Genomic DNA, 57671 nt, shown 5'->3' with positions numbered 1-57671 from the left:
TCATGGTTGGGATTGAACACCATGTCCTCGCGGTTGTAGGGATCGTTGCCGCCGCTGAATCCCTGTTCCGTCCCCTGATAGACGATGGGAATGCCGCGGGAAGTGAAGATAAACCCGAGTGCCGCTTTCAACTGTGGCCACTTGTCCCAGCTGGCGCCTGGTCGGCCGGAGGCGTCGGACAGAAAGCGGGGAACATCGTGGTTGTCGATGAACAAGCCGTTGGTGAATTTGTTTTGATAACGCCAATCGTCTGCATAGCGGTCCCGGATCTGATACATCGACTGATCGTGCCCAAAGACGTTTTTGATCGTGTAATACAAGGGGAAATCCAGTACGGCGTCCAGATAATTGGTGTAATCTGCAACATAAGCGGGATCTCCGCTGTACACCTCACCAATGGAGAATGTGTTGGCGGCGGCGTCAAAATCGCGCCAGAACCACTTGGGAACGTGTTTCACCGTGTCGACGCGCAAACCGTCCACGCCTGTGGTCTGTACCAACCAGCTGATCCAGTTTTTCAACTCGGCTGCTGTGGCTGGATTCTCCTGGTTCAGATCGTCCAAACCCGCGACGTCCCCGTTTTCCACCCACCATTGATCATTCCAGTTTTGCACATCGCCATTGTGGTGATACCAATCGTATTTATCAAACGGCGGAGCCGCATAGCTGCCGGGTTGGAAATCGCCCGTGTGGTTGGCCACCACGTCCAACATGACGGAAATCCCCTTGCTGTGAGCGCTCTGCACTAACTCCTGCAGTTTAGCCAATGATCCCAGATGACCATCAATACTGTAAAAGTCGTAGGTCCAATAGCCGTGGTAAGCGTTTACGCTTTTCTGCATGGTAACCGGTGTGATCCAAATCGCGTTGAATCCCATTCCCTTGATGTAATCTAACTGATTGATGATCCCTTGGAAGTCACCGCCATGCCATTTGCGCGGGTCGGATCTGTCCGAGACGAATCCCCCGTAATTGTTATTGGTGGGATCACCGTCGGAAAACCGGTCCGTCATGATGAAGTAGATGCTTTTCTTTTGCCAGTCCGTGGGTGTCAATGCCTGGGCGGGAGGGATGGAACCTGTCCACTTGTGCAATCGTTTTCCCATCATAAAGACAACCGGCACCGAAATTCGGCACCGGTTGATCAATCAATGATAGGACTGTTCCGAAGCAGTTTTTTTACGGTTAGGGAAATACCACGGATAAGCGAGAGTATAGTCACTCCATCTAAATGCCAGCGATGCGCTGACGATGCCCAGGATGACGCCGGCCAGCAAATCCATGATCCAGTGGATACCCAGATACAAAATGGAAAATAGAATGACGGCGGCCGATACGATCGTCAATCGGGCGAACCGGCGATTTTTGGACTGATACGCGATCATGGCCATCATCACCGAGATGGACGTATGCAGACTGGGAAAGGAGTTGTCCAATCCGGAAAAATGACGGTATTGTTCCTCAAAGGCCGGATAGACGTCCGGAACCAGGAATCGTACGGCCGGATGCATGTGCCATGTCTCTTCCACCGGGATGAACAGGAAAAATGGGATCGCGAGAAAATAATTGAGTGAAATTGCATACAAAAACGCATACAACGAACGAAAGTCCTTTTCGCTGTGGTAGATGGCCAATGAAGCGACCATCATCGCCGCGAATACGATTACGTAGAAATAGGTGGTGACATACGTGAGCGGCCTGGAAGCCAATGTTTGTTGAATCAAGGGCGTCACATGGCCTTCGAAGGCATAAATGTACGGAGTGAAATCGATTTTTTGTTGAATGTGCGGTTCGATCAACAACTCCAGCTTATTGAGCAGCAATATACTGAGTGCCCCTGCAAACAGGATCAACAGGCGCCTCTGTCGAAAGAGATCGACGACAAAGCCGTGCAGCGCGGAGAAAGGATTGGAACGCAAACACCAGCCGATGATGAGGAAGATGGATGCAAACCAGGTTACGATGATGGTTTCGACTGATTGAAACACCGATTCCCCTCCTTTGTTGAAAAAAGGAAAGCTCCGGCATCGTTCAAACCGAAGCGATAGGCCTTTGTATTTATTCCCCGCGTGACCGCACTTGAAACCGGTTGTTCCTGATTTTGTCATCTGCTGGAGTTGACACCGACCATACCGCCCAATGCACTTAATCCGAACGCAGCTCCGGCGAACAAAAACGGTTGAAGACGCATGGCGGTATCAAAAGCGAGAAATGCGAGCATCCAAACGATCAGTGCATATAACAAACCGGCCATTCCCCCGTACAACCAACCTTTCCGCCTGCTTTTCCTTCCCGAAAGCCAGCCGCCGCCGATCAGGGCGATCCCATTGATGCCGTATGTGAACAACGGCAGGGAAGATTCTTGTACAGATGTCCAGCGCAACAAAAACGTGACCAATACAGATCCGGCGATCACCACGGCCCAGATCAAAAGCAACCCTGCCAACAGGGGGGAGCGCAGACGAAATTTGGATGAATGATCCACCATGGGCGTTTTCATGGCCATCCTCCCGATTGTTCGATTTTGTACATGGGTATGAACTTTTCCATTGTTTTATGATCGTGCGGTCATCATAAATCTCATGATACTGGACGAAACTAGAGGGTAAAGCGCTGTGGGCGAATATGGATCAGACACGCCCTGGAAGGCCCTATCAGGCCCCATGATAAAAGGATACAGAACCTCATCGAGATGTAAATCGGGAGAAAGGGGGCGCGGCTGTGGAAATGTGGTCACTGTTTCTTCGTTCCTTATTTGCCTATTTATTGGTGTTGTTGGTGATGCGGTTGATGGGCAAGCGGGAAATCGGCAAACTATCCGTTTTCGATTTGGCCGTGTTCATCATGATTGCCGACTTGGCCGTCATCTTCATTGAAGATACCCGTGTGCCGTTGGTGAAAGGCATTATTCCGATCATGACCATGTTGTTGGGACAACTGACGCTTTCTTATCTTTCATTGAAAAATAGCCGCCTGCGTCACTTGGTGGACGGCCAACCCTCCATCCTGATCAAAAACGGCAAGATCATGGAGGAGGAAATGGTTAAACAGCGATACAACTTGGACGATCTCATGACACAGTTGCGGGAGAAAGACATATCCAACATCGCCGACGTGGAATTTGCGATTCTGGAGACTTCGGGGAAATTGAGCGTGATCCCGCGCACATCGGTGGAAAAAAGAGTTGAAAGGGACGATCCCAACGAAATTGCGGGGTTTCGTCCGTTTATGCTGCCGGTGACGTTGATTGTAGATGGCAAGGTACAGGAAGAGGGATTGAACCGAATCGGACAAAACCGATTTTGGTTAAAAAACCAGATTCAACAATACGGGTACAAGGACTTTAAAGAGGTTTTCTTCGCCAGCATCGATCACCGAGGACGTCTCTATATTGATCCCAAACAAGATTAACGTGGCAAAAGTCGGTTCATCCATTTGCCGATCACCGGCAAGTGCCGGGCATCTTCTTTGCGAATGAGCGAAAACAGGATCAGGAGTGCACCATACATCCCGGCACTCACCCCGAATGTGGACAACATCCGCAGCCACAACGCACCGGTACTGTGGTTCAGCCACAGGAGCGACGTCGCTGCCATCCCGGCGACGCAGACGGTCAGCTTGATCCAGTCCCTCAGATGAACAGTGAACGGGATATGGCGCATGATACTTATGAGATGGAGCGCTGTAACGATGACGATCCCGCAATTGATGGCCAGTGCCACCCCGTCGATCCCGAGGGACGGACGGGAGGCGAACAGAAAAATCAACCCTGTTTTGATCAACGATCCGAAAATGGAATTGCGCATGGCCTCATTCGCTTTATCCAACCCTTGCAGAACTGCCGCCAACGGTCCCTGGAGGTACAGGAAGACAGCGAAGGGGGCCAGAATCTGCATCAAGCGGGCCACCTCCGTGTTGTGGTAAACCAAAAGTGTCAAAGGCTCGGCCAGTACGAACATCCACACTGCACACGGAGCGCCGACGATCATAGACAACCGAACCGCCTGGCGCAGGCGATGTTCGACCAAACGGCCCTGTCCCCGTGCCGCCGCTTCGGATACAGCTGGGACGAGTGAGACGGACAACGCATATGTGATGAACGCTGGAAAATAGACCAACGGAATGGCCATTCCCTCCAATTGCCCATATAATGCCGTCGCTGTTGTGGTGGCAATGCCGGCGATAGCCAGGCTCTGGGAAACGACGATCGGTTCCACCGCATAGGAAAGCGAACCGAACGTTCTGCTGGCGGTAACAGGTAAGGCCAACCGACTCAGCCGACTCAAGGTGCCGACGCGGTCCTTCCGTCCGATCCTCATGCGAAGCGGCGGTCTCCGGGGGTCATTGCGAAATGCGCGCAATAACACGAACAAACCCGCACCTTCTCCCACCACCATGCCGATCATGGCGCCTGCCGATGCGTATTCCACCCCATAGGGCAACAAAAATTGGGCCAACAGGAGAATCGTGATGATCCGAACGATCTGCTCGACGATTTGGGCGGCGGCATACGGATTCATCTGTTGGCGTCCCTGAAAATAGCCACGAAAAATGGAGGCGATCGCCACGATGGGGATGACGGGAGCGATACCGGTCAAAGCATAGACGGCTCTCTCGTCCGTCAAGAGATGAGAAGCGATCCACGGCGCAAACAAAACCGTCAGTCCCGTTAACACCATACTGGTTACGATGACGATGCTCAGCGATACCCTGAGGATGAAACGGATGCGTTCTTCATCGCCGGTGGCTTCAGCTTCCGAGACCAGCTTAGAGATAGCCACTGGCAATCCCGCAGTTGCGAGGACAATGACGAACAGCAGGATCGGGAACGCCATCTGAAACAAACCCATGCCTTCGTCACCGATGATACGGGACAATGCAATACGGTAGACAAATCCGAGGATTTTCGTAATAAACCCCGCACCGACCAAGATCAGGGTGCCGTGCAAAAATGACTGCTTGGTCACCTGTGGTCCCCGCTTTCTTTAGGATGTGTCTGATCGATGAAATCAGACACGCTTTTTTCCATACAAGCCTATGCCCTTGTCCAAACGGTTCATGACTAAAAATCGTCAGTTGATTTTCCGGCAGGATTTTGATAAAACGGGATCGAATCACCCAGTTGGATGGGCCTTCGATTGCACTTGTGGAAGGAGGTCTGCGTCAATATGCGGCAATCTTTGAAACCGGTGAGCCGGAAAGCCAAGTCCTCCGTTGAGCTGTTGAGCGAATCCGAGCTGATGCAGTGCATCGAGGATTTGTGCAACAGCAAAGCCGAAGAATTTCGGATGTACGGATACGAAAATGTGACTGGTGAACAGGTGTGGGCCTGCGTTTCCGAGAATTATCGGCGTGGGTGGCCACGCTTGAACCGCCTGGTGAACGACATTTTGTCCCTGAAAGCCACCCGTTTCATGAACTGGCTGATGATCAGCGTCTACAAAAACGATTCGGAAGAACCATTGAAGAGAAAAAGCTGATGGAGGGAAAACGGGGCCATCGGTATTGCACCGGTGGCCTTTCCCGCGTTGTCTGTGGCAAAATTGACATGGCCCGATCCAGTTGGGATAATGGGAATAGTTGTCTGGGCAAACGAAGGAGGATCGAATGTATGAGGGTTCGCTGGGGTCAACTCGTTTGGTTTTCCCTCTTGGTGATCGCCGTCTTGGCGACAGTGGCGCTGACCACGAAAGACGTTGTCAAACGGATCACGTTGGGACTGGATTTGAGAGGCGGTTTCGAAGTCTTGTACGTAGCGAAGCCCCACGATAAAGAACAAAAGATCACCCCGAAAACGTTGGCAAGCGCGGCGGAAGCCCTGCGGAACCGGATCGATGTGCTGGGCGTGACCGAGCCTGACATCACCATCGAAGGAAGCAACCGGATTCGCGTGCAGTTGGCTGGGGTGAAGGATAAGGAAAAGGCACGGGAAATCCTGGGCAAACCGGCCCGTCTCACATTCCGGGATCCTACCGGAAAGAAGGTGCTGCTGGATGGAAGTGACTTGAAGGAAGGCGGTGCTTCGCAGGATTATGACCAGAGTGGAAGACCCGCCGTATCGCTGCAACTGAAGAATCCGCAGCAGTTTTATGATTTGACACGGAAGTATGTCGGACAACCCATGCCGATCTATTTGGACAACCAACGGCTGGACGCACCGGTGATCAACGAGCCGATTCCCAACGGCAAAGCGATCATCACGGGGAACTTTACGGCTGAGTCGGCCAAAACACTGGCCAACTTGCTCAATGCCGGTTCGCTGCCGGTCGACTTGCAAGAAATACAAAGCTACTCCGTTGACGCCAGTCTCGGACAGGATTCGCTGATGAAAAGCCTGCGCGCAGGCTTGATCGCACTGGTGATGATTTTCGTTTTCGTGATCGGTTATTATCGTTTGCCGGGGTTGATCGCCGCTGTGACGCTGGTGGCGTATTCCTATCTGGTATTGTTGACTTTCTCATTGTTGCACGTCACGTTGACGTTGCCGGGCATTGCCGCTTACATACTCGGGATCGGGATGGCGGTAGACGCCAACATCATCATGTATGAACGGATCAAGGAAGAAATGCGTCGGGGTAAAAGCATTCCTGCCGCCGTGCGTTCCGGTTCCCGCCGATCGTTCCTCACCATCTTTGACGCCAACATCACAACCGTGTTGGCGGCTGCGGTGCTATTCTACTTTGGAACTGCCGGCGTGAAGGGATTTGCAGTCTCGCTGATTGTCAGCATCGCCGTCAGCTTCCTCACCGCGGTGGCGTTGGCACGGATTCTCATGAACCTGTTGTTGAAGGCCAATGTACTGAAAAGCCCGGCGTTGTTTGGTGTGAAGGAGAGTGAGATCGGTGAACTATAAACTGGACTTCGTCGGACGTCGCAAATGGTTTTATCTCTTCTCCGGTGCGCTGTTGTTGCTGGGCTTGGTATCGTTCTTGGTGCAGGGACTCAACCTCGGGATCGACTTCAAGTCCGGAACCCGGGTGGATGTTCAAATCGGTCATCCTTACAATTTGGAGGAAGCCAAAAAGGTGTTGACCGGATTGGGTTACAAAGACGCCAATGTGCGGACAGCCGGCAACAACAAAGAAATACTGGTGTTTCGCACCAATGAGGTGCTTTCTCCCGACAAGGTGGCGAAGATTCGTACGGCGTTCCAACAGAAGTACGGCAAAAAAGTGGGGACATCGGAGCAAAAGGTGGACCCGATCATTGGGCAGGAACTGGTTCGAAATGCGATCATCTCGGTGGCGATCGCGTCGATCGGGATCATTTTGTACTTGACGATGCGGTTTGAATACCGGTTTGCCGTTTCCGCCGTGGTGGCGCTATTGCACGACGTTTTGATCGTTATCGGGCTGTTCTCACTGTTTCAGTGGGAAGTGGATCTGGTATTCGTGGCCGCCATTCTCACCATCGTCGGGTATTCGGTCAACGACACGATCGTGATTTTCGACCGGATTCGCGAAAACGTGGAATTGCACAAACCCAAAAAGTTCGAAGATCTGGCCCGCGTGGTAAACGAGAGTATTCACCAAACCCTGGTTCGTTCGATTAACACGGTGTTGACCGTGGTGTTCGGTGCCGCCACCCTGCTGTTGTTTGGCGGGGAAAGTATTTTCTACTTCTCACTGGCGTTGTTGCTGGGGCTGTTTTTCGGCGCGTACTCATCGATTTTCATCGCCAGCCAACTCTGGCTCGATTGGAAATGGCGCTCGATGAATCGGGCCAACCCGGCTTCCGAATAAGAATGAAAGGAATCACATAAACTTCCATTGGCCGCGGTTTTCCGCGGCCATATCTTTCGGAGGTTTCCACCATGAGATCGGATCAATTTCGTCAAGCAGAAAAAGGAGCTTGGATCGGCATCATCGGCAACACGCTGTTGGCTATCTTCAAAGGGATCATCGGTGTGGTGGCTCACAGTCAGGCCTTGATCGCCGATGCTGTCCATTCAGCCTCCGACGTGGCCGGTTCCCTCGCCGTGCTGATCGGGGTGCGGGCCGCGCAGATGCCGCCGGATGAAGATCATCCTTACGGCCACGGTAAAGCCGAATCCATCGCTGCGATTATCGTGGCGGTGTTGCTGGGCGTAGTGGGATTTCAGATGGTGTATGACTCGTTTGAATCGCTGTTTGTACCTGCTCGGGCGCCTGGATGGTGGGCTGCTGTTGCCGCAGTGGTTTCCATGGTCGTCAAGGAATGGATGTTTCGCTACAAGTACCGGTTGGGCAAACGGATCGGTTCGCAGGCTTTGATCGTTAACGCGTGGGAACATCGTTCTGACGTGTTTTCCTCATTTGCCGCCCTGCTCGGAATCGGTGGCGCGATCCTGGGAGCTCGTCTGGGTGTATCCCCATTGGTTTATTTGGATGCAGTTGCAGGCATCTTCGTATCCATTCTGGTTTTACTGATGGCTTACAAGTTGGCGAAAGAGTCGATTCACACTACGATGGACCACGTTTTGCATGAGGAGGATGCCGCGGAGTTGGTGGAGGCGGCTTCTTCCGTATCTGGTGTGACACGGGTGGACGAGTTGCGTGCCAGAGAGCACGGACACTACGTCATCGTGGACGTGAAAATCGCGGTAGATCCCCAGATCACGGTGGAAGAGGGGCATCAAATCGGCAAACGGGTCAAGCACACGCTGATGGAACGTTTTGATTTTGTTTCCGACGTACTCGTACATGTCAATCCCTATTCCGAAGAAGAAAAGGAGACATGACTTCGGTGGGGGTGTGCTATAATGGAAGCGCAAAGCGAGGTGATCCTGATTCCATGCTGCGCCCGAAAACACGCTGGCTGACCGTGGAGGCGGATCAGGCCAGCTGTTCTGCCTTGGCGGACTCGCTTGGAGTCCATCCGGTCGTCGCGCGTCTCTTGGTCAATCGGGGATTGACCGAGGTGGAATCTGCGCGGCGGTTTTTACGTGCGGACGCTTCCGATTTGCATGATCCCTTTTTAATGGACGGGATGGAAGAAGCGGTGGACCGCATCCGAACGGCACTGAAACGAAACGAGAAAATCTTGGTATACGGTGATTACGACGCGGACGGTGTATCCAGTACCGCCTTGATGATGACGGTATTTCGGCGTCTGGGAGCTGATGCGCACTATTACATACCCAACCGTTTCCGCGAAGGATATGGGTTGAACAAGGAAGCGTTGGCCAAAGCCAAAGCGGATGGAGTCGATTTGGTCATTACGGTCGATACTGGTATCAGTGCGGTAGAAGAAGCCGCATATGCCAGAGAGTTGGGATTGGATCTCATTATTACGGACCATCACGAACCTCCGGATGCGATCCCCGAATCATTGGCGGTGATCAATCCGAAAAAGCCGAACTGCCCGTATCCATTCGATATGTTGGCCGGAGTGGGCGTGGCGTTCAAGCTGGTCCAGGCGCTGCTGGGAGAAGTGCCGGAAGAAGTGTGGGAATTGGCAGCACTGGGCACAATTGCGGACCTCGTCCCATTGGTAGACGAAAACAGAATCATCGCCGTCGGCGGATTGCGTAGAATGAACCAGCGGAGACACGTTGGCCTGCGAGCGTTGATGGATGTCTCCGGGATCCGTGGCGAGGTGGGATCGGGTCATGTCGGATTTTCGCTTGGTCCGAGAATCAATGCAAGTGGACGTCTGGACAGTGCGGTGCATGCGGTGGAACTGTTGTTGACGCAAGACGATGAAACCGCTTATATGCTGGCAAATCAACTGGATCAGATGAACCGGGAACGACAGCAACTGGTGGAGGAGATCTTTGAGGAAGCGCGGGCGATGGTGGAAGCGGACCCTGATGCACACCGTCGGTTCATCGTGGTTGCTTCACCCGGATGGAATGTCGGCGTCATAGGCATCGTTGCGTCCCGGTTGGTGGAACGCTATTACCGGCCCACCATCGTGCTCGGCATCGATGAGGAGACGGGGATGGCCAAAGGTTCGGCACGCAGTATCGAAGGGCTGGACATGTACCGGGCCCTGTCGGAGTGTGCTGATCTGCTGCCTCATTTCGGCGGCCACAAAATGGCGGCGGGTATGACGCTACCGGCACAGGACGTCCCGGAATTGCACCGACGTCTGGACCGTCTCGTTGCCGAATGGTTGACCGAGGAGGATTATATTCCGGTTTCCCGGGTGGAATCCGAGCTGACGCCGGATCAGGTGAGTGTGGAATTGATCGAACAATTGGAGCATCTCGCACCTTATGGCGTGGGGAATCCTACTCCGCGGTTTCGTGTCACGGGAGCGGGTTTGTCCCAAATCCAACTTATGGGAGCGGACCGCAATCACGTGAAATTGATTTTATCGGACGGAAACGGTACATTGGATGCGGTGGGATTCCGTATGAAAGAGTTGGCCGAGGAAGTCACCCCGCACGCCCGGATCGAGGTGTTGGGAGAACTGCAGATCAACGAGTGGAACAACAAACGAATCCCCCAGTTGTTAATTCGTGATGTACACGTTCCACACGTCCAGATCTTCGATTGGCGGGGAAACGGAGACAAACGGGATCGGCTGAACCGGTTGCTTGCGGATCCGTACACTTTAATGCTGACTTCCGCTCCTGAAAAGGTTGCGGATCGGGATCAACCATCGGCTTGGTCGGTGTCCTGGAAAGAGTGGGAGAAGGAAGCGCAGACGGCACCGGATCGTTGGTCCGAACTCCGCAGGTTGGTGTTGTTGGAACCCCCTCCCAGCTTGCAGACGTGGGAACGGCTCGTCCACACGCTTTCGCATGTAGAACGTTTTTATTTTGCGTTCGGCGATGCCGAGATGGATGATGTGCTGTTGAAAACCCCAGACAGAGAAGGGTTCAAACAATTGTACGGTTGGTTGCTGCGCGTACAGTCGGTTCGTTTGCCGCGGGATTTACAACGTCTGCAAAAACTGACCGGGCTTTCCAGGAGAATGATCTCCTTTATGTTGCGTGTGTTTGAGGAGCTGGAATTTGTGGATGCCAGCGGAGATCATCTTCGGGTCGTGCCGCAACCGGCCAAGCGACCGCTCCATACCTCCGCTTCCTATCGGAGGCAGATCGAGAAGGAGCGTGTCATGCGCCAACTCGTGTATTCTTCCTACCGTGAATTATGCCATTATGTATTCGATCTTCTGGGATTGGACTTGAAAATAGGAGGAGACGAACATGGATTTCAAAGAAAAGATTCGCGTGATTCCCGACTTCCCGCAACCGGGCATTCGGTTTAAGGACATCACCACGCTGTTAAAGGAAGGTCCGGCTTACCGCGCAGCCATCGACACCATGGTGGAACGTCTGAAGGACAAGCAAATCGACTTGATCGTCGGACCGGAAGCACGGGGATTCGTCGTCGGCGCGCCGTTGGCCTACGCATTGGGGGCAGGATTCGTCCCCGTACGCAAAGCGGGCAAATTGCCGGGGGAAACGATCGAGACTGAGTACAGTCTGGAATACGGGAAAGACAAACTGGCCATCCACCGCGACGCGATCCAGCCGGGACAACGCGTTCTGGTTGCGGATGACCTCTTGGCTACGGGCGGTACGATCAGTGCCACGATCAACCTAGTTCGACAACTGCAGGGCGAACTGGTGGGCGCTGCTTTCTTCATTGAACTGACCTACCTCAACGGTCGCGAAAAATTGCAGGGCATCGACGTGTTCTCCTTGGTTCAGTATTGAGTTGTCAATCGTTTGGCACCGGAATTTTCCGGTGCTTTTTTTATGCAACAGCCCATACACATGACAACAAAAAGGACAGGTCAAGGAGCGGAAAGTGATGGGCAATCGTCGCCGAATTCGGCTGGAAGACCTCGCGGGATGGGGATTCATCCTGCCGCTGATGACGGGATTGTTGCTGTTTAGGCTGTATCCGTTGGTGGAATCCCTGCGGCTTAGTTTTTATCATACCAACGGGGTGATGGAAACGTGGGCGGGATGGGACAATTACCGTTACCTGCTGCGGGACGAAGATTTCTGGGAAGCACTGCGCAATACCCTGGTTCTGGGCGGAATCGGCATGGCGATCAGCATCCCCGGTTCATTGGTATTGGCGACATGGATTCATTCGGCCCGATGGGGCCGCACCTTTTTCCGTGCAGTCTATTTCCTGCCCAACATCACCTCGATGGTGGCGGTGGCGGTCGTCTTTCAGTTTCTCTTCTATCCCACCGATCAGGGGTTGATCAATTATGTACTGACGGGGTGGGGGGTTCCGGCGCAGGGGTGGTTTGCCGATCCGGATACATCCAAACTGGCGGTGGCATTGATGGGCGTATGGCATGGGATCGGATATTCCATCCTGATCGTGCTCGCCGGCCTTCAGTCAGTGCCTAGCGAGTTGTATGAAGCGGCGGCGATCGATGGTGCCGGACCGATTCGACGATGGTGGCACGTAACGCTGCCGGGGGTCCGCCCGATTCTCGTTTTTTTGTTGATCACCGGCATAATCAGCGCCATGCGGCGGTTCAACGACGTATGGATGATCGGCGGCGAGGCGGGCAACCCCGGGGGCAGTTTGTCCACGTTGATGCTGTACATCTATCGTGTCGGATTTCACAGCTTTGAGCTGGGCAAGGCTTCAGCCGCTGCGTATTTGCTGTTTGTCGTGGTCTTTTTGCTCACGTTGGCCCATTTTCGCCTGATCCAGTTTCAACGGCGTGAATGAAAAAATGGCGATTCCAGCCAACAAAAAATAGATGGCCATGAGAGAAGAGAGCAAGCGATTGCGATTCACCATGTTCGTCTAACCGACCGAAGTCCTGCATCCAAGTACTGTTCACCAGTATCGGCCTCAACAACTGGCTTCTTCTTTATCACTTCCTCCGCTATTCGTCAAGACAGGTATAGACAAAGCGCCCTCCAAAAAATTTTTTCTCAGGTGTGATCTAATTCACACCTTTTTCATGTAGCTATAAATATAATAGTAAATTGAATATAGTAAGAAACTGAGGAGGATGCATCATGTCACAATCGAGAACAGAGTGGGGCTTGTTGCTGGGCCGAATCATTTTGGGCATCATTATGCTGGCACATGGATTGCAAAAAATGTCCGCATTGGGTCAAGTGGCGAAGATGTTTGCCGGTCAAATGGGCTTGCCAGGACCGTTGGCATATGTCGTGGCTGTGGTGGAGACTGTAGCCGGGTTGCTGTTGATCTTGGGATTGTGGGTGGAAATCGCTGCCGTGGCAGTAGGATTGGTGATGGTGGGGGCGATCGCCACAGTCAAGTGGAAAGCAGGCTTTTTCGGTGGATATGAACTGGATCTGGCATTGTTGGGATTCAGTCTGGTGTTGACGCTGAGCGGCAGCCGGAAATGGGCATTGTCCGGGCTGTGGTCGAAAAAGGTATCATCGGATACGGATACTCCGATCGCGGGCTGACATAGATTTCGGTGCTTACCTTGTCATAATGAAAGAGGAAGCCGGCTCACAGCCACTCGGAGGCGGAAGCCGACTTCTCCTGGAAATCGTCATCGGTCTCCGGTTCCTCAAGGAACCGGTTTTTTCGTTTAACCAGCCACGCGCTTGCTGGTCATGTGGCGTTCCACAAAATCGAACTGCGCTGGAACCGAATGATAGCCCAACGCAAATTCGCCTCGTTTGGGATTCCACGCTTTGTACACGTTAAGGGCCCGTTTCAGGATTTTGCGGTCTTGGCGGTGGGTCAGCCCGATGATCGGCCAATGGTTGTGATCATATTTCAACCGGGTGGCGACGGATGCGTAATTCACCTTGTTCCTCACTATTCCTTCCGCGTACAGCTCATCCAGTACCCGTCCCAGCATCGCGTGGTCGGGATGAACATCCCAAGCGGACATCGTTTTGAGTGTGGCGCCCGGGTATCGATGGATCCAGTCAAGCATAATCCGTTTCACCGCCGCGTGCGTGAAATGATCGTTGGGCAAATGGTAGACGGCCAAGTGTGAATACGGTACACCCAGCGCCAGAGATGCGCGGATAAACTCTTGAATGCGCGCTTTTCCGAATGCCGCCACCGTCATATACGGATATCCTTCTGCAACGGGATTGTGATATCGGTGGTGAATTTTGCACCACACACGTCGACCCGTCCGTGACGACCGGACGGACTGCCGATCATACCGCCCGTTGATCACTTCCCGGGAAATGGAATGTTCCCCCGCCGACATCAACACCAAATACACCTGTTTGCCTGCAGACAAATCATTTCTGATGGGAACCCCGAAGGTCAGGACTTCGTCGTCGGGATGCGGGTCAAAGTAGATCACCGTGTTACTGAAATGATTTGACATGAGGGACGCGACCTGTTTGGGAGTCGACGATTGTGGCCGGATTGTCCGGGTCATGCGGTGAAGCACCACAGGATGGGGCATGGTCGCACCGAATGCAGCATGGGAATTGGAGCAACCCGACAGCAGCAAAGCGAGGCCAGTTGCTAGGGCGACTATGACAGAAAACCAGTGTGCGTTTTTTTTGGTCATGACGCTTCCCCTCTCCAACGAACAAGCATCTCCCAAAATCACCATAAAAAGAAAATCTTAAAATGAAGTGAGAAATGAAAGATTGTCACCAAACCGCCAAAGTTGGGGCCCTGAGGGATGCGGCAGGTACATATCCCCGGCGGAAAGTCCATACAATGGACCAGGGCAGTTTGGTCAATCCATCGCCGCAACGTTATCCCGTGCAGATTCATCAGCGTGTGATTCTGGTGCTTGCCATTCTCTCTGCGGTGAAGCGGACCATTCATCAGACAGCCCTCACTACGTTAATGGAAAGGAGGAGTCGAATGTTCCGTCAAGCTACTTGGGGTCAATGGTGCATCATGGTGTTGCTGTCGATCGGAGCGGCGATCATGCTGATTCCGTTCCTGTGGATGGTATCTACCAGCCTGGACGGTCAGGCGATGACGCAGGTGCCGTTTCCGCCGCGATTGATTCCCAAGGAGCCGACTTGGAAAAGCTATGTCATTCCGTTTGCCAATGTACCGCTGGCCCGCTATTTTTTCAATTCCTTTCTTATCGCATTGTGTGAAGTGTCGGTTTCCGTCCTGTCGGCGTTGATGGCGGGATATGCATTTTCCCTGCTGCGGTTTCGCGGAGCGAGAGGATTGTTTCTGCTCGCACTGGGGACGTTGATGATCCCACCGGAAGTGGCGATGATCCCGTCGTTTCTGCTGCTGAATGAATGGGGGATGACCAATTCATTGTGGGCTTTTATACTCCCGTCATTGGCGGCGGTGATCGGCACGTTTTTGGTCAAGCAGTACATGGATACGTTGCCTCCGGAACTTCGTGATGCGGCCAAAATGGATGGTGCATCCGAGTGGGCCATTTTCTGGCGCATCTATGTTCCGCTGTCCGGACCGGTGATCGCCACACTGGTGATCCTGCAGTTTTTGTGGTCGTGGAACGATGTGTTATGGCCTTTGTTGATGCTGAGTCGTCCTGACTGGTACACCGTACAGATCGGGGTGGCGATGTTCGTGCATGACAGCGGTCAGCGGATTTTTCCCGCCATCCACATGGCGGTGGCGGTGCTCAGTCTGTTGCCGGTACTGATCTTGTATTTGCTGTTACAGCGACATGTGGTGCAAAGTATCGCTTATTCCGGGATCAAGCAATGAGGAGGATGCAGGGTGAGACGGCAACGTTGGTTACTCTGTGGGTGGCTTGTTGTGCTGTTGACGGTGATGACGGCTTGCTCAGGCTCCCAAGACTGGAAAGTAAGCGGTAATCCGGCTCAATTGGAGGGCAAAGTGGTGGTCAACACCATTGACTTCAAAATCGACGATTACACTGACCCGGTGACAGGATCCAAAATGCCGGGACTGAAGACCGCCATGAAACCCTTCTTGAAGCAACACCCGCACTTGCAAGTGGAATTCATCAACATACCGTGGCAGGATTACAACACCAAACAGCAAACCATGCTGTTGAGCGGACAAGCGGATGTGTTCTACTTACCGCAGTTTCGCGCTTTTTATGAACAGGGATTGATTCGCCCGATCGATGATTTACTCCGGCAAGATCCCACGCTAAAGATTTCCTCGCGGTATCAGCGGGCAGTTTTGCCACTGATCAAAGACCGGACGGGACAACATACATTGGGCTTGCCGTCCGGGGCGTTCTCCCGCTTGATCACGGTGGACAATCAACTGTTTCGCGATTGGGGGGTCAAACCGCTGTCGGCCCGTCCCACACCTGAAGAAGTATTGGCAAAAGCGAAGCGCATGACGGGGAAAGATCCACGAACGGGTGAACAAACCTACGGCCTCTACTGGGATGGCGTATGGCGTACCTCCACGCTATTGGAAAGTCTGATCAGCTATTACGGAGGAAGAAACGAGGTGGTCACCGGCGATGTTTCCCGGCCGCGTACGTTGAAGTTTCATTTTCATCATCCCGCATTCGTTAAAAGCGTGCAGTGGATGATGGCGGCCACCCCCTATGTGCATCCCGGATTTTTGGTGAGCCAGGGACAGGAAAACCTGTTCACTGATCGGAACCAGCATGCGATCGTGCTGGAAAACCCCAACATGGAAGTGCCGTGGAAACAATATGTCGGGAAAAAGGACGACCGTTTGTTGCATCGTTTCTCCCTACGCGTCAACTTTAAAGGTCCGGACGGTTTGGGTTCGCCGATCAGTACGACACCTTGGTGCATCTCCGCCAAAACACAAAACCCAGCAGCGGCATGGGAAGTGGCCAAATTCCTCGCTGGCCCCCAAGTCCAGCAGTTCAAATACGAAAACGAAATGGTTCCGCCCAGCGTTCAGCCCTTTGATTTCCAAAGAAAAGACGATCCCTATGTGCCCGTCTACGTTCAAAATGCCAAAACCAATACCACTACCCCGTGGCTGATGGATATGCCATATCAAAAAACGATCCTGGTTCCCTGGGTGAGCAAAGTGCTGTCTCAGGTTCAGCAAGGTAAACGAGTAGATCTGGACAAAGAGATTGACCAATTGCAACAGCGAATGGAACAATGGACCGAGGAACAGGGGCATTGACAGCGTGGCTTCGGCGAGCAAACGTTCAAAGGCCGCTCGCGGGAAAATAGAGCTCGCAGGCTTTGTCAACAGCCTGACCAAACGGATGCAGATTGGCTTTTTTCTGCCCCGTCCTCCGAAGTGACGATCGCGTTCCCATGCCGTACAATGGAACCAACACGTTCGACAAAAAGAGGCGATATCATATGAATCAACAACCTGTCGTACTCTCTGTCGTCGGGTATTCAAAATCCGGCAAAACCACACTGATCACTCGTCTAATTGAGCGATTGTGCCAACGCGGATGGAAAGTGGGGACGATCAAGCACCACGGCAAAACGATGGAATGGGACCAGCCGGGCAAGGACACATGGCGGCATCGAGAGGCTGGGGCGGAAATCGTGACGATCACCGCGTCCAATCAGACGGCGGTGTGTTTCCCGCGGACATTGGAGGTAGAAGAGCTGTTGCCCTTTTACTCTGCGTGTGATCTCGTGCTGGTGGAAGGGTTCAAGCGGGCGGGTTGGCCCAAATGGGTCATCCTTCGCCGGGGGGAAGATCTCCCGCTGTTGCGGGAGCTGCCCAACATCCAGGCGGTGGTCAGCTGGTTTCCGATCGAGGACTGTCCGTATCCGCTATACGCCATCGACGATGTGGACGGAATGGAAGCAGCTTTGATCCGGTGGTTGAATGAAGAGAAGTGATCCATCATCCCTCCCTTGTGGAAGGGATTTTTTTCATTTTTTTCAAAAAATCAAAAGGTGTTTTTTCGCACCAGACAGAAAATAGATTTCTGAAAACTCAATCAGGGAGGTATGGTGGTGAAGCGTTTCCGATGGTGGGTGGCGCTCGTTGTTTTGGCCGTTGGACTAGGTGTGGCGGTACCGCAGGGAGATGCGTCTGGTCTGGCCGGCTTGTCTGCAGAACAGTGGAAGGATGTGGAACAGGCCAAGGCAAAGACGGAGAGGGAGTTGAGTCATCCGTCCAAGGTATTTGATGTCCAAAAAGTGCGGGAGGAAGCACGGAGAAGGGGCTTGGATTCGAACAAAGTACTTCAGCGTCAGCAGATGGGTGCGATGGCAGGCGCGGTGGGAACCTATGGTGACATCCTGGTGACTCTGGACGGTACCAGCTCCAGTTCCTCGGCCTGGGCTGGCGGTCACGCAGGCGTGGTGTCGGATGTCCCCGGCTATGTGGTGGAGAGCTTCGGCAACAAGGGTGACCTGAACGGCGTTCGTCACTGGCCCAACGACTGGGCGACCCGGTACAACAATGTGCGGGGATTGTGGGTGTCCGGAGCGTATGATTCTAATTACGCCTATTCCGCCTCCTATTCCCGAAACCAAATCGGTCTTCCGTACAACTACAACTTTTTCAACGTCACCACCACCAGCTCGTTCTACTGCTCGCAGCTGGTCTGGCGCTCCTGGTACAACCAGGGATGGGACCTCAATGACGGCGGTGCGGTCTGGCCGGTGGATCTGCTTGAAAGCCCTTATACCATCGTCTTCTACAGCCAGGGATAAGATCGGAAGCAATTCATTTCCGGTTCGGGCACGACACGGCCATAGCGGTCATGGTCAGATGAGAGAAATGCCATGCAGATTCAGCGGAGCGTGTCTCCGCATTTTTGTTGGAGGAAGGTGTGTGCATGAACAGATGGTTTGCCCGGTTCATGCTGATGATCCTATTGTTGTTGCTGACCTCCTGTGCTGCGAGCGACCTGGGATTTTACCGGGCGGAGGTAGGTGTGATCTATACCGATGCGCTCCGCAAAGACAGCGAACTGGTCTTTTTTGGCCCAGGCGGAAATCGGGTTGGCAGCCGGAGTTTCAACGAAATGGGCATCTTTCGAATCGTGCAGGATGAGAGAGGGGACTGGCTCCTGCCCGTACAGTTCGGCGAAGGGTGGATTCGGCTCACCAGGGAGGGCAAGGAGACAAAGGAAAGCCTCCGTCAGTTTCCGATTGATGTCCTTTCCAAACCCGGCATCCTGATGGCCTCCTACAATAGCGGTCTCAATACGAATACGCTGGAGATAGAGTTGAAGAAAGAGGGACGCACTTACCATGTGGTGCTGGACGGTTTCCTCCGCGTCCTGGAGGCGGATGAACGAAGGGTTTATGTGTTTGCTGACCTGGTGAGCGCCAAAAAGTCCCTCTTGTATGTGCTGGACCGGAAAACGGGCAAGGTGGAGCGGGAGATCCCACTGGAGACGGGTGAAGCGGACGATATACTTCTGTCGGGCGGCCGGGTCCTGCTGTCATCGAGGAGCGGAGGAGGGCGGATTGCCGTGGTGGAGAAAAAGAACTGGCAGGTACGTTACGTGACGCTTCCCTTTGCCGAGCCCCAATACCTGCTGCCGGACGGAGACCAAATCCTCGTTACACATGCGGGTGCGGAAGGGCGGATCAGCATTCTGGATGCCGCCACTCTCCGGGTCAGGGGTACGGTGCAGCTTCCCCAGCCCATCTACAAAGTGCGTCAGGCGAACGGTAAGCTGTATGTGCTCACCCAGGTGCACTCGCGTGAAAAAGGCGGTGAGATCGGGGTTTATTCGATCAAAGACTGGAAACGGGAGAGACGGTGGTATTTGCCCGTGGTCCGGGACACCCTGGTGCAGGATTTGGAAGTGGTGGGGAGAGGGCGTTAGAATGTCATGCTCTGGAGGCGGGCAATCAGTCTACATCTCAATCGGTTTTCAATGGCCAAGTGAGTTTATGCTATGATATGTGGAAGAAATGATAAAAAGGAGGATCAGCCATGGCGCTTACCGAATCCAACATGTTCCCGCTTGGGGCAAAAGCTCCATTTTTCACCCTGCCCGATGTCGTTTCCGGCAAAAACGTTTCCCTCGACGAATTGAAGTCGGAAATCGCCACCGTGATCATGTTTATCTGTAACCACTGCCCTTATGTCAAGCACGTGCAAGATCAACTGGTCAAACTGGCCAACGATTATATCCCCAAAGGCATTTCCTTTATCGCCATTAACGCTAATGATGTGGAAAAATACCCGGAAGATTCCCCCGAAAAAATGAAAGAAGTCGCTCAAAAACTGGGATATCCGTTTCCTTACCTCTTCGACGAAACCCAAGAGGTTGCTAAAGCGTATCAAGCGGCTTGCACACCGGACTTTTATATCTTTGACAAGGAATTGAAATGCGTTTACCGCGGTCAGTTGGACGATTCCCGACCTGGAAACGATATCCCCGTCACCGGCGAATCCATTCGCTCCGCCTTGGATAGCTTGCTCCGAAACGAGCCGATCACAGTAAAACAAAAACCCAGCATCGGTTGCAATATCAAATGGAAAGAATAAAGGACTTTTTTCGGTTGTCACCGGGGTTAAGTAGTTCTATCAGAACGCAGATATCAGGAAATACAAACCCAGCGGAAAAACTGCTGGGTTTGTATATGGTTTGAGAAGCAGGCTTTGACGAACCCGTTCCTCGGATCCAATATGCGTGTCATGTGATGGTTTTCGTATGGTTTTTCGAATCTCAACTATCTGAAGAGGAGGCCTGCAAAGTCGTAAGGGGCATTCGGTCGCGGACTTTTCCCGTCTTTTGTTTTCCATCCACAAATAGGTAGGTTAAATAATTCTACCCATTCTCTTGACTCTTGACGTCGGGAACCCTATCTGGGTTATTGCATGACACGATTGGGATCGGCCGGTCCATCATGAGAGAATGGATCCAAAACAAATTTGAAAGCATTGGGATCGTACACTATCCGTTCACTATTATCCAACGGATAGTAATCCTGTAGAGTAATATTGACCACTTGTGGGGAAAGACCGTCAAAAACGCAGAGGTATAAAGGACGACGACCTCATCGGTACGTGTCGTCACCACCGTGTAGGAAACGGCCCCGGAGTTTCATCCCTTTCATTTCTTAAGAAAATCAGACCCAAGAGCCCAATGAGGTCATCAACCTTTTTAGAATAAATAAAATGTGCACGGATTGAAGTATGGTTAACAAGAAAATTGCCATATCCAACGCCCATCGCTCTTGGACCCGTCCCTGCGCTCCGGAACGTTTTGTTATGGCGTCACTACTAGCTTGCCCCACGTTTTTCGCCCTTGCAGCAGTTCCAAAGCATCCGGCAGTTCTTCGAATGAAAACTGCTTGAAAATAAGGGGTCGGATGTGTCCAGCTTGGTACAGCGACATCAGTTGTTCGTGTGCCTCCCGTACTTTTTCTGGCATCAGGCGCCGGAACAGACCCCAATGTACTCCCACGATCGAATAGTTCTTTACCAATGCATGGTTTGTCGGTGCTTCTGCAATGCGGCCCCCGGCAAATCCGATCACCAGCAGTCGCCCCTCAAAGGCGATGCACTTGCGTGAAAGATCAAACACGTCACCCCCGACCGAATCGAAGATCACATCGGCTCCCCGCCCGTTTGTCAGCGTTTTCACCACTTCTACAAAATTTTCCGTACGGTAATCGATCGCTGCCTCAGCTCCCAGCTCCCTGCATATGTGCACCTTTTCCGGCCCTCCGGCGGTAGCGATCACCCGGGCGCCGGCTGCCACACCCAGCTGAATAGCCGCAGAACCGACACCGCCTGCCCCAGCGTGTACGAGCAGCACCTCATTCGGTTGGAGTCGAGCGCACCGATGTAATGCGTAATAGGAGGTTTGATATGTAATAAACATCGCAGCCGCTTCAGTAGCCGGAACTTCTTCCGGAATCGGATACACCGCTTCCTCGGGAACAACCACCCATTCGGCAAATCCACCTGCCGGTAGCTGTGGCAACGCAAAGACTCGCTGGCCTGTCTTGAGTGAAACACCCGCTCCCGTTTTTTCAATCGTTCCTGCGATTTCCGCACCGGGCGTGAACGGCAACGGTGGTTTTTCCTGATATTTTCCCTTGCACAGCAGGATATCGAAGAAATTGAGCGAAGCCGCTTCCACCCGTATCAATACAGTTCCTGGCAAAACCTTTGGCATCGGAACATCTTGCAGCCGCAACACTTCCCGTACCTCACCAAGTTCTTTCACAACCCACGCACGCATGTTCCATCCCCTCTCCCAGTTAATTAGTTCCTCCTGAAAAAGAAGTTTTTTTGGATTAACTATTTGAAACCCATCATTTTGAACCTTTCGGGGTGATGTTGACACCCTGTTCCGTCAGCTCTGTTTCATTTTCCTTTCTGCCGAAACCTCGGTCCGTTGCAACCGTAATTGGATCCTTACCGGATCGTTTGATGTGTCTTCAACAGCCGGAACTAACATCCGCTGGCTTTCCCTGATATCCGCCTTTACCCGATGCGACGCCGAATACATTGCCAATGAAATGCGAATAACCTTCTGTGGCATTGGTTAGAATATTCTGAATGAAATGTAATGAATGGGCTTCGTTTATCTGCTCCACGACTTCCTCGCCATAGCGTTGCGGGCATAGATGAGCGTCGGGGTCGGGCATCGGTTCGTAAAATGGCAATCCGACAAAAACTGGCGCATGTGATGCTGTCGCCAACCTTTTTTCACCAAAGACTCATAGACCAGATGATATAGAGAACATATACTACCCAAAACATGGCCTAGATTGGTTGTTCACTAAGTAAGGTCTCCTTTCTAGTTGGGCAGGGTGAAATCCTGCCTGCTTATCTTAACTTTATATGCCCATGTCTCAGTCTTGATGTATAGGGGTATGGGGCTATGAAGGTAACCTAGTCGCTTCTCGTTCCGCTCGTATAGCTGCTCTGTCATCTGGGCTTACAGTACCTCATTCATTCGCAGTGATTGACAGCGTTTTCAATCTATATTATCTTAATATATAAATAATTAGAAACATTATTTCAAATATGAAATGTTAAACATAATGTACGGATAGACGTGTTTCGTTTGAGCCTTGGGCTGTCGTGAGGGTATTGGTCCGTGAGAGTTGGTTGGAGGCTCGCTGAATCTACCGTGAAGGAGGACTATATATGAATTTTTCATTGACGGAAGAACAGAAGATGATACAGCGGACTGTTCGTGAGTTTGTCAAAAAGGAATTGATGCCGCTTGAACAACAAGTGCTACGCAACGAACGGGAGGGCAGGCCGGGTATCACTCGTGAGGAGATCCATGCTCTTCAACTCAAGGCGAAGGAACTCGGTTTTTGGGGCATCAATACACCGGAGGAGTACGGCGGTGCGAACCTTGGTCCGATCATGACCGCACTCATCCAAATGGAACTGGCTCGTACCTTCGTCCCGTTCAACTTCGGTGGCTCTGCGGATAACATCCTCTACTATTGCAACGAAGAGCAAAAGAAGAAATACCTATTGCCGGTCATTAACGGTGAACGCCGCTCCTGCTTCGCCTTAACCGAACCGGGTGCAGGCTCAGACGCCGCAAACATCCGCATGTCCGCTACGAAGGATGGAAAGTATTGGGTTTTGAACGGGGAGAAGATTTTTATCACGAACGGGCACGAGGCCGATTTCGCGATGGTATTTGCGGTGACGGACAAGAAAAAGGGAGCGAGCGGAGGCATAACCTGCTTCCTGGTCGATCGAGAAATGGGCTGGCGCTCTGAGTACATTCATACGATGGGGGAATGGGGACCAGCTTCCTTGATTTTTGAGGATGTGCGTGTGCCTGAAGAGAATATCTTAGGCGAACTTGGCTGGGGATTCAAACTCGGGATGCAGTGGATCGGACAGGGGCGCTGGATGATCGGGGCCCGTGCAGTGGGAGCTGCGGAACGGCTTCTGCAAATGGCTATCGATTACGCCAAGAAGCGCGTCACGTTCGGGAAACCCATCGCGGAGCGGCAAGCGATTCAGTGGATGATTGCGGATTCTGCGGTGGAGATTGAGGCAACCCGCTGGCTGGTATTGCATGCGGCCTGGATGGCGGAAAAAGGTCTCGATACGCGGCATCAAGCTTCCATTGCAAAACTGTTTGGTGCGAATATGGCCAACCGTGTGGTCGACCGCGTGCTTCAAATTCACGGCGGAATGGGATATACGAAGGAATTGCCGATTGAGAGGTGGTACCGTGAAATGAGGGTTTGGCGGATCTTTGAAGGTACAGACGAGATTCAGCGGTTTATCATCGCCCGCAACTTGTTGCGCGGACACGTCAGAGTCGGTGAACTGATCGGGTGATATCTTGACGGATGGGAATTAGTGCTTGAGTGGCGTGTGAAGTATTGACGGTGTTTTCAGTCTATATTATCTTGAGTATATAGATAATTAGAAATTATATTTCAAATATGAAATATACGACGATAATTTACCGCTTTACAATGAACACTTGTCTGTGAAAGGGTTATAGGAAAACTTTTTGATCGCACGTAAGCCAAGAATCGGCGGGTGCGTTGCTAAGGGGGATTTTGGTTGAGCGGTAATGCACTTCAAACTCGTGGCGGACAGTTTTTGCTGAAAGACGAAGTGAAACCGGATCTGTTTACGCCGGAGGATTTCACGGAAGAACACCGGTTGATTCAAAAGACGGCGGTTGAGTTTGTCGAACAAGAAGTCCTACCGAACAATGAAGCGATTGAAAGGCAAGATTTTGATTGCGTAGTAAGGCTGTTGAGAAAAGCCGGCGAACTTGGACTGTTGGCGCACAGCGTTCCGGAGGAGTACGGCGGGCTCGGTTTAGACAAAATCACGAAATGCATCGTCGGTGAGGCTGTCGGAGCGAGCGGTGCGTACGGCGTTGCGCATTCCAATCACACTTGTATCGCGACCTTGCCCATCACTTACTTTGGCACACCAGAACAAAAGCGAAAGTATCTCCCCAAGTTGGCAAGCGGGGAGTATCTCGGCGCCTATTGCCTCACAGAGCCATCGTCCGGCTCCGATGCACTGAATGCAAAGACGACGGCGCGTTTAAACGAAGCAGGCACGCATTACTTATTGAATGGTACGAAACAATTTATCACCAACGCCGAGTTTGCAGATACCTTTATCGTTTACGCCAAGGTGGATGGTGAAAAGTTTACCGCGTTCATCGTCGAAAGAGGTTTTCCCGGTCTTCACCTCGGACCGGAAGAAAACAAGATGGGGATCAAAGGCTCCTCAACGCGTCAGGTCTATTTTGAGGATTGTCTCGTTCCTGTTGAAAACCTGCTTGGGGAAGTCGGACGCGGGCACGCCATTGCGCTCAACGTCCTCAATCTCGGTCGCTTTAACTTGGGCAGCGGGACCATTGGTGCAGCGAAACACGCGTTTGCGTTGGCGCTAGATTACGCATCTGGTCGTCGTCAGTTTAACCGGTTCTTGACCGATTTCCCGGCCACACAGGAAAAAATTGCGGATATGGCCTGTCGGATCTACGCGGGTGAATCTGTCCAGTACCGCACCGCAGGTTACTTGGAGCAGGCGCTTGGTGATCTCTATCAGGAAAACGATACGAAGCTGATTGAACAGCGTTTGAAAGAGTTTGTCATCGAATGCTCAATTTGTAAGATTTTCGGTTCCGAAACTTTGGATTTTGTGGTCGATGAGGCTCTGCAGATCCATGGTGGTTACGGATTTATTAAGGAATATCACATTGAGCAAATGTACCGGGACGCACGGATCAACCGAATTTTTGAAGGGACGAACGAGATCAACCGTTTGCTAATTCCGACAGTACTGCTGCGAAAGGTCGCAACAGGTGACAGCGAATTTACGGACGCAATTGAAGGGGGACGCAGATCCTTCGACGCACCGCCGGTGTTTCCTGAAGGTCCGTTGAAACTGGAACAGGAAGCAGTTGCAACTGTACGCCGGATCTTCCTGGCATGTGCTGGGCTAGTCGCTTCGAGGTTTCACGGGAGTCTCCAGGAGGAGCAAGAAGTGGCAATGAAACTCGCTGACTTGGCGATTCAATTGTATTCCATGGAAAGCGCCGTACTGAGAGCGGTGAAGTCGGTTTATAAAAATGGTGCTTTGAAGGCTGCAGCAAAAATCGATTTAGCCGCGGCGTATGTGGAGGACACGATGCTTGAAGTGGAGAAGACGGCGAGGAAGTTGCTTGCGGCCCTTCTTGGTGAGAGTGAGTTACGTCAATATACGAGCAATCTGCAACATGCTTTGTCCCATTTTATCCGGGAAGGCGGCGTGGAAAGAAAGCGGCGCATTGCAGGACGGCTGGTAAATTCGAAAACCTACGTATGTTGAGACAAAAATACCTAGGAGTGGAACGAATGACGAAAGAGGAATTGTTGCAAAAACTCGCTGAATTTGAGCAGGAGGACCTCTCTGTCGCGTTGAAAGCGGCACAGGCAGCGAAACGTGCAAGGACTGAAGGATTCTATTTTCTGCATTATTTTTTTGAGGAAGAACGAATAGAGGAGTCGGTGGGTCAATCTTTGGTGACCATTCCGGTGACGGAACTCGTGATGAATCCGGCCAAGATGTTGCATGGCGGTGTGACGGCTTTCATTTGCGACAACGTAATGGGGATGGCGAGTTACATGGAAAAAGGCCGGTCTGGTGTTACGCTTGATCTCAGTGTCCGCTACCACAAACCTGGCAAAGGTGCACGTTTGATTGCGCGGGGCGAAGTGGTATCGGCAGGTTCCCGGATTAACTCGGCACGCTGTGAAGTGCGAGATGAACAGGGCTCTTTGATTGCGACTGCCACAGGATCTTTTTACCATCGATGAATCGTAATAAGGGGGTTAATGTTGCCATGATGGATTACCCACTGCTGTTAAAGTCTATTCTCTATCGGGCGCACACGGTCTTTCCCGAGAAAGAAATAGTATCTCGTGATTACTCAGGGATTTTCCGCTACACCTATGCGGATCTATACAAACGGGTTTGCCGGCTGGCGGGGGCGCTTGACAGACTCGGGGTTCAAGCGGGCGATAAGGTCGGGACATTTGCTTGGAACAACCATCGTCACCTGGAACTTTACTTTGCTGTTCCGTGCTCACAGCGGGTTCTCCATACGGTGAACATCCGGCTCTTTCAGGAACAGTTGGTCTATACCATCAATCACGCAGAGGACAAGGTGCTGTTCGTCGACGAAGACCTTGTTCCAATCATAGAGGGCATCGCGGATCAACTTCCCTTGGTTCAAGCCTACGTGATCATGACTGACAAGGATAGCCTGCCGGACACTACGCTGAAGAATGTGTATTTGTATGAACAGCTCATCGCCGACGGTCCAGACGTCTATGAGTTCCCTTCATTCGATGAAAACACGCCAGCGATCATCGGATATACGTCGGCGACGACGGGGATGCCCAAAGGGGTCGTGTACACGCACCGTGGTCTGTACCTGCACTGTCTGACGACGCTCGTCGGAGAACTCGGATCGGACGAGCGGGACGTGACAATGCCGATTGTTCCGATGTTTCACGTCAATGCTTGGGGCAGACCGTTCTCTGATACCTGGGTCGGAGCGAAGCAGGTATATCCCGGCAGCCGTCCGCAGCCCGAGGATTTCTGCGAGTTGATTCACAATGAACGTGTAACTTTCAGCGCAGGTGTCCCTACGATTTGGATGGGAATTCTCAATCATGTCCGTGCCAACCCTGGACGTTATGATTTCAGTTGCGTTCGCTATTTCCTTTCGGGCGGTTCTGCATTGCCGGCCTCGTTGACTGAAGCCTACGAGAAGGAATTGGGTGTCCGGTTGTATCAGGGATATGGACAAACAGAGACGAGTCCGGTGACGTTTGTCTGTTTCCCTAAGTCGAGTCTCGACGACTTACCGGAGTCTGAAAAATACCGCTTGCGAACCAAATCCGGGCTGTTGTTGCCTGGGCTGGAGATGAAGATTGTCAACAGTGAAGGTCGAGAAGTCGCCCACGACGGCAAGGAGATGGGGGAATTACTCCTAAGGGGGCCGTGGATCATTAACGAGTACTACAAAGACCCTGAAAAAACAAAAGAAGCATTCGCGGACGGCTGGTTCAGAACGGGAGACATCGTGACGATTGATGAGAACGGGTACCTGCAGGTTATAGACCGAACGAGAGATTTGATCAAGAGCGGCGGAGAGTGGATATCGTCTGTCGACCTAGAAAACACGATTATGGCTCACCCGGATGTCTTGGAGGCAGCTGTCATTGGCATTCCCAGTGAAAAATGGCAGGAGCGCCCTCTCGCCTGTGTTGTCTTGAAACCAGAGGCAAAAGGCCGCGTGAAGAAGGAAGATATTTTGAAATTCCTTGAGGATAAAGTGGCGAAGTGGTGGATCCCTGACGATGTCGTATTTATCGACGAAATCCCAAAGACGAGTGTGGGAAAGTTTTCCAAAAAGACGCTTCGTGAGCAATACGAGCAAGGTAAGTTGATAAAGTTCAATGACCCGCATGTACCCTTTCGGCATTGAACTAAGAGGAGAGGCGAGTCAATGGAATCGTCGTTTTCGTGGCCGACGGAGCCGCATCATTCAAACGGTGATGGACGATTTCAGTGAGGCTTCCCCACACTGACTGAAAGTTCACCCCATAAATATCTGAATTTTTTATATATACATTACATTTCCGATGGCCCTGAGGGGGGTATGGAATGGCGCTGTTGTTGCAAGAGTTGCTCAATGGGCTGGTTTTAGGGAGTATTTACAGCCTTGTGGCGTTAGGTTTGACCCTCGTCTATGGGGTGATGGAGCTTCCTAATTTTGCTCATGGGCACCTGTACATGCTAGGCGCATACATTACGTTCTTCATGCTAACCTTCTACCATTTCTCGTATTGGCCTGCGATTCTGGTTTCCGTGGTCTCGCTGGTCTTGGTTGGGGTGTTGCTAGAGAGAGTCGTGTTTCATCCGCTTCAAAAGAAACCGCACGTTCACACGATGATCGCTTCTATCGGGGTCATGCTCTTTCTTGAGGCCTTGGCGCAGCTGATCTGGGGGCCGGATTTTCGGCAGATGCCGACTCCGTACGGGGGAGTGTTGAAGATCTTTGGACTGACGGTCACCCAGCAACGATTAATCGTCGTCGTCGCTGCGCTTCTCCTGATGGTCTTGTTGTATCTCTTTTTGAAAAACACGGTCATCGGATCGGCCATTGAAGCGGTGGCGCAAAACCGTGAGGGTGCCTTACTTGTGGGGATCAACACAAATCGGGTGTCGATGTTGACATTCGCGATTTCGTCAGCGCTCGCCGCGATTGCTGCTTCGCTTATCGCACCAATCAACTTGATCTTCCCGACGATGGGAATGATGGTCATCATGAAGGCGTTTGTCATCATCGTCCTCGGAGGGATGGGAAGTATTCCAGGTGCGATTCTGGGGGGGTACATCCTCGCGCTGGCAGAGAGCATCGGCGGAGCGTACATTTCAACGAATTACCAGGATGTGATTGCGTTCGCGTTGCTCGTCTTGATTTTATCCGTACGTCCTGCCGGGTTGTTTTCAAAGGGAGCGTGATCTTTTGAAACATCGTACCTTAGATATTCGCAAGTGGTGGGTTGGCTTTTTGATTCTCCTGTCACTCGCTATTCCGTTTTTGGTGCAGAACGACTACTACTTGCAAGTGATTACTTTGGGCTACATCTGGGCGATTGCGGTATACGGGATGAACATCATTCTCGGTTATACGGGGCAGTTGTCCTTAGGCCATGCTGGATTCTTCGGCATTGGGGCATACACGGTCGCGCTCTTGATGCTTCGGATGGGCCTCTCTTTCTGGCTGGCGATGCTCGTAGCGTGCGTTCTGAACCTGGTCATCGGGTATTTGGTCGGCATCGTCTCTCTGCGGACGAAAGGACACTATTTCGCCATTTTCACGATGGCAGTCGGAGTCATCATCCACTTGGTCATCGACAAATGGGAATCTTTGACCAATGGCCAGGTCGGTCTAATCAACATACCGCCTCCGAACCCAATTGGTCCTATCTCGTTCAACAGCGGGATCGCCAAGTATTATCTCGTTCTTGTTTTTTTGTTCGCGGCTGTCTATGTCGCTTACAGTATCAAGCACTCGCTCGTCGGCCGGACACTTATGGCCGTTCGCAACAGTGAGGAATTGGCTGCGGCCATCGGCATACACGTGATGAGAAATAAGCGGATTGCTTTTATGTTATCCACTTGTTTCGCAGGCGTCGCTGGCGGTCTTTTTGCCACTTACCTCGGGTATTTGGGACCGGACGTTACGGGCGTAGACACCACGTTCAACATGCTGTTGTATCTTTTGGTCGGCGGAATTGGGTCCATCTCCGGGCCGCTTCTTGGGTCCCTCATCGTGGCTGTGCTAACCCAGTTCTTGCAAGTGTTGCAACAGTACCAGATGCTCATCTTCGGCCCGATATTGGTGATTCTCATCATTTTATTTCCTGGGGGCTTGGCCGGGATACCCCACCTTGTAGGTCGTCGTCCCCGCCAGCGGTCGAAGGCCGCGCGATATCTGGAACACGGTGAAACGTTGGACGACTTGAAAGAGGGGGTGTAACATGTTTCTCCGAGTAGAAAATATAACCAAAACATTCGGTGGTCTAGCAGCAGTCAGTGATGTCAGTTTCATGGTAGAAAGAGGGTCCATCACCGCCATCATCGGACCGAACGGAGCAGGAAAGTCTACGCTGTTCAATTTAATCTCCGGCATGCACCTGCCGACGTCCGGCCGGATTTTCTTCAACGATACAGATGTGACAAAGCTCCCAGCCCACAAGATCGCACGGCTTGGCATAGCCCGGACGTTTCAGACGACTCATCTGTTTGCTCAGGAGACGGTCTTGGACAACGTGATCATCGGTCACCGGTTGCGGACGAGGTCAAACTTGTTTGATGCAATCCTTCGAACGCCACGTCTTCGAAGGGAAGAACGGGAATGCCGGGAACGTGCAATGGAAGCGCTCGCGTTCGTTGGAGTGGACCATTTGGCCGATCAACCCGTCGGTGCCGTGTCTCAGGAGGCTCAGAAACGGATCGCGATTGCACTTTGTATCGTCACGGAACCGCAGTTGATTCTCTTGGATGAGATCGCAGGCGGCTTGAATCCGGAAGAAACTGCCGGTGTGGTGGAGCTCATTCAAAAGCTCGTTCAGCATGGTTTTACGGTTTGTTTTATTGAACACAAAATGCCCATGGTCATGAAGCTGGCAGACAAAATCATTGTACTTCATCACGGCCGGAAAATCGCAGAAGGGACACCGGCTGAGGTGAGCAACGACGAGACTGTGATCAAGGCTTATTTGGGAGGGGAACACGTTGCTGCAAGTTTCTGATCTGACGGTCCAATACGGGAGCTACCACGCAGTCAAGGACATCCACTTCTCCGTCCAAGAAGGGGAACTGGTGGTTTTGTTGGGTTCAAACGGTTCAGGGAAAAGCACCGTGTTCCGAGCCATTAGCGGTCTCGTCAAACCAACTGCTGGCCAAATTCAATTTGACGGGAAGAATATAACAGGCATCCCCGCGCATGCCGTCGTTAAGTTGGGCGTCTCACAGTGTCCGGAGGGAAGACTGTTGTTTCCGCAGCTTTCGGTCCTCAAAAATCTGACCCTTGGGGCTTATACGCAGAGGAAGAACAGTGCCGCAGTGAAAGAAGCTTTGGAACAGGTGTTCAGCCTCTTCCCGGTGCTCCTCGAAAAAAAGCATCAACCTGCTGGTTCCTTGAGCGGTGGCCAACAGCAAATGGTCGCAATTGGCAGAGCGCTTATGGCAAGACCGCGGTTGTTGCTGTTGGATGAACCCTCATTAGGACTCGCCCCGTTGGTGGTGGACCAAATGCTGCAGGCCATTGAGAAGATCAATTGCCGTGGGACCACAGTCCTGCTGGCCGAACAGAACGCACATGCGGCGCTTCGGATTGCGCATCGTGTTTACGTGATCAATAGCGGGCGAATTGTGTTGGAAGGCTCCCGCGACGAAATGCTGGGTGATGAGCGTGTGAAGGAAGCCTATCTTGGGATTTAGGGATGAAAACTTAGACTTACACATTTATTTTCATTATATTTATAATATTCTAAACAATATGCTACTGTTCTTATGTGTCATTAGAGACTTATCATTCGTTGATGTTCGGGGTTACTCAAAACCCTTGTATATCTATGAAAAAGGGGAGGACGTAAAAATGGGTAAGAGGATTGCTGCATCGATCATTATAGTTCTTATTTCGATGGCGCTTGTCGCTTGCGGTGTATTTGGAGACACGGGTGGAGAGGTCAACATTGGATATACAGGGCCGCTCAGCGGAGGAGCCGCGTTTTACGGGAAGGACGTTTTGAATGGGATCACGATGGCGGTTAATCAGATCAATTCCTCCGGTGGAATCACCGTCAACGGGAAAAAGGTGAAGTTAAAGGTCGTTCCGCTCGATGATAAGTATCTTCCGAATGAGGCTGCAACGAATGCCAAACGGCTCGTTGGGCAGTACCAAACCCCGATCGTCTTCTGTCCTCATAGTGGCGGTGTCTTAGCCATCCAGGGGTTTAATGCCAAACAACAACCCAATTTCATCCTCGCCGCTTACAGTAGCGAACCGTTGATTCTTCAACAGAACAACCCATTGACCACCATGATCCCGCCGCGTTATGACGCTTATTTTAAACCGTTTGCGCAGATTGAGATGCAGAAGTTCGGGAAAAAGCTCGGATTGATCCCGACGACCACAGCGTATGGCAATAAATGGAAGGAAGGATTCACCAAGGTTTGGAAGGAACTAGGGGGACAAGTTCTTTCCGATAACTCAGTCAACTACAATTCGACGACCGATTTCTCAAATGTCGTGAGCAAAGCGCTGTCAGAACATCCTGACGTCCTGTTTGTTGGCGGCCCTTCGCAGCCCACCGCGCTGGTGATCAAAGCTGCCCGCGACCAAGGGTTCAAAGGAGGATTTGTCGTAATGGATCAGGCGAAATTTGAGAACATGGCCGGCATCGTACCGCAAAACATGTTAAACGGTGCTGTCGGGGTGATGCCGCTGGTCAATTATCCGGGACCGGGTACCACGCAATTCGTTGACGCCTTTAAGAAGGAGTTTGGTCAAGATAAAGTCCCAAATTCGGAAATCGCACAGAATTACCAAGCGATGTGGGTATTTGCAGAGGCGATGAAGCTAGCGGGAACCACGACGGATGTCAAGTCCATCATGGCAAAGATGCCGGAAGCGATTAAGACCTTGCCGGCACAGTACAAACCCTACGGTGTGACGGATATTTCGACCACTGGTCATCTGAAAGGGCCGGTCATTGCAGCATTTGTCAAAGACGGGAAATATACATCGCTGAACATTCCGTCACTTGATCGGTAGAGGTTCGTTCAGCTCTGGAAATGGTGCACCGCGCTCGTACACCGTGATCTACAGAGGAGATTTCTTTGATAACAGCACGTTTTAAAACCCAATTACGAAGACACAGTCCCGTCATATATTCCGGAGCATCTGGAGACTTTCATTCAATTCACACGGTCGAGGAATTCACGGTGCAGGCAGGGTTGGGCGGAGTCATCGCTTATGGGATGCTGACGATGGCTTTCGTTGGACAAATTTGACGGAATTTGTTGGTGAAGAGGGAGATCTCAGCAAATTCAACATTCGTTTCACCGGCATGGTGTGCCCCGGGGACGTCATCACCTGCGAAGGCGTGGTCCTTTCTGTCCGCTGATGTCCCGGGTTCGCAGAGCGTTTCGCGCGGGGCAGCCTTTGCCTCCGAAAATCATATTACAGCGAAATGAGGGACTGTAGTGGAGTATCAAGTTCCTTCTGTTTCCTTGGCGGCGCGGATTCTCAAACTGCTCAGTCGTTACAAATACAGAAATTGCTCGCTGAAGGACATCGCAGAAAAGTTGGAAGTCAACAAAACCACCTGCCTACGCGTCCTAAGGACACTTGAGAAGGAAGATTTTGTGAAGTACGACGCGGAGATGAAAAAATATCACCTCGGACCCTACTTAATTCCGCTCGGCAACCGCGCGGCCGAATTAAACGACACGGTCGCCAACGCAATCTCCGAGCTCAAGTCGATCGCCGCGTTGACGGGATTTACCTCCGTGTTGGTGCAGCGTCTGAAGAACGATCGGTTAATCTACATCGCTTCTGCTGAACCACCAGATGAGAGTGTGCGGATCACCATCTCTGTAGGTCAGCAGTTTCCCATCACGGGAGGCGCGTTTGGAAAGTGCTTCCTGGCGTTTGATGACGAGAAGGAGTGGCACCGGTTCATCGAGGCAGGCTTGACGGCCTTCACACCGAATACGATTGTGGACGCGGAACAATTCATCCAGAGCTTGCGGGACACTCGGCGGAACGGGTATGCGGTGACGCATGCCGAGTTAACCCTAGGGATCTCGGCGGTCGCTGTTCCGATCTTTAACAGATTCGGGTTGGTAGACTTGGTGATGGGTTGTCTGGCTGTTACGACTCAGTTACAAAACGAAAACCTGGCGCAAGCTATTCAGTATTTGCAGGAAAGCTCAAGGAAACTGTCCGAATGGAGCGGCTTTCAATGGCGTCACCAATCCCGTTCATGATAACTCCTTGTACGCTGAGTGAAGGTCCGCCCAGAATGATCAGGGAAAGGATGGGGATGTATGGAAGCAGTCGTCGTGTCTGCTGTGCGCACCGCGGTCGCGAAAGAGGCTGGGGCACTGCGGGAGCTACATGCGTATCAGTTCGGCGCTGCGGTGATTCGTGAGGCCGTTCGGCGTGCGGGGATTGATCCCGAAGAGATCGACGACGTGATTTTTGGGAACTGCTTTGCTGGCGGAGGGAATTTTGCGCGCCTCGCCCTGCTGGAGGCGGGTCTTCCGATGCGCGTGACCGGTCTCACGATTGACCGCCAATGCGGTACGGGCATGAACGCGATCAATCTGGCGGCACAGGCGATTATGGCAGGCTGCGGGGAGGTCTACGTGGCAGGCGGAGCGGAAAGTATGACCCGGAGACCGTATCTGATGGCCCGTCCGACGAAGTCGTTTCAACGAACACCGCCCGAATTCTTCACGCCGCGCCTTTCAACGGAAGCCATTGGAAATCCATCGATGGGGATTACCGCGGAAAACTTGGCTGAGAAATACCAAATTTCCCGGGAAGAGCAGGATGAATTTGCTTTCCACAGCCAGCGGAAGATGGCGAAGGCGATGCGTGAAGGCCGATTCAAGGAGCAAATTCTCCCACTGGAGGTGCCGGACGGGAAGGAGACACGATTGTTTGACACCGATGAACACCCGCGCGAGACAACCTTGGAAGGGTTGGCAAAATTAAAGCCTGTCTTTAAGCCGGGAGGCACCGTAACGGCTGGGAACAGCTCCGGGATCAACGATGGTGCCGCCGCATTGGTGCTGATGTCGAGGCGAAGGGCTGAGCAGCTCGGACTTCAGATCCTCGGTACGGTTCGCGCGATGGCTGTTGCCGGCGTGGATCCGAACATCATGGGGATCGGTCCAGTACCCACGGTGCGGAAGTTGCTTAAACAGAATGGACTTCGGATAGAAGACATCGACTTGATTGAGATCAATGAGGCATTTGCGGCACAGGTATTGGCCTGCGACCGGGAGCTTCACTTTGATCCGGAGAGGCTCAACGTCAACGGCGGTGCTATTGCACACGGACATCCGATTGCGGCGACCGGCGCGATTTTGGCAACGAAGTTGCTGTACGAGATGAAACGCACTGATGCGAAGCTCGGCTTGTTGACGGCATGTGTCGGAGGCGGGCAAGGAATCGCAACTTTGTTCGAACGATGAACACGCAGACAATATACGGGGCTGGATCGAAGTAGCTCAGCTGCTTCGGTCCAGCCTGTTTGGTTCTTAGGTATAAGCCGTCCATACGGTTCACTTCAGCTAGGTGGCCTATCCGGAAACATATGATCCAGGGATCGTGCCTATGGAATGGAAAGCCATGCCCGGTCATTTCGCCAATCTACTTGAACAGGCGTTTCAAAAAAGGCAGATAGGGTAGAGCTGGTTAAAACACTCTTTGACTTTCCTTTTGTAAATACGCGACCACGTCGGAGCAATAATGTATGGGTAAAGATGGGGGCGATCTCTTCAATGTGATGGGTCACAAATAGCATATGGGGGGCGTCCGGTTGTGCTGCCAATTGACTAATACTGGACAATAGCGCTTCTCTTGAAAGAAAATCAAGTCCGCTACAGGGCTCGTCCAAAATCAGCAGTTTGGGGGAGGCCATCAACGCACGGGCGATGAGTAGTTTTTGTTTTTCACCTTGGGAACAACTTTGATATGAACGATCGATCAAATGATCGCACCCTAATTGTTCCATCAGCTGTTTGGCTCGATCATCATCTTCTACGCTTGGTTTCTCGTACAAACCAATCGAAGCATACTTTCCGCTGATTACTACGTCCTGTGCACGGTCGTTACCGTATATTTGTTCTTGCAAAGAAGAACTGACCCACCCAATCGATTTGCGCAGTTCCCTTAGATCTACGTCGCCAAACTGGTGACCCAACACACATACACTCCCTTTTGTGGGCCATATGTATCCGTTAATGATATTGAGTAACGTCGTTTTTCCGGATCCATTCAGGCCCAATATCGCCCAGTGTTCTCCCTCACGAACCTGCCAATTAATTTGATGAAGGATGGTTTGATTCCCTCTTTTCCAAGAAACATTGGTCATTTCAATGACAGGCGTCAATGTTTTTCTCTCCTTTTTCATGATTCGGCAAGTAGAAACCTGTGGTGGCATTCTGATTTTTGATTAAGTATAATGAGGGCGTGTCTGTTTAATCAACTATTCTATCAAATCATGGAGATCGTGATAAGGAGAATAGCATGAAAATTGCCTGATTGAAATGCCATGCCACAGCTTCAGGCGTTGATTAAGCTCAAGTACTGTCCGTATCCGCTGTACACTATTGACGATGTGAATGGAATGGAGACGTCTTTGGTCCGGTGGTTGACTGAAGAGAAATGATCCACTATCCCTTCCATGAGGAAGGGATCTTTTTCATTCATTTCTGATACAATGGAATTGAATGCGTTTTCATAATAGACGGTTGAGGGATGGGAGGAAGAAGGATGCCTTTTTACCGTCGCATGGGAGAGATTCCGCGCAAACGGCATGTGCAATTCCGCAAGGAAGACGGTAGTTTGTACCGCGAAGAAGTGATGGGAACCAAAGGATTTTCGGGGATGCAATCCATCTTGTATCATCACCAACCGCCCACACAGATCAGCGATGCACGTTTGCTTCGCGACTGGACGGTTCATCTGGAGGAGGCGGGGGCCAACCGGCACCGCCATTTTCTCACCCGAAAACTTTCACCCGGAGGCGATCCGATCGACGGAAGGCAATACTTACTGGTCAATGAGGATGTGGCGATCGGTATTTGTATGCCGACGGAGCCGATGGATTATTTTTTCCGGAATGGCGACGGAGATGAAATATTGTTTGTTCATGAGGGAGAAGGGCGTGTGGAGACGGTGTTCGGCACCCTATCCTACCGCCCCGGCGACTACATCGTCATCCCGGTCGGTACGACATATCGGATTGTCACGTCTGGTGAACGGACCCGTTTTTTGGTGATCGAGTCCACGGGTGAAATCACGATTCCCAAACGCTACCGCAACGAATACGGTCAATTGATGGAACACAGTCCGTATTGCGAAAGGGACATCCGTGGTCCGGAGCGGCTGGAAACCCATGTAGAGGAAGGTGAATTCGAGGTGCGCGTCAAGGCGCGCAACCAACTCCATGCCTACCGCTATGATTTCCATCCGTTTGATGTCGTGGGGTGGGACGGTTATCTGTATCCGTATGTACTGAGCATTCACGATTTCGAGCCGATCACCGGATCAATCCACCAGCCTCCTCCAGTACATCAGACGTTTGCCGGACCAAACTTTGTGGTATGTTCGTTTGTGCCGCGCCTGTTCGACTACCATCCGGAGGCGATCCCCGTTCCTTATTATCACAGCAATGTACACAGTGATGAGGTACTGTACTATGTGGAAGGCAATTTCATGAGCCGTCGCGGGATCGAGTCTGGTTCAATCACATTGCATCCAAGCGGCATACCGCACGGGCCACATCCCGGGGCGATTGAGAACAGCCTGGGTAAGGATCGGACCGAGGAGTTGGCTGTGATGGTGGATACGTTCCGTCCCCTCCATGTGGCCCGTTCGGCGTTGGCGGTGGAAGATCCCGGCTATCTGAGGAGCTGGTTGCCCGCGAAGTCGTAGGGATATCAGTCATGAAGGGCGAATCTGGTCAATCTGTCAGGCGGCAACGTTTTCCCAGGCGGGCGAAAATTGATCCCCGTTTGAGTAATGGACCGGAAAGCATCGGAAACCTATCGCGGGAATTTCCACCTACTTGAGCAAAGCATGCTTTGCTCGCGTCTGCGCTTTGGCTTAGGGCAGGTGGAGTGAGCCGGGTTAGCGAAACAGAGAATATGGATCGATCAAATGGATGGATCAGACACGCTCGAGGTGAAGGAGTGGTATTCGTGCAAATCGATCCCCAACAACAGTCGCAAAAAGAAAACTATAAATTGTTGATCGGCAGCGTATTGCCGCGTCCGATCGCGTTTGTCACCTCCCGGAGTGGCGACGGGGTGGTGAATGCGGCTCCATTTAGCTTTTTCACTGTAGTGTCCACCAATCCGCCGATGGTGAGCATTTCGGTTGGACGCAAACCGGGGAATGTACAGAAGGACACGACGCGTAACATCGACGAAACGAAAGAATTCGTCGTCCATGTAGTAGACGGGGAGAACGTGGAGCGGGTCAATCAGACCGCGGTCGACTTCCCTCCGGATGAGAGTGAGGCGGAAGCAGTTGGATTTGATCTGGTGCCCAGCGTCAAGATCCAAACGCCACGAATTGCACAGGCCAAAGTACAGATGGAATGTGTACTGGACCGGATTCTGCCGATGGGCGGAACACCGGATGCCCCCAACACCGATCTCATCATCGGCCAGGTCGTCATGTTCCATGTGCGCGATGACCTGTTGAAAGAGGGGCGGATCGACACCCGTCTGCTCGATCCGATCGGGCGGTTGGCGGGAACGTCCTACGGTACGATCGGCCGCACCTTTTCTCTGCCGCGTCTGTCGTACGAAGAGTGGCAACAGCGAAAACGGGAACGGAAGTAGGGTGTGCCCGGCAATAGTGCAACCGAAACTTTGTCAGCAGTCTCAAAGCCCTCAGTTGAGGGCTTTTTCATAACTGGGGATAGCACCGGCTATATCAAAGGTGTATACGCAGAGCGTGAGTATAAGTTTGGCTCTCACCAGGAATTGATTGACTGTGCAGTTTAACGATGAAATCATCACTAAGTTTGAAAAAGAGGGGGAAGTATCCGAACAACGGTATCAAGATTAACTCTTAAGCCTTTGGCGGGGGCTGTACTGGATCAGGTTTGGGTTGTTTGGAGAAAGGTTACCGACGGTTCAAGTAATCACTGATAGTTTTTCTTTATTCCATTGTGCAAGGGCATCAGATTCAATTTCGCCATTGATAGGTTAAAACAGGCGTAAAAAAGCGAAGGTAAATACCTTCGCTCATCACGCCCTGGATGAGGGCGTAAACCAGGTATTACTCCTTTACAACCCCTGGTTTTTATGGTCCTCAAAATGTTCATTGGGATGGATGATGGTTTCGCAGGCAGGGCATTGGAGAAAGCTTTGTAGATACTTTTCTTTATCAACTTGAAATACATTACCACATTGACAGGCTATGGTTACAATTTCATTGAAACGCTTTTCCAATAATTTTCCCACCTTGTTCTTTAATTCTTTGTTTCTTTAGAGGGGGGAGAATAAGATAACCGTTTGATGAAATTAACGATCCCATTTTTTGTTGGTTGATCCAAGAATTTTTCATATAAATGAAGGTAATCTGAATTATTATGTTGCTCTTCTTTGTTATCTGAATAACTTATTTGCCGATCTTCCATAGTTGTCTCCCCCTTTGTTGCGATATAGTATAGCTGATTGCCTAATTAAACACGAAAATGCTTTTTTCCTCGCTTCATTTTTGAACATTTTGTGAAATAGTTCAATATAAATATATTCAAAGGTTGTTAATGTAATTTTCGGGTACAGTCGGGTGGGGATACCACAAAAGAGTGATATGGGAAGTGTTCTTAGCACACAATAATCCATAGATCCATTCAGGAGTTAGGATTTGTAGATCCGTCTGGGATAAGCGCATAGGTCACTAGGTTGGCATGCACCAGCGAATTGATTGAGCTTGGCTATAAGGAAGTGGACTACCGTTATTGATCTGTCCCCAAATTGGAAAAGGCACTCCATATCGCGGTTCGCGATCATCTCAACCCTGAAGGGCAAAGCTGGGTTTTCCTGCTCGCTCTTTTGCCCCGGTTATCAGTTTACTGCTATATACAGTTTCGAAAAGAAAAAAGCACCTCAAGAGGGAATTTTGAAGGGCCTTCGAGGGTTTTAACGGGTTTTCTATTTATGTGTGGACAGTTTCGCAAATATTATCGAAATGTTATGTTAACTTTGGCGCGAGTCTTATGTTATACCTATATATATATAACATATAAATCCTTCGGTATTGGTCTGTGGTGTATCCAGGAACTAACGTTTGACCCCTTTGGAGGATTATTTGTTTACAATCGAAAGCTCGGTTGTCTACAATAGGGATCCGTAATTTGGCCGTGTGGCTACGAGAAGTTTATCACTATGCAACGAATAGGGGACTTATGGTATGCAACTCTCATCAACAGAAAGATTCAATGAGAAAACAGCAATATATCATATTCTGTTTTTAATTGGCCTTGTTCATTTGTTCAATGATTCCATTCAATCAGTCATCCCCGCGATCTTTCCCATCTTGAAAGATTCTATGCACCTGACCTACACGCAGATTGGCTGGATCGGTTTTTCGATCAATTTTACCGCCTCACTTTTACAACCAGTGTTTGGCTGGTATACGGACAAACGGCCGTTTCCTTATATGTTGCCGCTCGGCATGGCTTCCACCTGCTTGGGGATGTTGTGTCTGGCTTTAGCTCCGAGCTACTCGTTTGTTCTGTTGTCTGTTGTACTGGTGGGAATCGGATCTGCTGTCTTCCATCCCGAGTCCTCACGTGTTTCCTATCTGGCCGCCGGAAATCGGAGAGGGTTAGCCCAATCCATTTTTCAGGTTGGAGGGAACACGGGGCAAGCGCTCGCTCCCTTGATGACTTACTTGATTTTTATCCCGCTCGGGCAGAAAGGAGCCATTTGGTTTACACTAGTGGCGGGCATCGCCCTCGTCATCCAATTGTTTATCGCCAGATGGTATCAGGGTTACCTTCTTTCCCATCCGCGCCCTGCCAAAAAAGAAAAAACGTTTTGGGTTCAGCAGAGCGGGATGAAAAAGATGCTACTTTTCGCCATGGTTCTACTCATCTTTCTCATCTTCGTCCGGTCATGGTACATCGCCGGAATCAGCACTTACTATCAGTTCTATCTGATGGAACAGTACAAACTCTCTTTAAAACAAGCCCAACTTTATATTTTCCTCTTTTTGGTGGCTGGGGCAGTCGGTACCTTCTGCGGCGGACCGCTGGCAGACCGATTCGGCATGAAAAAGATCATCTATTTTTCCATGCTTGGTTCCGCTCCGCTCGCCCTGCTCCTGCCTTATGTAAGTGCAACATGGGCTTGTGCGATTTTATTGTTGAATGGTTTTATCCTGTTATCCAGCTTCTCCGTCACGGTGGTATATGCACAGCAGTTGTTTCCGGGAAAAATAGGAACCGTGTCCGGTTTAACCGTTGGATTTGCCTTCGGCATGGGAGCCGTCGGTTCGGTAGGGCTGGGTAAAATGATCGACGTCATGGGACTCTCGCACGTTATGCAGTGGGTCGGTTTTCTCCCGCTCCTTGGTATGCTCACTTATTTCCTCCCCTCTGACCAAAAAATAAAAGAATGGACTCTTGATGCCAAGCGGTCGGCTTAAAGACAAGTAGGACGGAAGGGCTGGGTTTTTCTGAGATAATTTTATCCTTTCGATCAACCATGACTTGGTGTATCCGGCTACTGTATGGCCCCTTTGACAGTCGCCGGGTGTAGTGCCTTGTGTAGTGCGATTGTTGGTTCGGGTGTGATGGAGCTACGATCTGTATGTATGTGGGGGTATCCTTCCCTCCCGCTTTTTTATTTGCGCTTCACTTTTGCAAGAACGGCTGATAGAAGTAGCAAACCTGCCCGGTGGCCAACCTAGATATATTTGTCTGATATTTGCTGATTTATATTTCCGGAAACGGCGAATATCCGTACACCGGGGTGAATTGGGGTGGAGTCATTTTGCTATTGGCCATGGTTTCAAAAGCTTCGGTCCGATTGAATTTGTCACAGGGAATAAACAGAAGAGAAATGGACCTCCAGGCACATGGATCGGGTGATATGGCGGTTTTTCGTTCCTTTTTGAAGAAAAATGATCCTTTACAACAGGTCGTTAGAGGAGTATGATGAGCTCACTTTAAAAAATCAATATATCCTCGTAAATCGCTGAGTCCCGCGATACGCGGGAGCGGGGGAACCAACCGCAGACTGTGGCGGATCTGTCACGGACTGCAAGGGGTGAATCCTGGGGTGGATCCGTTCCATGCCCGGGTAGGGTGACTCTCAGCCACCCGAATCCGTCAGCTAACCTCGTAAGCGTTGGGAGAGGGGGAGTGAGAATCGTGCGGGGGGCACGGCTGTTTTTGCTGTGCCGAAAAAGCCACGGGAAGACACCCTTCTCGTGGCTTTTTCTGTTGTTGAAAATGCCCCTAACATTGTCATGACGAAAAGAAGAACACTCATGATGGATGTGAGGATAATGCTCGAGTGTGGTATTGATCGCTGGGAAGACAGAGAGGAGGCTGGATCATGATCCGAATCAATGAATTGACCAAACGGTTTCCGGGTGGAAAGGGAATTTTTGATCTCACCCTTGAAGTGAATCGAGGAGAAGTATTCGGTTATCTCGGACCTAACGGAGCGGGAAAATCCACCACGATTCGCCACTTGATGGGTTTCATGAGACAGGATGAGGGCAAAGCGGAAATTGGCGGCATGGACTGTTGGAGTGAATCGGACAAGATTCAAAAAATCACCGGTTATCTCCCGGGGGAGATTGCCATGTTTGAAGGACTGAACGGTATCGGTTTCTTGGATTTGATGGCGGGACTCCATGGACAGAAGGATGACAGAAGGGATGAGCTGCTGGAGCGACTAGAGCTGGACCCCCGGGTTCCGATCCGAAAAATGTCCAAGGGAATGAAGCAAAAACTGGCCATTGTGGCCGCGTTCATGCATGATCCGGAGATCCTGATCCTGGATGAACCCACTTCCGGTTTGGATCCGCTCATGCAACGTGTGTTTGTGGAATTGATTCTGGAAGAAAAAAAGCGAGGAAAAACGATTTTTATGTCCTCCCATCTGTTTCAGGAGATCGAGCGAACGGCAGACCGGGTCGGTATCATCCGGGAAGGACGGCTGATCGCTGTGAGGTCCGTCCAGGAGTTGCTCAATGAGCAGAGAAAAGCGTTTGTTGTGACTCTGGGAAGTAAATCGGACATCGACCGATTGATTCAGACCGGGCTCAGGGTGGTTCGCCGGGGAGAAACAACGGTTGAAATCGAGGTACAAGGTGATCTGAATCCCCTGATCCGCTCTCTAAGCGATGTGGATGTCCGCCATCTGGAACACAAAGAGATGGATCTCGAAGAAGTCTTTATGCACTACTATGAACAACGGGAGGCGAAAGAATGATTAATCTCGCGCTGTACCGGGCAATGTGGCGGTTGCATGGCAAGACATTGGGAGCGATGGCGATCGGGTCGTTTTTTTATGTGCTGATGATTGTCTCCATCTATCCCTACTTTACTCCCGAATACACGAATGAATTGCTGAAGAAAATGCCGGAAGAGATGATGAAAGTGTTTGGAATTGAGGCCGGGGTACAGCGTTTAAATGATTTTATCGCCATGGAGTACCACTCCTTCATGTATCTGATTCTGCTGATGGTGTACAGCGTGGTGATCCCGACTCGGCTAGTGGCTCGGCATGTAGACCGGGGGTCCATGGCATTTCTGCTGTCAACGCCGTTGTCCCGGCCACGGCTTGTCCTGACGCAAGTCGCATTTTTCATCACGGGGCTCGGGCTTATCAACTTGTTCACTGTCCTCGGCGGGATTGCGGGAGATGCCTGGATGCTGGATCAACCTGCCCTGGATCGGTCGAACTACGTGGAACTGAATTTGGTCTGTTTCCTGTTTTTTTCTGTGATCGGTGCGTACAGCTTCCTGTTTTCGTGCTTGTTTGACGACGAAAAGAAGGCGAGTTCCTGGTCGGCGACAGTGACCATTCTGTTCTATGCCATGGACTTTGCTGGCAAGCTGGGAGAAAAACTGGATTGGCTAAGGAACTGGACGTTGTTCAGCCTGTATGAACCGGTACGTCTCGCACGGGGAGAAGAAGACATCTTGTGGACAGCGGTGGGTTTGGGCTTGACCGCGATGGTGCTGTTCCTCCTTGTGGCGATGGTTTTCCGCCGGCGCGATTTGTCATTGTGACGAGGCAGATGAGCGTGCCGGAAATAGGGGATGATACGGAAAAATCCTTAAATATACGCCCTGTCCATGACGCTTCTCTTCTTCTTCCGTATGGCAACTGTTCAACACCTTGCTAGACTGCTGGACATGAAGCCCGAGACTGTTATCTATATGATCCACACCATCAATAAAAACGAACGTGGGCGCGCAGTTGAATCCTATAAATTACGTGGTACCCATAGCCCCAAAGTTTATACTTTGGGGCCGCGTGGATGTCAGATAGTGGGGAAAACACTTGGGATTAAAGTGGAGTATTATCCGTTTTCCAAGCGACAAGGACGCCATTACTGCGGAATAAATGATATCCTTTACCGGATTGTCAAGGCGCTTGGAATCGACAACGTCATCCAGCGAGTAAAGTGGTGGAACACACGTGGAGCGAAACAGGTGATTTTCAACGAATGGGCTCAAACCCTGGCCCAGCTTGGACGACCGTGGGATGAAGAACAAGCAAAAGAAGGAATATAAGTCGATGTTGTCCCCTGATGCACGGCTGCAAATCGATGGTCGATCATACTGGATAGAGTACGACAACGACATCCAAAACAACAGGCCCGTATGCAGGATCCTGACTTCTTCTTACCAGAAATGATGTCCGCTAAAGGTATTTAGCGGAGATTTTTCCGTATTGGGGGCAACACCAAGTCATAGACAATGGCAATGACAAATAGTTAAATTTCCTCCCCAGGTCGACACAAACACAGCGGTTTTCCGCTGGGTTTGTCAATAGCCTCAAGCCACTCGAAAAGAGTGGCTCCTTGATGTGTATATCCTTTCCTCACCAAAAATGTATTCTCATCAAAATGTAAACAACTGGTGATTTTGCCGTAACATCAGCGAAACAAAGTTCTATTATTTTTTTAATAGTTTGAATATATTGTACAAGTAAGGGTGTTCAGATGGTCAGTCGATTTCTTTGCTAAGAAAAAAGGAGGCTAATGAATGCGTAGAAGTAAACATCTTTTCAGTTCCGCGTTTATGGCTACTACGTTATTGATTTCCACCTTTGCGGTCGGATTTGTCCCGTCCGTACACGCACAACCGCTGCAGTGGACCGCCCATCCCCCCATCCATTTCAAAAAAAACGCCACTCCCACCTACCAAAGCGGTTATCAACCTTCGCAAATCAAAAAAGCTTACGGGATCGATCGTCTGACTGCTACGGGGATGGGACAAACCATCGCCATTGTGGACGCTTACGGGAGTCCAACCATCCAAAATGACTTAGCCACGTTTGACGCTCAGTTCGGTTTACCCGCGGCCAACTTGCAAATCGCTTATCCTAGTGGAAAGCCCAACCGGACGGACGGTGGCTGGGCGTTGGAAACCGCCATGGATGTGGAATGGGCCCACGCTCTTGCGCCCAACGCTAAAATTCTGTTGGTTGTAGCAAAATCCGCTTCCATATCTGACCTGGTGACCGCCATTGACTACGCTTCCAATAATGGAGCACAAGTGGTCAGCAACAGCTGGGGCGGTGCTGAATTCTCTAGCGAATCCAGCTATGATTCCCACTTTCAACATCCCGGTACGATTTATCTCGCCTCATCGGGGGACAGTGGTGCAGGAACCGGATGGCCCGCGGTATCCCCCTTTGTGTTGGCAGTAGGGGGGACGTCTCTTCAGATCGATACGAGCGGCAATTACCTGAGCGAATCAGGTTGGTCTGGCTCCGGCGGTGGGACAAGCACCTATGTGGCCCGCCCGAGTTATCAGGATGGGTGGTCCAATATTGTCGGGACTCAACGCGGAAATCCGGATATCTCATTTGACGCGGACCCCTATACTGGAGTGGCTGTTTACAGTGGAACCAAATATCAAGGACAATCCGGTTGGTTCGTTGTGGGCGGTACCAGTTTGGGTTCTCCCTGCTGGGCGGCGATGCTCGCTCTAGTTGACCAAGGTAGAACCATGCCGTTATCCAGTCTGGACACGATTCAACAACTGTACCAGATTGCCGGGACAACCAACAGTTCCGGTTACACAAACAACTACCACGATGTCACGCAGGGCAGCAATGGAGGATTTACCAGCATTTCGGGATACGACCTGGTTACAGGAATCGGCAGTCCCAAAGCCGATGCGCTAATCCCCGCCTTGACACAAGCGCCTTAACCTGGGATAAAGTGGATTATCCGAGCGACTAATAATAGGGAGCTCCCTCCATTCGCATCGGGCTTCTTCTCTTTTGTGTTCGGAGTTTAGGGAAAGTAAAAAGGGAAAGTGAGAGACCGCTATTTTCAGCTGGCCAATCACTTTCCCTTTTTTTAAGACTTTAGGGAAAACCGCATGATCTCGACGCCACTTCAGTAGATGTGCGTGAAGAAACCCAAGCCCGTTTCTTTCGCCGCCTCATCAAACCATTTTATTTTGCTAACACGGATTTGACGGCTTGCTCGATTTCTATGTAGCTTGTGCAGCGGCAAATGTTCGATTCGAGCCATTCTTGAATGAGTTGATCGTCGGCGTCGGGATGCCGCTCTGTCAAAGCATAGGTATTCATAATGAACCCCGGTGTGCAATAGCCGCACTGGAATGCAAACTGTTCAACAAACGCCTGTTGGATTGGGGTGTTTTTCAGCCCTTCGATCGTCGTAATCGATTTTCCCACTGTTTCGATGGCGAGCATCATGCACGATTTGATTGGCTTGCCGTCGACCAGTACGGTACAAGCGCCGCAATCGCCGTTCAGGCAGCCGGGTTTGGTTCCAGTGAAACGAAGTTCGTTCCGGAGAACAAACAACAATGTATCGGCCTGACGGGCGAAGACGAAATGTTCCTCCCCGTTTATGTGAAGAAGCATTTCGCATTTTGTCGCTCGTTCCATTGTTTCATTCTCCTTCCAGCGCAGTGATGGTGTCGAAAAGCGTCTGTTTTAGCACGAACAGGCGGTATTCCGCTGACCCTTCGATATCATCCAAAATCGGGTGAGGAAGAGCTTGAAGGGCATCGGCAATGCGGACATCGGGCGGAAGGTGCCGCGCGTTCAGCCGCTCTTCCACCGCTTTTGAACGGAACGGAAACGGACAGACACCGCTGAAGGCGACGCGAAGCCGTTCGTCCTTTTTGATGGCGGCGACCGTGACAAGCGGATAACCGACCTCCCCTTGTTTGCGGCGCTTCGTATGAAAGTGGGGAAGCGATAAATACGATGAATCAATTTTCACTTGAACGAGAAATTCCCCATGTTCCAGACGCATGTACTGACGAAACACTTTATGAATGGAACGTTGCTTCAGGCCTTCCTTTCCGGCGATGATGACGTCGCAGTCGGCAAGCAATAAAGGAAGGACGGCTTCACGGTAAAAAATTTGTCCGCAAATGTTGCCGCCGAGCGTAATCTGGTTGCGCGCCGTTCGGTCGGCGACCTCGCTCGCCGCCTTCGTCAATAGTGGGAAAGGATTCGCTTCTTCGATTGTTGTAAGCGACAATGCCGAGCCAAGTACAAGTTGACGCGACCCCGCTTCAAGCGTACGGCACTCGGGAATTTGCTTAATGTCAATCACTGCATCGGCAAAGACGAGATGAAACCGGGAAAGCGTGATAATTTCGGTTCCACCGCCGTAATATAGGGGTTTTTGCCCGTGCCACCGCAGGCTTTCAAATAACCGGACGGCTTCTTCGATCAATGACGGTCGATAATACGTAAAGTCAAATGGAACCACGTCGCTCACCTTTTGTTCGCCAAATGAGTTCGGGAAACAGCGGCAGCTCATTGAGCGGGACTCCGGCAGCGACGGATAAGGCGTTTGCCAGTGCCGCCGGCATCCCGATGAGACCGTGCTCGCCGACACCGCGGGCCCCGTATGGCGCGTCGATTTGCGGTGTTTCCACGAATTCCACAATATATTCCGGATGCTCGCCGAACCGGATCGGTCTGTATGTCCGCAATTGCGGGTTCAATATCCGCTCATACCGGTCAAACGAAAATGTTTCGCGGCTGGCAAAGCTGAGCCCCATACTCATGGCGCCCATTGTCTGCCCGAGCGCGGCTCTTGGGTTAAGCACTTTCCCGATATCAATGACAGACACGGCTTTTATGATTTTGTACGTGTAGTCGCGTTGGTCGAATTCAATCTCCACCCCGTATGCGCACACCGTCCATTCCGGACCAGGCTTTCCCGCACCGGTTTCTTTGTCCAACGGGGTTAAATGGCGCATAATGTAGTTGCCCCGTCCGATGATTTGGCCGCCGATCGCGTTTCCGTTCGGGTACTTATAGCCGTAGGCGATGTCTTTAATCGGAATATAAATGCCAGGGTCATCGCGCAAAAACACTTTGCCGTAGCCGACCTCCAAATCTTCGATGGGCGCGTGGAGTATGCAGGAGGCAATCTTTTTTAATTGACGAATGGCATCGTCCGCCGCTTCCAGTACGGCCCGGCCCGCCATAAACGTGCCGCGGCTGGCGACCGTTTTCCAGTGCTCCGGTGTCGTTTGCGTATCGACGTCCATTTTCACGTGGATGTCGTCGATATCCATTTTCAGCTTTTCCGCGAGGATCTGCGCCAAAACGGTTTTCGTTCCTGTACCGATTTCCACCACACCGGACATCAGGTTCACGCTCCCGTCCGGATTAAACGTTATAATTGCTCCGGAACCGGCATCGGTATCGATGGTCGATGTTTTCCACCCACAGCTGATGCCTTTCGCGCGGACGGTGCGGGGATCGATTTCGATGCGCTGCCATTCGTCCCATTGAATGAGTTCGCGCAACCGCTCGATACATGCCGGCAAATTGCCGACGTTGCTTTGATTGAGTAGGACTTGGGTTGGGGTCATGTGGCCGGGACGAATCGCATTTTTCATTCGCAACTCCACCTTATCCATGTTCAGCTTTTCCGCAAGCAAATCAATCGCCCGTTCCATTGCAAAAGCCTGTTCGCAATGACCGAAACTCCGAAACGGCGAGGCGTACGGATGGTTCGTATAGACGCATAATGAATCGCACCATACGTTTTCGATATGATATGGACCGGTACAGTCAATTGCCGCGGCACGACTGACGTCAATGGCTTTATCAGAATAAGCACCGCCGTCAAAGAAAAATAAGATTTCCGCCACTTTCATATAGCCGTCCGTCGTACAGCCTAGTTTGACGGTTGCCTCCATGCCGATGTGCACCGGCGATGTAATCAGATCCTCTTCTCTTGTGTTCCAGACGCTTACTTTGCGACCGCCGACGGCTTTGGAGGCCAGATAGGCGAGAAGCTCCAATTGTACGGGGGATTTCCCGCCGTAGGCCCCGCCGACAAGAGGAGTATGCACGATGATTTTGCCAACATCTTCACCAAAATAGGAGCTAATCAGTTTTTTTATCATAAATGGTGCCTGGGATGAGGAGGAAATAACAATGCTTCCGTCCGGAAAAATCTCCGCGGTGGCGCACCTTGTTTCCATCGCCGCGTGGTCCGACGGAGAAAAAGCAAAGCTGGCCTCGACAACGACATCACTTTCCGCCCATGCTTTCTCCATATTGCCTTTGCGGATTTTTGTACGGTGTGCGATGTTGGTGTTCGGTTCAGGATAAGTGTATTTCTCTTTTTGGTAGCTTCCCAATTTCTCGTGGATCAATGGAGCTCCTTTTTGCAATGCTTCGTGCGGCGAGCCGACGGCAGGGAGCGGTTTGTACACAACGCGAACAAGGTTGGCCGCTTGTTCCGCCTGCACGGGCGTATCGGCAACAACAACGGCAACGACCTCGCCATGGTAGCGCACTTTGTCAAAGGCGATCGGGGGACGGTCGCGCAAGTCCTCTCCCGTCAGCGGCAGTCCTTCTCCGGTGATCACCGCGCGCACCCCGGGAATTGAGAACGCCTTTTCCGTATGGATTCCGCGAATGCGCGCATGGGCATACGGGCTTGTGACTAGTTTGGCATGCAGCATTCCCACCTCGATGGAATCATGCGTGTATTTCGCCCTTCCGGTTACTTTATCCCATGATTCTTTGCGAATGACGCTTTTTCCGATCAATTCCTCACCTCCTTTGCCTATAAAGCGAAACAGCCGCCGCTAAGGAGTCCCGAGGTACGTCCGTTTTCTCAATGAACCTGCGCGTTTCCCACTTTATTGATAATACGCCGAACAATCGACGCGAATGATTATCGCAACTACGCCCTGTTTGTTCGAACAGGCGATGTATCCCCCATTTTTATTCGTGCGGGCCCCGGGTGAAATTGATATCACAAGGGTTCGCTGGAAAGAAGTACCGACCATGCTTGTTCCGTCCATTCTCAGCCATATGAGAAGCAATGCTCCAAATGAACACCGGGAAAAATTCAAACAAGGAGAGCAAGAAGCGAATGAGGCGATCCAAGCCTTGTTAAAGCGGGTCGAAGCAACACGCGGCGGCGCAAGAAAAGCAAAAAAATTATCCCGGCTCATCACCCTCTACCTGAAAACGGTGGGAATACGTGAACTGCCTAAATATATCCTATCCGGTATTTTGATATCAGAGAAGCCATTTTAGAAGAAGCGAAAATTCTTTTTGATCAAGGAATCATTGAAAAAAAAGAAGATGTCTTCTATTTGAGGTTAGATGAGCTGGTCGCCTTGTTGGAGAACCGCTTAAAGGATGATGTCAAGGAATTGATTCATTCCCGGAAGGTGTTGGAAACGCAGTACCGGAAGCTCACCCCTCCTCGTGTCATGCGTGACGGAGATTGGAGGGATGATGACCCACGGTTCCGTTGTGGCAAGAGAGTACGGAATCCCCGCCGTTGTCGGTGTGGAGAATGCAACAAAAATATTAAAAGATGGCCAATATGTCCGTGTTGATGGCACAACAGGTTATGTGGAGATATTGGATGAGAATAGTTGATAGAGTTACGGAAACCAAAAGCGAAATATGTGGCCGCTCTAAAAAAGGTTGAGTCAAATGACAAACCCAGTGGTTTTTCCACTGGGTTTGTATTGACTCACACAACATAAGTTGTGAGCTCATTGTGTCTCAATCCTGTGAATAACCACCAATGCGAAATATGTCCGCTAAGAGACTTACTTTTTTAACCCAAGGAGATTTTTGCATATAATCCATAATGGTTGTATTTTTCTCCAAAAATTAATGATGGACTGAATTACCTTAGGCATAGGAATAAAATTCAATACTTGTAACATTAAACTACGGATATCCATTCCATTTAAAGAAGGTAGCGAAGTGGTCATTTTTCAGAAATCCCCCTTCCGTTTTCTGGGGATAGGTTATTCTGACTGATGTGATGTGGAAAGGGCTGATGTTGCTAGTTATATGCATATTTTCTCATTTTGGTTTGTGTGCTAATCACGATTTTTACGCTATTAGGAATTCGTAGTTTCCAGGAAGAAAGGAGAGGAATAAGGTGATTTCGGAGTCAGAGGAAAGGGGGATCAGATGAGTTATGGTTACGGCTTTGGAATCGGACTTCGTCGACTCTTGATTTTCCTGTTGGTGATCGCCACCATCTTTGTTTTTGCCGGAGTAGGTTTTGGTTATTAAAATGAGTTAAAAAAGTGGGATCAACGGCACACACTTTTGGTGGCTCATTACCTGACAAAGTTCGGGGGCTCCGATTTTCCGTCTTCGCTCCGTACTCAACGGGAAAGGACCCGCTACCCTTAAAGAGGTGGCTGTTTTCCCAGGAGCGACCTTTGAGCGCAGAGATTTGGGAGTGAGAGAGAGAACGGCGAACTCGGAATTAGCAGTCTCACAAACAAGCTACATGTAGCTTGTTTGTCTTTTTTTGAAGGTCCTGTCTGGTACATCTTCGTTTTATTTACAATCGGATAAAACTTGTTCCCACTTTGGGGAAAGGGAGTCCGGTCAGGCGCTTTCTGATCAGAACCTAGGTGACATCCTCCCCCGAATAAATTCGGGGGCATCCACTTAGGATGCATACAGTGAAGCACTGTACTTCGGTTCAGTGACACCATGCCAACCAAGATGGTAGGACATGGTCACGGGCCGTGCCACTCGGCCACTACTCCTCTTCATAGGAGATACCTTGAAAGCTTTTTCGAAGATATTGAGTGCTCCGTTCGCATCCGCATGAGCATTCCAACCGCAAGAGCAAAGGTATAAACCTCGATGCTTTCGATTAGAAACAAGAATCTGGCCACAAGAGTGACAAGTTCTTGAAGTATTCCTTTCATCGATATGGTCTCGTACTTCCATTCCTGCCAGTTCACCTTTGTATTTGATCATGTTGATGATCTTGCTGTAAGGCCAGCTATGTAAACGTTGGTTCACGGAGTCACCATAGTCAATGTTCTCCCGAATCCCATTCAGATCACCAATTGCAATCTCTTTTACTCCTTTTTTGAGGCATTCGGAAATCAGATGAGTTGTTGCAATATGAAGGAGATGGTCGACTTGTTTTCTCTCCTTATGAGAGATTTGAAACCATCTGCGAGATTTTTGCTCTAAGTTCGCTCGTACCTTTTGCCAGTACCTGCGGATTGCCTTGATCTGACGACCAGAATACAGAGAAGCTGTGCCATCATCGAATACACATGCCATGAGGATGGTCTCACCCAGATCGATTGCCACCCGTCCCGATCCTTTATTTTTACTAGGCTTCACTTCCACCATCAGACGGGCTTCAAGTTGCCCGGAAATCTTATCGTAGATGATGGACAGTTGCCTGATGCGCTCATATTGAACATGAGGACGGTGGGAGATTCGGAATGAGACACTTTTCACGTCTTGGCGATTGGTTCCAAGACTGAGGGTGACTTTATTTCCTTCGATCTTGAAGCCGCTCTGAACATATTTGAGAGGAGAAAGATAACTTTTTCTCCGGAATCCAGGTGCATTGTGTTGGGTGAGTCCTTTCTTCCTTAATTCAAAAAAACTCTTATATGCCTGGATCACCTCATCTCGTGTAAGTTGCACTGACATGGAGTAATATCCTCTAGTTCGTGGTAGCTCTTTCAAAATGAGATTGAGGTTTTTTCGAGAAACCTTTACTTTCCCTTTCTCCTCATACTCTTTTCGAAGATGCCATAAAAGACCATTGTATACTTTGGTAGCACAAAGCATGGCATCTTTCAGCACAGCTTCTGTTTTAGGATCTATATGAATCTTGGCTTTGATCGTGATCATCGGCATCTTTTAATCACCTCCTTCCTCTTTTGTTTTTTGACCTTTGATGTAACGTTGAATCGTCTCACTGGAAACTTGTCCAGCCGATCCAACATAGTAGCTTGGATTCCATAAGTGACCATTTCGAAGAATCTTTTTTAACTCAGGATGTTTTGTAAAAAGGGTTCGAGCGGTAGATCCTTTCAGTACTTTTGCAATAATAGAAGGAGCTACCTTAGGAGGCGCAGACAAGAAAACATGAACATGGTCTTCCATTACTTCAAGAGCTATTAATTCATATCCATGTTCTAGACACAATGCTTTTATTGCTTCTTTCAGTGTCTCACCAACTGATTCACGCAGAACCTTTCTGCGATATTTGGTAGACCATACGAAATGGTAATTAAGGCTATAAACCGCTGCCCTTGTTGACCTCCAAGATTTTTTTCTCATACTATTATGGTATACCTTATATCAAGAATTTTCAATCTTAAAGAGGCGAGGGAGCAGTAATCCCCCTCAATGAATTGAGGGGGATTACTGCTCCCTCGCGCTCCCCCAATATCTAAATTAACTGTTCTCTCGTAGAAAAGAATCGGCTTGTTCGGCGGCTTCTTCTTCTGACTGAAAATCAAACAGACGGTGCATCTCGTGAATCACTTTCCAAATCTCGTCTTTGGAATACCCTAAGTTCTTTAATGCCAATGTTGCATAACCGATTACATGATTATGGTTCACGGATACTGATCCCCTTTACAGTGTTTATCAGTAATATTCTAAGCAGAAAACATGCTTCCGAATACGTTCAGGTCGCAATTTAGTGTAAAAGGAGTCGCTCCATGGTCCATTTTGCTATGCAAGCGCCATCTGCAAGAGTGGCATCGAATATTCGAATGTTTGTGTAATGAGTCAATCCAAAACTTTCTGCGTCATTGCCGATATAGTGGCTTGCTATTGCTATAGAAGGCAATATCAGATACATCATGATTACGGAGATAGACTATTTGCTACTCATCTGATAAATCCCCAACTATAAAGAGCGAGCTTCGTGTGCGCTTAAATAAACTCTTCTCCCCGTCCCCGGACAAGGGGGCAAATTTTTTTTAAAAATTGCGCCAAAACCCTTGTCAAAGGGTGATGAGGCTTTGTATTATAACAGTAAGATATACTCAGGTATTGTTATAAAACAATTCGGTGGAAGGGGCATCATCCATGACCACTCATACATCGACGCATGGGAAAACCGACTCTGTTACCTTCAATTCGGATGAGCGTGCATCTCTCCAACTGGTTCACTCGGGAAATCGAGTCCATGCCAAAACCGGAATTCGACCGCAAGTGAACTCCACTGACCATTTTCGGCTGATGGAATGGGAAGTTACACCCGGTCGTACGATAGCCGTGTTGTCACCCACATCCAGTTCGTCCGACTCATCCGCCATCGAGGAATGGGTACGATGGATGGAGCAACTGGCAGCTCGGGATGAGCTGAAAGCTTTGATCTTCACCTGCCATGGCGGTCGTTTCCTGTTTTCCTCCAGCCACCTACAAGGGGAGTGGCGGGAGTTCTTCGAGTCGGGATTGGAGCTCATGGAGCGGATGAATAAGCCACTGATAGCAGCGGTGGACGGGATGGTCTCCGGAATTGGTTGCGCAGTTGCCTTATGTACGCACGCAGTTGTGGCGAGCGAATCGGCGCAATTCATCCTGCCGGCAGGAACGGGCGTCATTCAGCGTCTGGTGAGAATTGCTCACCTGCAAAAAGGGACAGACGGCCTCGTTCAAGCGATCAACTGGCTTTGCTCCAATCGGGCGATGACAGCTCGGGAAGCGGAGGAAACGGGATGGATAGACCAATGTTGTGAAGGGGAAGCTTTGCCATTGGCGGTTGCTTGGGCGAAAGCGGCGGCTACGGCCGGGCAGGGGCCGCTCGCCGAAGCGTTTGTACGCCGCAGGGCGTGGCGGAATGATTGGGAGCGCCCCAGGCCGTTCGTTTTACCAGACAGAAAAGAGTGGGAACGGATCACGGCAGGAACAAGCGATCAGGATACACGACCGAAAGAAATTCTGTCCTTGATTCAAACTGGCTATGAACAAGGATTTTCGGCGGGGCTGGACCATGAGCGGAAATGGTGGGCCGCGCAAACTCAACGGTTGGAAGTGGATCAATTCTCCCACGGTAGTCATACCGTTCGGTCATTGACGCAGGAGGAAGAAGAGCAGTGGATCCGCGAAGGTCAGTTGCTTCCGCCCGATTCCCCTTTTTACCCGGGCATCTCTCCGGTGCCGTCTTGGCAATACCGGACTACCGATCCGGTGACGGTGATACCCGTACGTAGGCCCGGTCCGAGGGAAGTGTTGGTGTACGTGTTGGCTCGCGGGGCGAATTTCTCCGGCTTGGTGGTGGAGACGGGGCGTGTAGTAAGGGAGGAAAAGGCGATCCATGCTGGAGATGCCGTCGTGGTCATACCCAGTGGTTTACAAGAAACGGAAGGACGGTTCGTGACAGTAGGGGCGGAACAGGTATTCCCCAAACCATCCAATTTGTCTTTTGCGGAGGCAGCCGATTTGCTTCCGTGGATGACGGCGCACCGCATCACTCGGCATCGGGCAGGGGGACGCGTCTGGATTGACGGTTTGGAGGAAAGTGCGGCGCTGGCTTGTTTCACCTTGGTTCAACATGATGAAGGGAAGGTGACGGTGATGACGTCGTCGGATCGGGAAAGGCGAATGACGGAGGAATGGAAAGCCGAGGCGTTGGATCAGCGTCATTTACGTTACCGCGGTGTTTTCACCAAAATCCCGGCCGACTCCTCCGCTTGGCGCAGGTGGGAGGAGATGGGGAAAAAGGTGATAGAGGATTTTCAGCGTCGCAATCGTGGGGAGTTGGCTGATTGGAGCGCCACTTTCTACGGAGAGCGCACATTCGGCAGAGCTTACCAACTGTTGAAGGATGGCGGGCTCTTGGTAGTGGCGGGTGCCCGTGAAGGGGAGCAACTGACGTTTATCGGGAAAAGGGGAGAGAGCTCACCTTCTACCTTGCTGGAGCAGCCTGGTGAGTCGGTCGTCTTGTTCTACGGAATGGGTCAGCGAGGGGATGAAGTGATGGACCCGTTCGGTTGGCGGGTGATCCAAGTTGCCGAGCGACGTCAGGATCACTTGGTGATCGTGACCCAATCCGAAGCGCAGAAACGGTGGCTGCAAGGTCGGCTCGGTGAGCATGTGGCGGGCATTATCAGCATCGAGGAGTGCGCGGCCTCTTGGCCAGGAGAATTTGATTGGCCTCCTTCCGTTCCCTATTTGCCAAACCCTTCCGAACAGAAAAAGGATTGGTTGTTGACGCGACAACTGTTCGAACGACGGACAATTCGTCCCTTGCGCACCGTGATCGGTGAATGTATCCGAACGATGCATAATCCGGAGGGTTATGCGGACGTGGTGGTGGACCGGGCGGATCACGATGCTTTGGGGATCAGCCTGCATTTGGTCAAACCGAAGACGGGGCGTGTTGTTTTTGGTGAGAATATGGCTGGGAAACGGTACAGCTTTTACGCTTCCACCATGATGGAATCGGAGCGGCGAATCGTCACACCGTCGGCGACCATCGTCGGATGTGGGCTTCCCGAACCCGAAGACGTGCAACGCGTGCTGGAATGGATAGAAAACGGAGTGTTCCGGAAGGAACGACGTTTCGTAATGGCGGAAACGGAACACAGAGGAAGGGTCACTACCGCGTTGGGCGATCTCCTTACGGTGGATCAACTGTATGAAGCGTGGAGCTCGCGGTGTTGATACATCAGAGAATTGGCCGGTGGATTCGGGATATGATTTCTACCCGATCCCCGGTCAGTTTAAACACATTTTGGATATAAAAAGACCCGACATCCCAGAACGGGTGCTGGGTCTACTATGTATGAACTGACACTCACTGCCATTTCCTCCTAAATGGAAAGGCGCAGATGTGTTACAGAAAAAGTCGCCTGAAAGCCCATGGTTTCAATCGTGGGATGAAAGGCTGCGTTGCTCGGTATCCCCTTTTGGGGATGGTTAGGGCAACCAATTTGCTGGATAATCGAACGTACGAGCGGTGCTCATCCCACTGGTAGTGGGTTTGTTCCTGTGTACGTCATGATATGAGGTTCCAGTGGCGAACCAATCACTCCCACTGGGTAAAACCATGAGAGTGAGTGTAAAGGAACTAGCGTACTGGTAACAGGTACGCCGCCCATGTGGGTACATACGGCAAGAAACGTAGAACTG

Annotated in this window: 49 protein-coding genes, 2 pseudogenes and 1 riboswitch (1 of these 52 running past the window's edge); of the genes and pseudogenes, 36 read left to right on the top strand and 15 right to left on the bottom strand. The window is 51.0% G+C overall.

Features of this window, described 5'->3' with window-relative positions; all coding sequences use genetic code 11:
* From NWF35_RS15055 to NWF35_RS15045, 3 genes and pseudogenes are all read right to left on the bottom strand, one after another.
* Positions 1-1046, bottom strand: a pseudogene (locus tag NWF35_RS15055) (alpha-amylase family glycosyl hydrolase) (its annotated part extends 308 nt beyond the left edge of the window); the annotation flags it as partial.
* A gap of 102 nt (positions 1047-1148) precedes the next feature.
* Positions 1149-1988, bottom strand: coding sequence for a phosphatase PAP2 family protein (locus tag NWF35_RS15050; protein WP_301240208.1), 840 nt, complete (start codon positions 1986-1988; stop codon positions 1149-1151).
* Positions 1989-2104: 116 nt separating this feature from the next.
* Positions 2105-2500: a TIGR04086 family membrane protein gene (locus tag NWF35_RS15045; protein WP_301240207.1), complete on the bottom strand. Its 396-nt coding sequence runs from the start codon at positions 2498-2500 to the stop codon at positions 2105-2107.
* A gap of 221 nt (positions 2501-2721) precedes the next feature.
* On the opposite strand from NWF35_RS15045, the gene NWF35_RS15040 reads away from it, so the two are divergent.
* Positions 2722-3411 carry a DUF421 domain-containing protein gene (locus NWF35_RS15040; RefSeq protein WP_301240206.1) on the top strand — a complete coding sequence of 230 codons (690 nt, stop codon included), beginning with the start codon at positions 2722-2724 and terminating at the stop codon, positions 3409-3411.
* Here NWF35_RS15040 and spoVB read toward each other — a convergent pair.
* Entirely contained in the window at positions 3408-4967 is a 1560-nt protein-coding gene (spoVB, locus tag NWF35_RS15035; protein ID WP_301240204.1) for a stage V sporulation protein B, read from the bottom strand. The genes NWF35_RS15040 and spoVB overlap by 4 nt on opposite strands.
* 201 nt (positions 4968-5168) lie before the next feature.
* Here spoVB and NWF35_RS15030 point away from each other — a divergent pair, with 201 nt between their 5' ends.
* The 7 genes and pseudogenes from NWF35_RS15030 to NWF35_RS14995 all read left to right on the top strand — a co-directional run bounded on the left by NWF35_RS15030 (position 5169) and on the right by NWF35_RS14995 (position 13351).
* On the top strand, positions 5169-5480 hold the full coding sequence (locus tag NWF35_RS15030; RefSeq protein ID WP_301240202.1) for a post-transcriptional regulator: 312 nt from the start codon (positions 5169-5171) through the stop codon (positions 5478-5480).
* Positions 5481-5611: 131 nt separating this feature from the next.
* Positions 5612-7742: pseudogene (secD, locus tag NWF35_RS16960) on the top strand (protein translocase subunit SecD).
* A 71-nt stretch (positions 7743-7813) separates the two neighbouring features.
* Entirely contained in the window at positions 7814-8719 is a 906-nt protein-coding gene (locus NWF35_RS15015; protein WP_301240198.1) for a cation diffusion facilitator family transporter, read from the top strand.
* Between the two features lie 53 nt (positions 8720-8772).
* Positions 8773-11199 carry a single-stranded-DNA-specific exonuclease RecJ gene (recJ, locus tag NWF35_RS15010; RefSeq protein WP_301240196.1) on the top strand — a complete coding sequence of 809 codons (2427 nt, stop codon included), beginning with the start codon at positions 8773-8775 and terminating at the stop codon, positions 11197-11199.
* A complete protein-coding gene (locus tag NWF35_RS15005; protein ID WP_301240194.1) occupies positions 11138-11650 on the top strand; it encodes an adenine phosphoribosyltransferase in 513 nt (170 codons plus the stop codon). Before recJ ends, NWF35_RS15005 begins: the two co-directional genes overlap by 62 nt.
* A gap of 97 nt (positions 11651-11747) precedes the next feature.
* Positions 11748-12635 (top strand): carbohydrate ABC transporter permease, encoded by an 888-nt coding sequence (locus NWF35_RS15000; protein ID WP_301240193.1) that lies wholly within the window; start codon positions 11748-11750, stop codon positions 12633-12635.
* A gap of 296 nt (positions 12636-12931) precedes the next feature.
* Positions 12932-13351: a DoxX family protein gene (locus NWF35_RS14995; RefSeq protein WP_301240192.1), complete on the top strand. Its 420-nt coding sequence runs from the start codon at positions 12932-12934 to the stop codon at positions 13349-13351.
* A 128-nt stretch (positions 13352-13479) separates the two neighbouring features.
* On the opposite strand, the gene NWF35_RS14990 is transcribed toward NWF35_RS14995, so the two are convergent.
* Positions 13480-14430, bottom strand: a complete 951-nt coding sequence (locus NWF35_RS14990) for a PIG-L family deacetylase (RefSeq protein ID WP_301240191.1) — start codon at positions 14428-14430, stop codon at positions 13480-13482.
* 155 nt (positions 14431-14585) lie between these two features.
* Between NWF35_RS14990 and NWF35_RS14985 the strand changes: the two genes are divergently transcribed.
* The 6 genes from NWF35_RS14985 (at position 14586) to NWF35_RS14960 (ending at position 20258) form a co-directional block, all read left to right on the top strand.
* Complete coding sequence (locus NWF35_RS14985) at positions 14586-15572, top strand: carbohydrate ABC transporter permease (protein WP_301240190.1); 987 nt, start codon at positions 14586-14588, stop codon at positions 15570-15572.
* 12 nt (positions 15573-15584) lie between these two features.
* Complete coding sequence (locus NWF35_RS14980; protein ID WP_301240189.1) at positions 15585-16958, top strand: ABC transporter substrate-binding protein; 1374 nt, start codon at positions 15585-15587, stop codon at positions 16956-16958.
* A 185-nt stretch (positions 16959-17143) separates the two neighbouring features.
* Positions 17144-17641: a molybdopterin-guanine dinucleotide biosynthesis protein B gene (mobB, locus tag NWF35_RS14975; protein ID WP_301240188.1), complete on the top strand. Its 498-nt coding sequence runs from the start codon at positions 17144-17146 to the stop codon at positions 17639-17641.
* 117 nt (positions 17642-17758) lie between these two features.
* Entirely contained in the window at positions 17759-18463 is a 705-nt protein-coding gene (locus NWF35_RS14970) for a YiiX/YebB-like N1pC/P60 family cysteine hydrolase (protein ID WP_301240187.1), read from the top strand.
* 125 nt (positions 18464-18588) lie between these two features.
* Positions 18589-19590 carry a YncE family protein gene (locus NWF35_RS14965; protein WP_301240186.1) on the top strand — a complete coding sequence of 334 codons (1002 nt, stop codon included), beginning with the start codon at positions 18589-18591 and terminating at the stop codon, positions 19588-19590.
* 110 nt (positions 19591-19700) lie between these two features.
* Positions 19701-20258 carry a thioredoxin family protein gene (locus tag NWF35_RS14960; protein ID WP_301240185.1) on the top strand — a complete coding sequence of 186 codons (558 nt, stop codon included), beginning with the start codon at positions 19701-19703 and terminating at the stop codon, positions 20256-20258.
* A gap of 724 nt (positions 20259-20982) precedes the next feature.
* Here NWF35_RS14960 and NWF35_RS14955 read toward each other — a convergent pair.
* A complete protein-coding gene (locus tag NWF35_RS14955) occupies positions 20983-21963 on the bottom strand; it encodes an NADPH:quinone oxidoreductase family protein (RefSeq protein WP_301240184.1) in 981 nt (326 codons plus the stop codon).
* Positions 21964-22162: 199 nt separating this feature from the next.
* A complete protein-coding gene (locus NWF35_RS14950) occupies positions 22163-22426 on the bottom strand; it encodes a hypothetical protein (protein WP_301240183.1) in 264 nt (87 codons plus the stop codon).
* A gap of 451 nt (positions 22427-22877) precedes the next feature.
* Here NWF35_RS14950 and NWF35_RS14945 point away from each other — a divergent pair, with 451 nt between their 5' ends.
* From NWF35_RS14945 to NWF35_RS14890, 12 genes are all read left to right on the top strand, one after another.
* Complete coding sequence (locus NWF35_RS14945; RefSeq protein ID WP_301240182.1) at positions 22878-24047, top strand: acyl-CoA dehydrogenase family protein; 1170 nt, start codon at positions 22878-22880, stop codon at positions 24045-24047.
* Positions 24048-24278: 231 nt separating this feature from the next.
* On the top strand, positions 24279-26051 hold the full coding sequence (locus NWF35_RS14940) for an acyl-CoA dehydrogenase FadE (RefSeq protein WP_301240181.1): 1773 nt from the start codon (positions 24279-24281) through the stop codon (positions 26049-26051).
* 26 nt (positions 26052-26077) lie between these two features.
* A complete protein-coding gene (locus NWF35_RS14935; RefSeq protein WP_301240180.1) occupies positions 26078-26539 on the top strand; it encodes a PaaI family thioesterase in 462 nt (153 codons plus the stop codon).
* Positions 26540-26565: 26 nt separating this feature from the next.
* Entirely contained in the window at positions 26566-28218 is a 1653-nt protein-coding gene (locus NWF35_RS14930; RefSeq protein ID WP_301240179.1) for a long-chain fatty acid--CoA ligase, read from the top strand.
* A 179-nt stretch (positions 28219-28397) separates the two neighbouring features.
* The gene (locus NWF35_RS14925; RefSeq protein ID WP_301240178.1) at positions 28398-29258 is read left to right on the top strand and encodes a branched-chain amino acid ABC transporter permease; all 861 of its coding nucleotides are present in this window, start codon (positions 28398-28400) and stop codon (positions 29256-29258) included.
* Between the two features lie 4 nt (positions 29259-29262).
* A complete protein-coding gene (locus NWF35_RS14920) occupies positions 29263-30279 on the top strand; it encodes a branched-chain amino acid ABC transporter permease (protein ID WP_301240177.1) in 1017 nt (338 codons plus the stop codon).
* Position 30280: 1 nt separating this feature from the next.
* Positions 30281-31054: an ABC transporter ATP-binding protein gene (locus NWF35_RS14915; RefSeq protein WP_301240176.1), complete on the top strand. Its 774-nt coding sequence runs from the start codon at positions 30281-30283 to the stop codon at positions 31052-31054.
* Positions 31038-31745, top strand: a complete 708-nt coding sequence (locus tag NWF35_RS14910) for an ABC transporter ATP-binding protein (RefSeq protein ID WP_301240175.1) — start codon at positions 31038-31040, stop codon at positions 31743-31745. Before NWF35_RS14915 ends, NWF35_RS14910 begins: the two co-directional genes overlap by 17 nt.
* A complete protein-coding gene (locus tag NWF35_RS14905; protein ID WP_301240174.1) occupies positions 31735-33081 on the top strand; it encodes an ABC transporter substrate-binding protein in 1347 nt (448 codons plus the stop codon). The genes NWF35_RS14910 and NWF35_RS14905 overlap by 11 nt, the downstream gene beginning before the upstream one ends.
* 65 nt (positions 33082-33146) lie before the next feature.
* Entirely contained in the window at positions 33147-33320 is a 174-nt protein-coding gene (locus NWF35_RS14900; protein WP_301240173.1) for a MaoC/PaaZ C-terminal domain-containing protein, read from the top strand.
* A 192-nt stretch (positions 33321-33512) separates the two neighbouring features.
* The gene (locus NWF35_RS14895) at positions 33513-34298 is read left to right on the top strand and encodes an IclR family transcriptional regulator (RefSeq protein WP_301240172.1); all 786 of its coding nucleotides are present in this window, start codon (positions 33513-33515) and stop codon (positions 34296-34298) included.
* 60 nt (positions 34299-34358) lie between these two features.
* Entirely contained in the window at positions 34359-35513 is a 1155-nt protein-coding gene (locus tag NWF35_RS14890; protein ID WP_301240171.1) for a thiolase family protein, read from the top strand.
* A 140-nt stretch (positions 35514-35653) separates the two neighbouring features.
* Here NWF35_RS14890 and NWF35_RS14885 read toward each other — a convergent pair whose 3' ends face one another.
* Positions 35654-36433: an ABC transporter ATP-binding protein gene (locus NWF35_RS14885; RefSeq protein WP_301240270.1), complete on the bottom strand. Its 780-nt coding sequence runs from the start codon at positions 36431-36433 to the stop codon at positions 35654-35656.
* 383 nt (positions 36434-36816) lie between these two features.
* On the opposite strand from NWF35_RS14885, the gene NWF35_RS14880 reads away from it, so the two are divergent.
* Both NWF35_RS14880 and NWF35_RS14875 read left to right on the top strand, forming a co-directional pair.
* Positions 36817-37980, top strand: a complete 1164-nt coding sequence (locus NWF35_RS14880) for a homogentisate 1,2-dioxygenase (RefSeq protein WP_301240169.1) — start codon at positions 36817-36819, stop codon at positions 37978-37980.
* 266 nt (positions 37981-38246) lie between these two features.
* A complete protein-coding gene (locus NWF35_RS14875; protein WP_301240168.1) occupies positions 38247-38894 on the top strand; it encodes a flavin reductase family protein in 648 nt (215 codons plus the stop codon).
* Positions 38895-39529: 635 nt separating this feature from the next.
* Here the strand turns inward: NWF35_RS14875 and NWF35_RS14870 are convergent.
* Positions 39530-39697, bottom strand: coding sequence for a hypothetical protein (locus tag NWF35_RS14870; RefSeq protein ID WP_301240167.1), 168 nt, complete (start codon positions 39695-39697; stop codon positions 39530-39532).
* 776 nt (positions 39698-40473) lie between these two features.
* On the opposite strand from NWF35_RS14870, the gene NWF35_RS14865 reads away from it, so the two are divergent.
* The 5 genes from NWF35_RS14865 to NWF35_RS14845 all read left to right on the top strand — a co-directional run bounded on the left by NWF35_RS14865 (position 40474) and on the right by NWF35_RS14845 (position 46468).
* Complete coding sequence (locus tag NWF35_RS14865; protein WP_301240165.1) at positions 40474-41712, top strand: MFS transporter; 1239 nt, start codon at positions 40474-40476, stop codon at positions 41710-41712.
* A gap of 539 nt (positions 41713-42251) precedes the next feature.
* A riboswitch (cyclic di-AMP (ydaO/yuaA leader) is annotated at positions 42252-42430 on the top strand.
* A gap of 196 nt (positions 42431-42626) precedes the next feature.
* On the top strand, positions 42627-43511 hold the full coding sequence (locus NWF35_RS14860; protein WP_301240163.1) for an ABC transporter ATP-binding protein: 885 nt from the start codon (positions 42627-42629) through the stop codon (positions 43509-43511).
* Positions 43508-44314 carry an ABC transporter permease subunit gene (locus NWF35_RS14855; protein WP_301240161.1) on the top strand — a complete coding sequence of 269 codons (807 nt, stop codon included), beginning with the start codon at positions 43508-43510 and terminating at the stop codon, positions 44312-44314. Before NWF35_RS14860 ends, NWF35_RS14855 begins: the two co-directional genes overlap by 4 nt.
* 126 nt (positions 44315-44440) lie before the next feature.
* Complete coding sequence (locus NWF35_RS14850; protein WP_301240160.1) at positions 44441-44821, top strand: hypothetical protein; 381 nt, start codon at positions 44441-44443, stop codon at positions 44819-44821.
* A 474-nt stretch (positions 44822-45295) separates the two neighbouring features.
* The gene (locus tag NWF35_RS14845; RefSeq protein ID WP_301240159.1) at positions 45296-46468 is read left to right on the top strand and encodes a S53 family peptidase; all 1173 of its coding nucleotides are present in this window, start codon (positions 45296-45298) and stop codon (positions 46466-46468) included.
* Between the two features lie 250 nt (positions 46469-46718).
* On the opposite strand, the gene NWF35_RS14840 is transcribed toward NWF35_RS14845, so the two are convergent.
* Genes NWF35_RS14840 through NWF35_RS14830 form a run of 3 tightly spaced genes read right to left on the bottom strand, consistent with a single transcriptional unit; the run spans position 46719 to position 50326 of the window.
* A complete protein-coding gene (locus tag NWF35_RS14840) occupies positions 46719-47180 on the bottom strand; it encodes a (2Fe-2S)-binding protein (RefSeq protein ID WP_301240158.1) in 462 nt (153 codons plus the stop codon).
* Positions 47181-47184: 4 nt separating this feature from the next.
* Entirely contained in the window at positions 47185-48018 is an 834-nt protein-coding gene (locus tag NWF35_RS14835; protein WP_301240269.1) for an FAD binding domain-containing protein, read from the bottom strand.
* Complete coding sequence (locus NWF35_RS14830; RefSeq protein ID WP_301240157.1) at positions 48005-50326, bottom strand: xanthine dehydrogenase family protein molybdopterin-binding subunit; 2322 nt, start codon at positions 50324-50326, stop codon at positions 48005-48007. Before NWF35_RS14830 ends, NWF35_RS14835 begins: the two co-directional genes overlap by 14 nt.
* 124 nt (positions 50327-50450) lie before the next feature.
* Between NWF35_RS14830 and NWF35_RS14825 the strand changes: the two genes are divergently transcribed.
* Together NWF35_RS14825 and NWF35_RS14820 are read left to right on the top strand one after the other, a co-directional pair.
* Complete coding sequence (locus tag NWF35_RS14825; RefSeq protein WP_301240155.1) at positions 50451-50822, top strand: hypothetical protein; 372 nt, start codon at positions 50451-50453, stop codon at positions 50820-50822.
* Positions 50823-51023: 201 nt separating this feature from the next.
* A complete protein-coding gene (locus NWF35_RS14820; RefSeq protein WP_435873919.1) occupies positions 51024-51173 on the top strand; it encodes a PEP-utilizing enzyme in 150 nt (49 codons plus the stop codon).
* 1041 nt (positions 51174-52214) lie between these two features.
* On the opposite strand, the gene NWF35_RS14815 is transcribed toward NWF35_RS14820, so the two are convergent.
* The 3 genes from NWF35_RS14815 to NWF35_RS14805 all read right to left on the bottom strand — a co-directional run bounded on the left by NWF35_RS14815 (position 52215) and on the right by NWF35_RS14805 (position 54149).
* A complete protein-coding gene (locus NWF35_RS14815) occupies positions 52215-53438 on the bottom strand; it encodes an RNA-guided endonuclease InsQ/TnpB family protein (RefSeq protein ID WP_301240153.1) in 1224 nt (407 codons plus the stop codon).
* Positions 53439-53441: 3 nt separating this feature from the next.
* Positions 53442-53864, bottom strand: coding sequence for an IS200/IS605 family transposase (tnpA, locus tag NWF35_RS14810; protein WP_301240151.1), 423 nt, complete (start codon positions 53862-53864; stop codon positions 53442-53444).
* A 117-nt stretch (positions 53865-53981) separates the two neighbouring features.
* Positions 53982-54149: a RuvA C-terminal domain-containing protein gene (locus NWF35_RS14805; protein ID WP_301240150.1), complete on the bottom strand. Its 168-nt coding sequence runs from the start codon at positions 54147-54149 to the stop codon at positions 53982-53984.
* Positions 54150-54623: 474 nt separating this feature from the next.
* On the opposite strand from NWF35_RS14805, the gene NWF35_RS14800 reads away from it, so the two are divergent.
* Positions 54624-57203: an enoyl-CoA hydratase-related protein gene (locus tag NWF35_RS14800; RefSeq protein WP_301240149.1), complete on the top strand. Its 2580-nt coding sequence runs from the start codon at positions 54624-54626 to the stop codon at positions 57201-57203.
* The last annotated feature ends 468 nt before the right edge of the window (positions 57204-57671 follow it).

The sequence above is a fragment of the Polycladomyces subterraneus genome (assembly GCF_030433435.1).
GTDB lineage: Bacteria > Bacillota > Bacilli > Thermoactinomycetales > JIR-001 > Polycladomyces > Polycladomyces subterraneus.
This window is presented reverse-complemented; position numbering and strand designations above follow the sequence as displayed.

Coding starts and splice junctions, on each gene's coding strand:
- NWF35_RS15045 (WP_301240207.1), bottom strand. CDS start 2,500: ATGAAAACGCCCATGGTGGATCATTCATCCAAATTTCGTCTGCGCTCC.
- NWF35_RS15030 (WP_301240202.1), top strand. CDS start 5,169: ATGCGGCAATCTTTGAAACCGGTGAGCCGGAAAGCCAAGTCCTCCGTT.
- NWF35_RS15015 (WP_301240198.1), top strand. CDS start 7,814: ATGAGATCGGATCAATTTCGTCAAGCAGAAAAAGGAGCTTGGATCGGC.
- recJ (WP_301240196.1), top strand. CDS start 8,773: ATGCTGCGCCCGAAAACACGCTGGCTGACCGTGGAGGCGGATCAGGCC.
- NWF35_RS15005 (WP_301240194.1), top strand. CDS start 11,138: ATGGATTTCAAAGAAAAGATTCGCGTGATTCCCGACTTCCCGCAACCG.
- NWF35_RS15000 (WP_301240193.1), top strand. CDS start 11,748: ATGGGCAATCGTCGCCGAATTCGGCTGGAAGACCTCGCGGGATGGGGA.
- NWF35_RS14995 (WP_301240192.1), top strand. CDS start 12,932: ATGTCACAATCGAGAACAGAGTGGGGCTTGTTGCTGGGCCGAATCATT.
- NWF35_RS14990 (WP_301240191.1), bottom strand. CDS start 14,430: ATGACCAAAAAAAACGCACACTGGTTTTCTGTCATAGTCGCCCTAGCA.
- NWF35_RS14985 (WP_301240190.1), top strand. CDS start 14,586: ATGGACCAGGGCAGTTTGGTCAATCCATCGCCGCAACGTTATCCCGTG.
- mobB (WP_301240188.1), top strand. CDS start 17,144: ATGAATCAACAACCTGTCGTACTCTCTGTCGTCGGGTATTCAAAATCC.
- NWF35_RS14965 (WP_301240186.1), top strand. CDS start 18,589: ATGAACAGATGGTTTGCCCGGTTCATGCTGATGATCCTATTGTTGTTG.
- NWF35_RS14960 (WP_301240185.1), top strand. CDS start 19,701: ATGGCGCTTACCGAATCCAACATGTTCCCGCTTGGGGCAAAAGCTCCA.
- NWF35_RS14955 (WP_301240184.1), bottom strand. CDS start 21,963: ATGCGTGCGTGGGTTGTGAAAGAACTTGGTGAGGTACGGGAAGTGTTG.
- NWF35_RS14945 (WP_301240182.1), top strand. CDS start 22,878: ATGAATTTTTCATTGACGGAAGAACAGAAGATGATACAGCGGACTGTT.
- NWF35_RS14935 (WP_301240180.1), top strand. CDS start 26,078: ATGACGAAAGAGGAATTGTTGCAAAAACTCGCTGAATTTGAGCAGGAG.
- NWF35_RS14930 (WP_301240179.1), top strand. CDS start 26,566: ATGATGGATTACCCACTGCTGTTAAAGTCTATTCTCTATCGGGCGCAC.
- NWF35_RS14925 (WP_301240178.1), top strand. CDS start 28,398: ATGGCGCTGTTGTTGCAAGAGTTGCTCAATGGGCTGGTTTTAGGGAGT.
- NWF35_RS14915 (WP_301240176.1), top strand. CDS start 30,281: ATGTTTCTCCGAGTAGAAAATATAACCAAAACATTCGGTGGTCTAGCA.
- NWF35_RS14890 (WP_301240171.1), top strand. CDS start 34,359: ATGGAAGCAGTCGTCGTGTCTGCTGTGCGCACCGCGGTCGCGAAAGAG.
- NWF35_RS14880 (WP_301240169.1), top strand. CDS start 36,817: ATGCCTTTTTACCGTCGCATGGGAGAGATTCCGCGCAAACGGCATGTG.
- NWF35_RS14870 (WP_301240167.1), bottom strand. CDS start 39,697: ATGGAAGATCGGCAAATAAGTTATTCAGATAACAAAGAAGAGCAACAT.
- NWF35_RS14865 (WP_301240165.1), top strand. CDS start 40,474: ATGCAACTCTCATCAACAGAAAGATTCAATGAGAAAACAGCAATATAT.
- NWF35_RS14860 (WP_301240163.1), top strand. CDS start 42,627: ATGATCCGAATCAATGAATTGACCAAACGGTTTCCGGGTGGAAAGGGA.
- NWF35_RS14855 (WP_301240161.1), top strand. CDS start 43,508: ATGATTAATCTCGCGCTGTACCGGGCAATGTGGCGGTTGCATGGCAAG.
- NWF35_RS14850 (WP_301240160.1), top strand. CDS start 44,441: ATGAAGCCCGAGACTGTTATCTATATGATCCACACCATCAATAAAAAC.
- NWF35_RS14845 (WP_301240159.1), top strand. CDS start 45,296: ATGCGTAGAAGTAAACATCTTTTCAGTTCCGCGTTTATGGCTACTACG.
- NWF35_RS14840 (WP_301240158.1), bottom strand. CDS start 47,180: ATGGAACGAGCGACAAAATGCGAAATGCTTCTTCACATAAACGGGGAG.
- NWF35_RS14825 (WP_301240155.1), top strand. CDS start 50,451: ATGATTATCGCAACTACGCCCTGTTTGTTCGAACAGGCGATGTATCCC.
- NWF35_RS14820 (WP_435873919.1), top strand. CDS start 51,024: ATGATGACCCACGGTTCCGTTGTGGCAAGAGAGTACGGAATCCCCGCC.
- NWF35_RS14815 (WP_301240153.1), bottom strand. CDS start 53,438: ATGCCGATGATCACGATCAAAGCCAAGATTCATATAGATCCTAAAACA.
- tnpA (WP_301240151.1), bottom strand. CDS start 53,864: ATGAGAAAAAAATCTTGGAGGTCAACAAGGGCAGCGGTTTATAGCCTT.
- NWF35_RS14800 (WP_301240149.1), top strand. CDS start 54,624: ATGACCACTCATACATCGACGCATGGGAAAACCGACTCTGTTACCTTC.